Genomic DNA, 57,149 nt, shown 5'->3' with positions numbered 1-57,149 from the left:
CGACCGCCGCAAGTTTGGCAGCCTGCTGGCCGCCAACCCGCAGGTGGCCGAGGCGATGATGCACGCCATCGCGCAGACCGTCACGCTCGGCGGGCGGCGGCACGCGATCCGCGCCGCCGAGCACCCGCAGCGCCTCGCCTACCACCTGCTGGAGCTGGCGCACCGGTTCGGCGATCCCACGGCGCGGGGCGTCGAGATACCGCTGCGGCTCAGCCAGGCCGAGCTGGCCAACTGGTCGGGCATCTCCCGCGAGACGCTGGTGCGCTGGTTCCGGCTGTGGCGCGACAAGGGGATCATCGGCCGGCGCCCCCGCCCGCTGACGATCCTCGACCCCGACGCGCTGCGCCGCGCCGCGAGCCCGTGGGGCGACGAGTGGCCGGCCTCCGGGCGCGAGGGGGCCGCCGGTGCGCAGGCGGACCCGCAGGAGGCGCCGCTGGCCGGGATCGCCGCCCGCTCCGCCGTCCGGCTGGAGACCCCCGCCGGACGGCAGCCGGCCCCCCCGCTGCCCGCCGACAACCCGTACTTCACCGGCCGCGCCGTCAGCCTCGGCAAGCTCGACCTGCTGGTCTCCCAGAGCGAGCTGCCCCGCGCCGTGGTGATCCAGGGCATGGCCGGCGTCGGGAAGACCACCCTCGCGCTGCACTGGGCGCACCGGGTGGCCGAACGCTTCCCGGACGGCATCATCTTCACCGACCTGCGCGGGACGACCCGGGGCCACGTCACCCCGGCCGAGGCCATGGGGCAGGTGCTGCGCGGCGCCGGGCTGCCCGGCGACCAGCTCCCCCGCACCGAGGACGAGCTGAGCGCGCAGTGCCGATCGCTGCTGGGCGAGCGGCGGGTGCTGCTGATCCTCGACAACGCCGCGTCCGCCCGGCAGATCCGGCCGCTGCTCGCCGCGATGGGCTCGGGCCTGGTGGTGGTCACCACGCAGCGGCGGCTGCCCGCACTGGTCGAGGACGCCGACGTCCGGACCCTGGAACTGCGGGAGATGGCGACCCAGGAGGCCGTCGACCTCATCGCCGCGGTCCTCGGCCCCGGCGACGACCGGGTGCGCGGCGAGCACCGCGCGGTCGCCCGGCTGGCCCGCGAGTGCGGGTTCCTCCCGCTGGCCCTCGGCGTCATGGCCGGGAAGCTCGCCGAGAACCCCGGCGAGTCGATCGCGGGCACCGTCCGGGAACTGGCCGACCGCGACACCCCGGCCCCGGCGCCGTACCCCGCGGGGCTCCCCATGGCCGGCGCGCACGAGGGCGGGACGCACGGCACCGGCCTCCAGGAGACCGGGGCGCACGGCCTGCACACCGTGCTCAGCCCGACCTTCGAGGTCGCCTACCGGGGGCTGCGCAAGGACCAGCGGACCGCGTTCCGGCTCCTCGGACTCACCGCCGGCCCCGACTTCACACCCAGTGCGCTGGCCGCCCTGCTGGACCGTCCGGCCGACAAGGCGCGCGCGTGCCTGGAAGGGCTGCGCCAGGCCTACCTCGTCCACGACGTGGCGCCCGGCCGGTTCCGGATGCACGACCTGCTGCGCGACTTCGCCAGGGCACGGGGGCTCAGCGAGGACGCCGACAACGACCGGCAGGCGGCGCAGCGGCGGCTGCTCGCCGGATACCTCGGCGAAGCGCGCAGGGCCGGGGCGGCGGTCGCGCGGACCCGCCGCCCCATCCTGGCCGGCTCGTGCGCGCAGGAACCGCGCGCCACCCGCAGGCCCGCACCCGGGCCCGACCCCTCCGCCACCCGCGGAGACCCTGCCGGTTCGGCACGCGCGGCCGGCCTCGCGTGGTTCGAGGCGGAACGCCGGAACCTGGTCGCGGCCGTCCACCAGGCGTCCCGCCTGGGGCTGCACCGCACCTGCTGGGAGCTGGCCGACGCGCTCTTCGACTTCCAGGCGTTCCGCCGCTACAGCGACGACAACATCGCCGTGCACCAGGCGGGGCTGCGCGCCGCCCGCACCGAAGAGGACTGGGCGGCGGCGGCCGTCATGCTGCACAACCTGGCGGTGGCGCACTTCGAACTCGGCCGTTCCGTGCAGGCCGTCGGCTACGGCGAGGACGCGCGCCGCGGATTCCGCTCGACCGATCCGCCCGACCGGTACGGCGAGGCCGTCGCCCTCGCCACCCTCGCCGACGTGCACGCCGCGCTCGGCCGCTACCTGACCGCGATCGAGCACGCCCGCCGCTCCCTCGACATCCACCGGGAACTGGGCGACGACGGCGGCGTCGCCAAGGGCCACGAGACGCTCGCCCGCGCCCACCTCGGGCTGGGCGGCTACGAGGCCGCACTCGGGCACGCCGGACGGGCCCTGGACGTGCGCCGCCGCGTCGGCGACCTGCCGGGCGTCGCCGAGACGCTGCTCACCCTGGCGCAGGTGCACCGCCGCCGCGGCGACGTCCACGAGGCGGTGTCGCACGCCCTGGAGGCCCTCTACATCAGGCAGGACCAGGCCGACCGGCACGGCACCGCGCAGGCGCTCACCGAGCTCGCCCGGATGAACGCCGCGCTCGGCCTGCGCGACATGGCGCGCCGCGACGCCGAGCAGGCGCTGCGCACCTACCGGGCCCTCGGCGCGCGGCGCGGGGAGGCGCGCGCGCTGACCACGCTCGGCATGCTGATGTGCGACGCGGCGCGGTTCGCCGAGGCGTTCACCTACTGCGGCCAGGCGCTGCTCCTGCACCGCGAGATCGGCGACCGGCACGGCGAGGCCGAGACGATCGCCCAGATCGGCATCGCGCACTGGCGGCTCGGCCGCTACCGGGAGGCCCGCGAGCAGCTCGTCCGCGCCCTGGAGATCCGCAGGGAGATCGGCGATCAGCACGGCGAGGCCCACGACCTGGAGCACCTGTCGGTGGTGATGCGCCGCCTCGGCCGCCACCAGGAGGCGTTCGTGCACGGCCTGGAGGCACTGGACCTGTGGCTCCGGCTCGGCGCCCAGGCCGGCCTGGCCGGCACCCTCGGCAGCCTCGCCCGCACCTACCTCGGGCTCGGGCTGCCCGAGGAGGCCGAGGTCGCGGCCCGGCAGGCGCTGCGGATCCGGGAGGCCATCGGCGACTGGTACGGCATGGGCGTCGGCATGGACACCTTCGCGGCCGTCCTGCGCCGCAGCGGCCGTCCCGAGGAGGCGCTGGAGAAGGAGCGCGAGGCGCTGCGGCTGCTCGGCGAGGTCGGCGACCGGCACGGCGAGGGCACCGCGCTGGTGCACCTGGCCGCGATCCAGCTCGACCTCGGCCGCGCGGACGAGGCCCTGGAGACCGGCCGCCGGTCCCTGGACCTGGCCACCGAGCTCGGCGACACCCGCGAGCAGGCGTACTCGCTGCGCACCATGGGCCGCGCCTGCCTCCAGCTCGGCAAGCACGCCCGCGCCGTTGGGCACTTCCAGGCCGAGACCGTCATCCGCCGGGACATGGACGACCACCGGGGGCAGTGGCTCGCGCTGGAGCAGCTCCGCGACTCCCACCTGGTCCTCGGCGACCACACGGCCGCCGCCGACTGCGCCCGCCGCGCGCGGGCTGTCGGAAAGTGGCTCGAGGCCGAGGGGGCGGGGTGGCTCGACGGGCCGGGGGAGCCGGCCGGCCTGGCGGGGCCGGCCGGGCCGGTGAAAGTTTGATCACCGGTGTGCCGTTCTGTGACCGATGACGCTGTTCATTGCTGTACTGCCGCGTTCACTGGAGCCGGGGCCCTTCCCCGGCCCGGCGCGCGAGGAGGCGAGATGGAGATCACCCCGTTCTGGGACGCGCTGCCCGGCCGGGCCCGCGAGGCGCTGCGGCAGGCGGGCACGGTCGTGATGATCAAGCCCGGGGCGTTCCTGACCCGCGAGCACACCCGCTCGTCCCAGGTCTTCGTGCTGCACTCGGGCGCGGTGAAGGTCTGGGTGGACCGGCAGGGCGAGACCGTCATCCTGGACGTGCTCGGCCCGGGCGACCTGGTGGGGGAGCTGGAGGCGGTGGACGCCGGGGTCCGGCACGCCAGCGTCGAGGCGCTGACCCCCGTGCAGGCGCTGGTGCTGCCCGCCGACCGGTTCCGGACCGTGCTGGAGGCCCATCCCGGTTCGGTGTGGGCCGTCGCCGGGGTCCTCGCCGAACGGCTCCGCGACGCCGACGAACTGCGCGTCCTGCACTTCCCCGACGACCCCGAGCGCCGCCTGGCGGGCCGCCTGCTGCGTCTGGTCGCGCGGTTCGGCACGCCCCTGGCGGGCGGCGCCGAGAACGGGCACGGCGGATCCGGCTACCAGGTGCAGGTGCCGCTCTGCCAGCAGGACCTCGGCCGCTGGGCGGGGATGGGCCGCCGCAAGGTCGCCCAGATCCTCGCCGGCGAGCCCGTCCGCGGCGGCATCACGGTCACCCGCAACATGATCGTCGTACGGTCGGTGGACGCGCTGCGCCGCCTGTCCGGCGACCGCGACACGACCTCCGGCTGACGGCCCCGGCTGACGCCCGCCGGGTCAGAACCCGGAGGGCTCGTGCGGCCACGGTGGGGGCTCGGGCAGGGGCCCGTCCGGACGCACCCAGACGCCCTCGCCGCCCGTCCGGCCGCTCAGCCAGCCGATCAGCGCACGGCCCGAACCTGAGATCTCCGGGCCGCCCTCCGCCCGGCCGAGGTCGGCCGACTCGCCCGAGTCGGTGGCGGTGATCCGGTACCCGGCCAGCCCGGCCCACGCCTGCGGGGGCCGGGCGGCGAGGTCGGCGAGCGTGCTCGTCAGCGCCCAGCGCACGTACTCCTCGGGCCAGTCGGCCGCTCCGTACCCGGCCGCGAGGTCGACGTGGTGCGCCTCCACCTCGTGCCACCGGCGGTACATCGTGTACCAGGCGGGGTGCGGCCAGCCGGCCATCGCCCGCACCGGCACGGCCCAGGCCGCCTCCGGCAGCGTGCGGGCCTGCTCGGCGAACCGCGCCCCCGAATCCCGGACGTCCGCGGCGAGCTCGGCCACGCCGCGCCCGGCGCCCGCCTCCAGATCGGCGTTGCGCGCGTCCACGCTCGGGTACTGCGGGATCTCCGTCCCCGTGCGGGCCCCTTCGAGCAGGTTCCACAGGGAATCGGCGTTGCGCGCGATGTGGACGGCCACGTGCCCGCGCGTCCAGCCCTCCAGCGCGGACGCGCCGCGCAGGTCCTCGTCGGTCAGCTTCGACAGCGTTCCGAGGATCCGTTCGGTCCCCGTCTCGATCTCGTCGAGGATCTTCCGCCACTCGTCCAAGCCGCGCCCCTTAGTCAGCAGAGGCCCCCATCCTCTCGCACGGCCCCCGTCGCCGCCATCCACGGGACGCTCCGGAGTGCCGCGGACGGCGCGAGCGCGTTCCAGTGGCACGGGATCTTCGAACACGTGTACGGTTCAAGGGTGGCGCCCGCCCTCAGCGGGGGCGGGCGGGTACCACCATGAAATGCGGCGGCCCTCGCCGCTGTTGACAACTCGGGGGACGCATCGGCCTCCCCTCTCCTGGCAGGCGTGAGGGCCATGTCCCTCTCCGCATCGCTCCCAGGGCCCAGAACCCCAGAACAGGAACCGGAAGTACGCCGTGCATGACCGACTCATCGTGCGTGGAGCACGCGAGCACAACCTGAAGGACGTCTCGCTGGACCTGCCGCGGGACTCCATGATCGTGTTCACCGGTCTGTCGGGTTCCGGCAAGTCGAGCCTGGCGTTCGACACGATCTTCGCCGAGGGCCAGCGCCGGTACGTGGAGTCCCTGTCGGCCTACGCCCGGCAGTTCCTCGGCCAGATGGACAAGCCCGACGTCGACTTCATCGAGGGCCTGTCCCCGGCGGTGTCGATCGACCAGAAGTCGACCAGCAAGAACCCGCGCTCGACGGTCGGCACCATCACCGAGGTCTACGACTACCTGCGGCTGCTGTACGCCCGCATCGGCCACCCGCACTGCCCCGAGTGCGGCCGGCCGATCAGCCGGCAGGCGCCGCAGCAGATCGTCGACCGGGTGCTGGAGCTGGAGGAGGGCAGCCGCTTCCAGGTGCTCGCGCCGGTGATCCGCGGGCGCAAGGGCGAGTACCTGGAGCTCTTCCGCGAGCTCCAGTCCAAGGGCTACTCCCGGGCGGTGGTGGACGGGCGGATGATCCGCCTGGACGAGCCGCCCAAGCTCAAGAAGCAGGAGAAGCACGACGTCTCGGTGGTCGTCGACCGGCTCGCGGTCAAGGACTCGGCGCGGCAGCGCCTGGCCGACTCGGTCGAGACGGCCCTCGGGCTCGCGGGCGGAACCATCGTGCTCGACTTCGTCGACCTGCCCGAGGACGACGAGCACCGTACCCGGATGTACTCCGAGCACCTCTACTGCCCCTACGACGACCTGTCGTTCGAGGAGCTGGAGCCGCGCTCGTTCTCGTTCAACTCGCCCTACGGCGCCTGCCCCGACTGCACCGGCCTCGGTACCCGCATGGAGGTCGACCCCGAGCTGGTCGTCCCCGACACCGAGCTGAGCCTCGGCGAGGGCGCCATCCAGCCGTGGTCCAGCGGGCACGTCAGCGACTACTTCCTGCGGCTGCTGTCGGCGCTCGGCGACGCGATGGGCTTCGATCTCAACACCCCGTGGGAGAAGCTCCCCGCCAAGGCCCGCAAGGCGATCCTCGGCGGGCACGAGACGCAGGTGCACGTCCGCTACAAGAACCGCTACGGCCGCACCCGCTCGTACTACACCGCCTACGAAGGCGTGATCCCCTACATCCAGCGGCGGCACGCCGAGTCCGAGAGCGACTCCAGCAGGGAGAAGCTCGAGGGCTACATGCGCGAGATTCCCTGCCCGTCCTGCCAGGGCGCCCGGCTCAAGCCGGTCGTGCTGGCGGTCACCATGGGCGGGCGGTCGATCGCCGAGATCGCCGGGATGCCGATCGGCGAGTGCGCCAAGTTCCTGCTCGGCATGGAGCTGAACGAGCGTGACCGGCAGATCGCCGAGCGGGTGCTCAAGGAGATCAACGCCCGGCTCGGGTTCCTGCTCGACGTCGGCCTCGACTACCTCACCCTCGACCGGCCCTCGGCCACCCTGGCCGGCGGCGAGGCGCAGCGCATCCGGCTGGCCACCCAGATCGGCTCCGGCCTGGTCGGGGTGCTGTACGTGCTCGACGAGCCGTCCATCGGCCTGCACCAGCGCGACAACCACCGGCTGCTGGAGACCCTGATCCGGCTGCGCGACATGGGCAACACGCTGATCGTGGTCGAGCACGACGAGGACACCATCGCCGCCGCCGACTGGGTGGTCGACATCGGCCCGCGCGCGGGCGAGCACGGCGGCGAGATCGTGGTCTCGGGCACGGTCGAGGACCTGCTCGCGTCGGAGCGCTCGCTGACCGGCGCCTACCTGTCGGGCCGCCGCGAGATCAAGGTCCCCGAGATCCGCCGGCCCCGGCAGCGGGGCCGCGAGGTCACCGTCAAGGGCGCCCAGCAGAACAACCTGCGCAACGTCGACGTGGCGTTCCCGCTCGGGGTGCTCACCGCGGTCACCGGCGTGTCCGGGTCCGGCAAGTCCACCCTGGTCAACGACATCCTCTACAACTCGCTGGCCAAGCAGCTCAACGGCGCCCGCACGGTGCCGGGACGGCACAAGCGGGTCAACGGCGTCGACCAGCTCGACAAGGTCGTGCACGTCGACCAGTCGCCGATCGGCCGCACCCCGCGGTCCAACCCGGCCACCTACACCGGCGTGTTCGACCACATCCGCAAGCTGTTCGCGCAGACCACCGAGGCGAAGGTGCGCGGCTACCAGCCGGGCCGGTTCTCCTTCAACGTCAAGGGCGGCCGGTGCGAGAACTGCGCCGGCGACGGCACCATCAAGATCGAGATGAACTTCCTGCCGGACGTCTACGTCCCGTGCGAGGTCTGCCACGGCGCCCGCTACAACCGGGAGACCCTGGAGGTCCACTACAAGGGCAAGACGATCTCCGAGGTGCTGGACATGCCGATCGAGGAGGCCACCGCCTTCTTCGAGCCGATCAAGGCGATCCACCGGCACCTGCACACCCTCAACGAGGTGGGCCTCGGCTACGTCCGGCTGGGCCAGCCCGCGCCGACGCTGTCGGGCGGCGAGGCGCAGCGGGTCAAGCTCGCCGCCGAGCTCCAGAAGCGCTCCACCGGCCGCACCGCCTACGTGCTGGACGAGCCGACCACCGGGCTGCACTTCGAGGACATCCGCAAGCTGCTCGGCGTGCTGAACGGCCTGGTCGACAAGGGCAACACGGTGATCGTCATCGAGCACAACCTGGACGTGGTCAAGACCGCCGACTGGATCATCGACATGGGGCCCGAGGGCGGCTCGCGCGGCGGGACCGTGGTCGCCACCGGCACGCCCGAGGACGTCGCCCGGGTGGACGCCAGCCACACCGGCCAGTTCCTGTCCAAGATCATCGGATGACCGTGCCCGGCGCGGGGGCGGTGCCAGGTCCCGGGCACCGTCCAGGATCATTGAGGCCATGAGCGAAGATGTGACGACCGGGGTCCGGGAGGCCCCCGGCGGCGGGAGGATCGGGCGCCGCGCGGTGCTGTGCGGGGCCGGCGCGGCGGGCGCCGCCGTGCTCGCCGGATGCGCCTCCGGGCCGCGGCCGGCCGAGGCCGCCAAGGACCTCAAGGGCAAGGAGATCGCCAAGGTCGCCGACATCCCGGTCGGCGGCGGGAAGATCTACGCCGACACCAAGATCGTGGTGACCCAGCCGGTCCGGGGCGAGTTCAAGGCGTTCAGCGCGACCTGCACCCATTCGGGCTGCCTCACCGACCGGGTGGCCGCCGGCACGATCGACTGCCCCTGCCACGGCAGCAGGTTCGCGGTCACGGACGGGCGGGTCGAGCACGGTCCCGCGTCCCGGGCGCTCCTGGAGTACGCCGTCCAGGTCAAGGGCGACGGCATCGTGGTCGTCTGACCCGGACCGCCCGCGCGGCGGTCTTCTCTCCCCCCGGCTTGAACCGCCCCGGGCCCGCGTACGTGCTCTCGGGTGACGGCACTGGGATGCGAGCGACACACGGAGGACTGGATCCATGACTCAGGGACTCGACCCGAAGGTGGACGATCCGAACCCGGAGACCGCGCCGTGCGCGGCGCCGGAACCCGTCGCGCAGGCAGGGCCGGGCGCGGCGCCGTCCGGGGGGAGCTCCCGGCGGGGGCTCCTGCTCGGCGCGGGGATCGCGGGTGTCGCCGGCCTCGCCGCGGCGTGCGGCGGCTCGTCGGGGGACGGTTCCGGTGGCAAGGGCTCCGGCGGGGACGAGGGCGCGGCGGGCACGGCCCTCGGCTCGGCGAGCGAGATCCCGGTCGGCGGCGGCAAGGTCTTCAAGGACCAGAAGATCGTGGTGACCCAGCCCGCCCAGGGCGAGTTCAAGGCGTTCAGCGCCGTCTGCACGCACCGCGGCTGCTCCGTCGGCTCGGTGACCGGCGGCACCATCGACTGCCCCTGCCACGGCAGCAAGTTCAAGATCTCCGACGGCTCGGTGGTGAGCCCGCCGGCGACCGAGCCGCTCCCGGAGAAGAAGATCACCGTCCAGGGCGGCAAGATCACCCTGGCCTGACCGGCGGTCCCGGGCGCGAACGAGACGTCGATCACGCGGGGCCGCGTGGCCGCGGAGCGCGGGTTGTCGGCCCGCGCGACTAGGCTTTCGGACGTGGCAGATCCGGCGACCTACCGACCCGCACCGGGGTCCATCCCCGACTCGCCGGGGGTGTACCGCTTCCGCGACGAGCGCGGGCGCGTCATCTACGTGGGCAAGGCCAAGAGCCTGCGCTCCCGGCTCGGCTCCTACTTCGCCGACTTCGCCTCGCTGCACCCGCGCACCCAGACGATGCTCCAGACGGCCGGCCGGGTCGACTGGACGATGGTCGGCACCGAGGTCGAGGCGCTCCAGCTCGAGTACTCCTGGATCAAGGAGTACGACCCCCGGTTCAACGTCCGGTATCGCGACGACAAGTCCTACCCCTACCTGGCGGTCACCCTCAACGAGGAGTTCCCGAGGGTGATGGTCATGCGCGGCGCCAAGCGCAAGGGGGTGCGCTACTTCGGCCCGTACTCGCACGCCTGGGCGATCAGGGAGACCGTCGACCAGCTGCTGCGCGTGTTCCCGGTGCGCACGTGCAGTCCCGGGGTGTTCAAGCGGCAGCACCAGCTCGACCGGCCCTGCCTGCTCGGCTACATCGGCAAGTGCTCGGCGCCGTGCGTGGGCCGGGTCACGCCCGAGGAGCACCGGCTGCTGGCCGACGACTTCTGCGACTTCATGGCGGGCGACACCGGCCGGTTCATCAAGCGCCTCGAACGCGACATGCGCGAGGCCGCGGCCAGCCAGGAGTACGAGCGGGCGGCGCGGCTCCGCGACGACGTGCGCGCCCTGGAGCAGGCGCTGGAGAAGCAGGCGGTGGTGCTCGGCGACACCACTGACTGCGACATCGTCGCCTTCGCCGAGGACGAGCTGGAAGCGGCCGTCCAGGTGTTCTACGTGCGCGGCGGGCGGATCCGCGGCCGGCGCGGCTGGGTGGTCGACAAGGTCGAGCACGTCAGCACCGCCGACCTCGTCGAGACCTTCCTCATCCAGATCTACAGCGAGAGCGACTCGGTGCCCCGCGAGGTGCTCGTCCCGGCCCTGCCCCCCGAAGAGGCGGCCATGACCGAGCTGCTCGGCGAGCAGCGCCGCGGCCCCGTCCGGCTGCGGGTGCCGCAGCGGGGCGACAAGAAGTCCCTGCTGGAGATGGTCGCCCGCAACGCGCACGAGGCGCTCAAGCAGCACAAGACCCGCCGGGCCAGCGACCTGACCACGCGCAGCCGGGCGCTCCAGCAGCTCCAGGAGGCACTGGAGCTCGACGAGGCGCCGCTGCGGATCGAGTGCTACGACGTCTCCAACCTCCAGGGCACCAACGTGGTGGCCTCCATGGTGGTGTTCGAGGACGGCCTGGCCCGCAAGGCCGAGTACCGCCGCTTCACCATCCGCGGCGTCGAGGGCCAGGACGACGTCCGTTCCATCCACGAGGTGATCACCCGCCGGTTCCGCCGCTACCTGGCCGAGAGCGAGAGGACCGGCGAGCTCGACGTCCTAGGCGACGAGCTCGCCGATGCCGACGGCGACGCCGCGGCGCACCAGCCGATCGACCCCGAGACCGGCCGGCCGCGCAAGTTCGCCTACCCGCCCAACCTGGTGCTCGTCGACGGCGGCCCGCCGCAGGTCGCCGCCGCGCAGCGGGCGCTCGACGAGCTCGGCGTCACCGACATCGCGGTCTGCGGCATCGCCAAGCGGCTGGAGGAGCTCTGGCTGCCCGCCGAGGACGACCCGGTGATCCTGCCGCGCAACAGCGAGGGCATGTTCCTGGTCCAGCGCGTCCGCGACGAGGCGCACCGGTTCGCCATCACCTTCCACCGGCAGCGCCGTTCCAAGGCCATGACGGTCAGTGAACTCGATAGCGTTCCGGGGCTGGGCCCGGCGCGCCGCGCCGCGCTGCTGAAACACTTCGGGTCGCTCAAGCGGCTGAAAGAGGCGACGCCCGAGCAGATCGCGGAGGTCCCGGGCATCGGCCCGCGCAGCGCCGGCACCATCGCGGCGGCACTGCACGGCACTCCCGCGCCGGTTCACGGGGAACCGGCCGGGGACGCCCGGGACGGCGCGGCCGGCGGCGCGGGGGGCGCCGCCGGGGAGGGCACCGACACCGACGGGGAACACAGGGGGGAACCGACGTGACCGCCGAGACACAGATCCCGGACATCGTCATCGTCACCGGCATGTCCGGGGCGGGCCGGAGCACGGCCGCCAAGTCGCTGGAGGACCTCGACTGGTTCGTGGTCGACAACCTGCCGCCCGGCCTGCTGGCCACCATGGCCGACCTGGGCGGACGGGTGAAGGACGCGGTGCCGCGGATCGCGGTCGTGGTCGATGTGCGCAGCCGCGCGTTCACCGCCGACCTGCACTCCTCCATCGCCGAGCTGGAGGCCCGCGGCGTGCACCCGAGGGTGGTGTTCCTGGAGGCGTCCGACGCCGACCTGGTCCGCCGCTTTGAGAGCGTCCGCCGCCCGCACCCGCTCCAGGGCGACGGCCGGCTGGTCGACGGCATCGCCCGCGAGCGCGAGCTGGTCCGTGAGGTCCGAGCCGAGGCCGATCTGGTGCTGGACACCAGCGGGCTGAACGTGCACGAGCTGCGCGCCAAGATCGTCGGGTTCTTCGGCACCGACACCGGCGAGTCCAGCCTCCGCGCGACCGTGGTGTCGTTCGGCTACAAGTACGGCCTGCCGGTCGACGCCGACCTGGTCGTCGACTGCCGGTTCCTGCCGAACCCGCACTGGGTGCCCGAGCTGCGGCCCAAGACCGGCCGCGACGCCGCCGTCCGCGACTACGTCCTCGGGCAGCGCGGCGCCAAGGAGTTCCTGGACGCCTACACCGAGGTGCTGCGGCTCCTCGCGTCCGGCTACGAGCGCGAGGGCAAGCACTACGTGACGCTCGCCGTGGGCTGCACCGGCGGCAAGCACCGCAGCGTCGCGATGGCCGAGCAGCTCGCCGCCCGGCTCCGGGACGAGTCCATCGAGGTGCAGGTCGCCCACCGTGATCTCGGCCGTGAGTGAGGCCCGGTGGCGAAGGGCTCCCCGCAGGTCCCGGACGAGGAGAAGAACGGCACGGTGAACGTCCCCGGCCCCAAGGTCGTCGCGCTCGGCGGGGGCCACGGCCTCTATGCCTCGCTGTCGGCGCTGCGCCGCGTCACCGATCGCCTGACCGCGGTCGTCACCGTCGCCGACGACGGCGGCTCCAGCGGCCGGCTCCGCAAGGAGCTCGGCGTGCTGCCGCCCGGCGACCTGCGGATGGCGCTGGCCGCGCTGTGCGGTGACGACGAGTGGGGCCAGACCTGGCGCGACGTGGTGCAGCACCGCTTCCGCAGCCAGGGCGACCTGCGCGACCACGCGGTCGGCAACCTGCTGATCGTCGCGCTGTGGGAGCTGCTCGGCGGCGACGAGCCCGGCTCGACGGTGGCCGGGCTCGACTGGGTCGGCCGGCTGCTCGGCGCGCACGGCCGGGTGCTGCCGATGGCGGCCGTCCCGATGGACATCGTCGCCGAGGTGCGCGGCGCCGACCCGTCCGACCCGGACGCCGTGTCGCGGGTCAAGGGGCAGGCGGCGTGCGCCAAGACGCCCGGCACGGTGCTCGGCGTGTCGCTGGTGCCCTCCGACCCGCCCGCCTGCCCCGAGGCGCTGAGCGCCGTCGAGGACGCCGACTGGGTCGTGTTCGGGCCCGGATCGTGGTTCACCAGCGTCCTCCCGCATCTGAAGGTGCCCGCCCTCGCCCGCGCGCTGACCGGCGCCCGCGCCCGCCGGGCGGTGGCGCTCAACCTCGCCCCCCAGCCCGGCGAGACCGACGACTTCTCGCCGCAGGCCCATCTGGAGGTCCTCGAGGCGCACGCGCCGGACCTGCGCGTGGACGTGGTCCTCGCCGACCGCGGCGTGGTCGACGACCCGGCCGCGCTCGACAAGGCCGTCCAGGAGCTCGGCGGCCGGCTCGTGCTCGCCGACGTCGCGGCGGCCGACGGGTCGCCGCGTCATGATCCCGCCTTGCTGGCCCAAGCCTTCGTACAGATATTCGGTAGGTGATGGTGACTCTGGGCTGATCAGCGGCTTCTCTGATGATGAGCTTCTGACCAGCCCAGACACCCCCCACACCCCCTTACGCCCCCGGCGATTTCCCGGGGGGATGTGCCCGGAGGAGTGCCCCGATCATCGGCCTCGGATGGGACGGTTCAGCGCCCGTATCTACGGCCGTCATCTCGCGCGCCGAGCCGCGTGGCGCCAGGCCGTCGGCGACCCTGAGACCTTCCGCGAGATCATGCGCGCCCACCTCGCCGTGGCCGGCCGCGTCACCGTCGTGAGTCTCATCGCCGCCGCGTTCATCATCCTCAGCGATATTTGGCCGGTCATCCCGCTCTGAAGGCAACCGCGGTCCGCCGCGGCGCGTCTTCACACCGTCCCCCGCCCGACCCGAGGAGCCACGTGGGATTCATCAAGGACGCCAAACGAGACGCAGTCGTCCAGGAGGCGCGCCGTGCGATCGAGGAGGGCCGCACGGTGTTCGCGCCGCGGCTCAACACCCCGATGAGCCAGCACGGCATGTCCGGCTCGATCGCGGGCTGGGCCGAGATGATCGAGGGGATCGAGTCGGCGGGCTGGACGATGTCGGACTGGTCGGTGTCCACCGATCAGAAGGGGCGGCCGGAGGCGTACCCGCTGTTCCGTATCTACGCCGACGACTAGAACGAGACTGGCGCCCCACCCCCGCGATGGGGATGGGGCGCCGGTGCATCGCTCGTTCAGCGTAACCCGCAGGTGCGCCGGAGGTCAGCTGGATCGGACATCCCATCCCCGGGTACCGGCGATCTGCTCGGCGAGGCCCTCCAATGTCGAGGACGGCCGGTCCGGGCCGCTGGTCCGCACGATGGCGTTGACCGCCCAGCGGAGCATCACCTCTGTACGCGCCGACGTCACCTCGCGGGTGAAGTCCGCGACCGTCGCCGTGATTGCCTCGGTCTCGCGCCACGCGCTGGCCATGGTGAGCGCGAGCATCAGGTGCACAAGGTCGTTGTAGGCTGCGCGCCCCCACTCCTGCCCACGGGCGACGACGGCACCGGCCGGCCGCGACGGGTCGTAGGGGTCCCGCATCAACCGCCCCTGCGCCGCCCGGTCGAGGAATGGCATGGCGGTCTCCAGCTCGCCCAGCTCCATGTGCAGGATGCCGCGGTGCCAGGCCAGCTCGGAGGCGTCCAGCCACCACGTCCAGTACGGATCCCGCGGGTGCAGCGATTCTTGAAGCGCGCCCGACGCCCGGTCGAGTGCGGCCAGCGCGCGCTCCTTGTGCCCGGCCTGCGCGAGCGCCCGCGCAGCCCGGATCTTGAACAGGGCTTCGACGCGGGGCGCCAGGTTGCCCGGTTCGATCGTGTGCTCGGCGATCTGGAGGGCCTCACGGCTGTTCCGCTCCTGCACGTCGATGAGCGCCAGGTGCGAGAGCTGGAACAGCTCCATGCCGCGGTCGCCGGCGAGGCGCGAGATCAGCATGGATTCGTGCGTGACCGAGCGGGACTCGGTCAGCCGGTCGCCGTCGTAGAGGCACCACGCGGCGATCTCGCCGGTCTCGCCGGCGGCGGCCTGGAGGTCGTGCTCGTCGCCGTCATGCTGGCCGGTGCCCAGTGCGTGCCGTGCCGCGGTGAACGCCTGGACGGCGACGTCGGCGATGGCCGTCCCGCCGTAACGGGAGTCGAGCACGATCAGGTGCTCGTTGGTGTCTCGGACGGTCGCGGCGTAGTCGGACTGCTCGGTGACCACTGGGAGCAGCGCACGGCGCTGCTCACCGCCGAACAGCTCGGCTTCGCTCTTGCCGGTGACCTTCACGTACAGCGGTCGGTAGCGGCGGCCGGGGGTGTACCGCCCGGCCTCCCATTGCTTGATCATGCCTTCGAGACTGGCCACGTGCGGAATGTCGTCACGTTCGTTTGGATGAGCGGCGGCGCGTAGGCGCCGCGCGAGCTCGGAGCGCGACCAGTACGGCGGGTCCTCACGCGCTGCCCGTAGGCGCACGCCGATCGCCTGTTTATCGGCGGACATGTTGCGATGCACCTCTCGCCGGTGACGGGAGAACCACCCGGTCCCACCCCTTCCCACCCCCATCTTGCCCCTGGAGGTGTGACCCCCGCCACGACTTCACTGGACGTGACCAGATCACAACCCGCATCGCACAGGACGGTCACGATGATCACGACTCGCTCAGACGACACGGCGGAGCTACCCGAGCCGGACGGTCCCGCCCTCCTGGCGAGTCTCGCCGTGGCCTTCCGGGGGCAGGGGTTCACCGCCGAGGTCACGAGCGGGCTGCTTCGGGTGGTGGACGGGCCGGACAGTCGGGGCGTCACGCTCGATTGTCGCCGCCGCGCTGGTGACTGGGACCGGTGGTGGTTTACGTGGGCGGGTGGGATCTGGCTGTGTGAGGCTGACAGGCCGTTCGAGGCGATCACGACGGTGAAGGGTGCGTTGCGGCGGGGCGGGGACGCGCGGGCCGGCGCCGCTGCGAGCGTGGAGTTGGCGGTGGCCGAGGTTCGCGCGGAGTTCCCTGACTGGTACATCACCGACACCGAGGCTGAGGGTGGGTGCCGTTGGTGGGCGAGCCGTGGTGCACCGACGAGCACCATCCTGAACCGCGACTCCGACCTGTCGGCCAGCAGTCCCGAGGGGCTGCGGTCCAAGCTGCGGGCCCACCGATGAACGTGGGCGCGGCGGAACCATTCCGGGAGCAACCCGCCGTGCCCGCTCGACACCGCACGGCCCGCGTGGGGGTCGTGCGGCCCGATGCCCGGTCGGCGGACTGGGGAATCTGTTCGGTCGGGTGGGGGGATCGCGCGGCCGGTGCTCTACACCCCCGCCCCCGGGGGAGCACCGGCCGCGCTTGGGGAGGGCAGTGATGACGGAGTACCGGTTGAGCGGCGCTGACGGCGTCTACTTCCTCCGCGACCAGGACGACCAGATCGCCGGGACGCTGCTGCGCGAAGCGGGCGGGTGGTGGCGCGGCGTCGCCCTGGGCGGCCGGGTCCGCGAGTTCTTCGTTGCGCCCGACCCCGACGGCGACGCGCGGCTGATCGCGGCCCGGAAGCTGGTCGGCCCGTGAGACCCCGCGGCCCCGGGTTTGCTGGCGCGCCCGGGGCCGCGGCACCAACCGATGCAGCGCGCCGAAGGTGGTTCGCATGACCATCACGACCGACATCCCCGCACCGACGCGGATCGAGCCCGTCGCGTTCCTCGAACTGGAGATCACCCGGCGGTGCACGGCCGCGTGCTTGCACTGCTACAGCAACTCCGGGCCCGCGGGCGGCACCGGGACCATGACGCAGGCGGACTGGACGCGGGTGATCGAGCAGGCCGCCGCCCACCCCGCCATCGACACCGTGCAGTTCATCGGCGGCGAGCCGACCCTGCACCCCGCGTTCGCCGAGCTCGCCCGGTTCGTGCTCGGACAGTTCACCAGGGCGGTCCGCGCCGACTGTGGGATGTCCTCGACGACATCCGCGCCCGGTGGCTCCGAGACGGGTCGCTGCCCGCGCACGGGGCCGCGCCACCATCACTCCGGACGGCGTGATCCACCTGCGCCGGGGGTCCTGGACGGCCACCCTCACCTGATCCGTCACGGCCCCGGGGAGCATGATCATCCACCCCGGGAGCCGTGGCGTCAGGCAATACCACGAACTGCCAGCTAACCAGGCATTTCACGCCGCGGCTAGAGGCCCTGTGTGACTGGGCTCAGCAGGAATCGAGCATCTTGGTAAGCGCCTGCTTCAGCCGAGTCGACGGTCAGGTCGTACCGGTACTTCACGTCGACCCGCGACCTGGCGCCGCATTGACATCACCTCGGGCAGCGTCAGGCGTGTCAGATGCGGGCGACCGGCCTCGGCTGGCTACCCCTGGCAGACGAGTGGTCAGGGCGGACTAGCGTTGTTGCCTATGGCTGATCAGCAGGTAGAGCGCACTATCGAAGCCCACTTCGAGATCATTGACTTTGAGGAGACGGTGTACGAAGAGCCCGCCGAGGGGCCCAAGCTGACCCGGGTCACGATCCGGAAGCATTACCGAGGAGCCATCGACGGCACAAGTGTCGCCGGGGTGCTCACAGCACAAGGCGCTGCGGGGGGCGGCTACGTGGCCTCCGAACGAATTGAAGGCACCCTCGATGGTCGTCAGGGCACGTTCGTCATCCAGCACAACGGGCGGGCCGACGGAAACGACCAGAGCAGCGACGGGAGCATCATCCCCGGCTCCGGGACCGGAGGACTCGCCGGGATCTCAGGGCGCGCGATGGAGCGCCAGTTCCAGGTGCTCACCCTCGTCTACACGCTGGGCGACGACCAGGGCGGCCCGGGGTCCGGGGCCTGAGCGCTGCACGACGAAGACGCCCCGCCCTCCCGCTGAAGCGGAGAGGACGGGGCGTCCATGTCGGTGGGCTTCCCCAGCCGCCGACCAGGTCAGCGTTCGTCAGCCGTGTGGCTGCTCCGAGGTGCGCGCGTTGGGCACGGCGTAGACGACGCCGAGCGCGCCGAACACCGTGGAGCTGCCGTTCGTGGACCAGGCCGGCGGGCCGCTGCATCGGGTCCGCTTCAACGAACGGGTGTGGTTGCCCGCCGTGAGGCAGTGGGAGTCCCGGCAGGACGAGAGAATGGTATGCACATGCTCCGGCACCTGGCTGGGAGTTACTGGCTGACGTCGGAGGTGGACATCGTGAAGGTCTCGCTCTTCATGGGGCACACCGACCCGGCCTGCACGTTGCGGGTCTGCATGCACGTCCTCAGGGGCACCGTGGAAGAGGCCCGGAAGGTCATGGGAGCCTTCTTCGAGGAGGGCGGGATCGCTGAGGCTTGCGCCCAGAATGTGCCCTCGCTGGGGGCCGGGTGATACATGTCCGCAGGCCAGGCGATTTTCTGGTCAATCATTCGGTGAGTGACGTCCGGCCGGGCCGTAATCGGCCACACTGCTGGAAGTCCGATAGGGGGAGGGTTCATCTCATGGCGATGACCGGTCTGGTCAAGGACGAGCTGAGCAGGCTGACGGTCATGAAACCGTGCTGCCGCAAGGCGGAGGTGTCCACGCTGCTGCGCTTCGCCGGCGGCCTGCACCTGGTCAGCGGGCGCATCGTGATCGAGGCCGAGATCGACACGGGGGTGGCGGCGCGGCGGCTGATCAAGGACATCGCGGAGGTCTTCGGGCACACCTCCGAGGTCGTGGTGCTCGCGCCGAGCGGCCTGCGCAAGGGCAACCGCTACGTCGTTCGGGTCTTCCGCGACGGCGAGTCCCTGGCCCGGCAGACCGGTCTGGTCGACAACAACGGCCGCCCCGTCCGCGGGTTGCCCCGGCACGTGGTCGCGGGGGCGGCCTGCGACGCCGAGTCGGCCTGGCGCGGCGCGTTCCTGGCGCACGGCTCGCTCACCGAGCCGGGCCGGTCGATGTCGTTGGAGGTGACCTGCCCCGGCCCCGAGGCCGCCCTCGCCCTGGTCGGCGCCGCCCGCCGCCTCAAGATCCACGCCAAGGCCCGCGAGGTCCGCGGCGTCGACCGCGTCGTGGTCCGCGACGGCGACGCGATCAGCGCCCTGCTCACCCGGCTCGGCGCGCACGACAGCGTGCTGGCCTGGGAGGAGCGCCGGATGCGCCGCGAGGTCCGGGCCACCGCCAACCGCCTGGCCAACTTCGACGACGCCAACCTGCGCCGCTCGGCCCGCGCCGCGGTCGCGGCCGGCGCCCGGGTGGGCCGCGCCCTGGAGATCCTCGGCGACGACGCCCCCGAGCACCTCGTCAACGCCGGCCGGCTGCGTCTGGAGCACAAGCAGGCGTCCCTGGAGGAGCTCGGCCAGCTCGCCGACCCGCCGCTGACCAAGGACGCCATCGCGGGCCGTATAAGGCGTCTGCTGGCCATGGCCGACAAGCGCGCCGGCGACCAGGGCATCCCCGGCACCGAGGCCAACCTGACCGCGGACATGCTCGCCCCGTGAGGTAGGTCGCCCGGGGCGCCCCCAGAAGGACGGGGGATCAGCGCTTGTTGAGGTCGCCGCGGAGGACGCGGTGGATCAGATCGTCACGGAGCTGGCCGTAGCCGGTCTCGGCCCACACGCTGTGCTCCGGGTCGGCCTCGAAGTAGGGCACCTCGCGGCCGTCGCGGGTGTCCTTGAGGATCTCCGGGGTCTCCTTGGCCCGCACCGCCTTGGCGCAGGCCCGGCAGGTCCGCACGCGCAGGCGGCGGCGGGTGCCGACGGGGCGCCAGTCGACCTTCACCGGGCCGTCGCCGTGCAGCGGGTCGAAGAAGCACAGGGGGCTCGGCGGAACCTCGCCGCCGCCTTCGGCGAGGGAGCGCGCCGAGGCCAGGGCGTCGCGGCCCTGGTCGATCAGGACCAGGACGCCGGCCAGGTCGGGGACGCCCCGGGCGGCGTCGAGGGTCTTGCCCGCCGCCTGGTAGGCGTCCAGGGCGCGCGTCATCAGGGTGCGCGCCCGGTCGTCGGTGGTCTCGACGGTGCTCTGGTCCAGGAGCTCCCCGAACGCGATGACCTCCCGCGACGCCTGCTCGCGGAGCTGGTCCCGGGTGGCGCGGCCGGCGGTGGAGAACACCGTCCTCGGCAGGAGCAGGGCGGTGTCGGCGCGGTGGACGGCGGCCATCCGGCGGCGCCGCCACACCAGCAGCCCCGCGATCCCCGCCACCGCGGCCCCGGCGGCGCCCACGGCGGCCGGCGGGACGCCCGCGCCGCCGCCGGTCACCGCCGATCCGCCGTGCCGGGACCGGTAGCGCTCGTCGATCTCCTTGGAGATCCGCTTGTACTCCCTGGTCCCGGTGCCCGAGATCAGCAGGTCGGCGAACCGGGAGAGGCGGGCCACCAGCGACGCGTCGTCCATGCCGCGGTCCAGCTCGACCGCCCAGGCGGCGTCCCGCGCCTGGTGCTCGCCGCCGAACTCGTGGGCCGACAGGCTGTCGCCGGTGTCCTTGAGGCCGACGAAGACACCGTCGTGGCCGAGCCGGTCGTGCACCACCGTGGCGAGCTGCTCGTCGTCGGTCCAGGTGCCGCCCTTCACCAGCGGGACGAGCACCACGTACACCGGCGCCGGCGCCTTGCGGAACTTCGCGATCAGGCGGCGCCGGTCGGCCACGGGCACCGCGGAGGCCAGCGACGGGTCCACGTAGAAGGGGGACCTGCGCAGGGCCGCGGCCAGCCGCTCGCCGGGGGACGGTTCACTCGACACCGAGATACTCCAGTACGCGGGGGACCAGGTCATTGCCGTCGGCGCCGAACGCGGTGTCCTGCCACACCCCGGGCACCGCATGATGCGGGCGCGGTCCGTCCGGGCCGGACACCTCGAGGACCTGCCGGGCGAGCGCCGCCACCGGCCTGGCGTTGCAGGCGGCGCACAGCGGACGGCGCCGGCCCGGCCCCGTCTCGCCGTCCAGCCGGACCTGCCTGCGGTGGGCGGACGGGCCGTGCAGGGGGTTCACGAAGCAGGGCGGCGGCGGGCTCGCGGTCTTCTGGGCGATGGCCCCGAGCCCCTGCCGGGCCAGCACGATCGCGCCGACGAGGTCGAGCGCCCGGTCCGGGTCCGCCGCCGCGTCGTCGTAGAGGATCTTCGCGGCGTCGTAGGCGGTGACGGCGAATCCCCGGCCGGGTGGATCCCCGGCCTCGGAGAGCATGAGGCGCAGCCGCTCGAGCTCCTTGGCCCCTGTACGGACCAGCCACTTCACGCTCGGCCGGGCCGGGGCGCCCGGGTGCGACTCGACCGGCGTCGCGTTCTTGTCCAGGCTCACCGGGCCGCGCGTGCCGCGCCGGCGCCACAGGAAGAGGCCGCCCGCCCCCAGACCGTAGAGGGCCAGCGCCCCGAACGGCCCGGCCAGCAGCAGCCCGGTCAGCAGCGGACCCGTGATCTCGGCCTCTGCGGGCTCCCACCGGTTCTCCTCCCCGAACGCGTCCGGGCGCGACGGCGCGTAGGGCTCGCGCGGGGTCGTGGCGGGCCGGTTCCGGTAGAGGTCGAGCCGCGCGACCAGCCGCCCGGCGAGACCGTTGAACGGGTGCTTGGAATCGCGCTTGGCCTCGCCCTCCTCGTAGGAGGAGACCTCGCGGGGCACGCCGTACCCCACGGCGTTGAACCAGGCGTGCGAATTGGCCATCAGATAGAGGCCGTCGCGGTGCGTCCGGTCGTGCAGGAGGCTGAGGAACGCCCCGTCGTGGCCCTCCGACTCGGACTCGGCCGGGTTCGGGATCACCACGACGAACACCGGCGTGCCGATCTGCCGCGCCGCCGCGCCGATGGCCGCCCGGACGCGGGCGCGGTCGGCCCGGTCCAGCGCGGCGGCCATGTCCGGATCGACGAACAGAGGGTCCTTGGCGAGCGCGCCCGCGACCCGTTCCAGCCTCCGGGTGGCGTAGGCGGGGATGGGGTCCCGTGCCGGGCTCGCGACGGCCGGGGCCGCCGGGGCCAGGACGGCGGCCGCGAGGGCCGGGGCGCACAGCGCGCGGAGGGATGCCGGGACCAGGCTCATCGTCGCTTCTTCCGGTTCTTCCGCCGTGCCGCCGGGCCGGGCCTGGCGACGGCCTTCCGCTCCGCGAGCCGGGCGGCCCTCGCGCGGTCGGCGAGCCTGGCGCGTTCCGCGCGCAGATGCCGCCGCCTGCGCCCCCACAGCAGCGAGCCGAGCAGCGGGACGCCGGTGATCGCGGCCCCGGCCGCGAGCGCGCCGTGTTCCTTCCGCGCCGCCCGCCGCTCCGACCGGTCGTGCTCGTCCAGCCGGATCCGGACCTTGGACTTGGGGCGCGGGCCCATCCGCTCGCGCCGCTCGCGGGCATGGCCCGACAGGGTGATGTCGACGAGCCGCCCGACCACCGCGACGGCGCCCGCGTCGTAGGCCATCTCGTTCATCGTCGCCGACCAGGCGTCCTCGACGGGGAGCGACCGGCCGCCGCCGTACTGCCGCGCCGCGCCGTCGCCGCCCTTCGGGTCGACCACCACGTAGACCCCGTCGCGGTTCAGGTGGTCGCGCAGCAGCGGCAGGAGGTCGCCCGCGTCCTGCTCGGTGGTGAACAGCGTCGGCGTCACGACCACGAACACGGGCACCCCGAGCCGCCGGACCGACGCCTTGATCCGCGCCGCGGCGTCCTCGGCCAGGGCGCGCGGCGCGTGGTCGGTGACGTAGACCGGATCGCGGCGCAGCAGCGCGGCCAAATGCTCGGCGCGGGCCGCGGGGGCGGCGCCGGCACCGGGCTTGGAGCCGGCCGTGGAGCCGGACCCGGAAGCGCCGCCGGGGGTGGCTCCGGAGGAGGGCCCGGGGGCGGCACGGGCCGCGACGGGCGGGCAGCCGAGCAGCAATCCGCTCAAGATCAGGACAAACCACCCGCGGCGCATGGACGCGATCATACTGATCGGCCGGCCGCCGCCGCGACCGGCCGGGCCTGCCCGCCGCGGCCCGCCTCTCTCATCCGAGGGAGACGGGTTCACCCGGATATCCCACACCAGTGGTGTCGGGATGCAGGGCCCGCATTAGATAGGGTCGGACGTGGGGGGGAGACCTCCGGACCAGGCAGTCAGCGGCCCGGCAACGACCGGGCGGGACGACGACGTATGAGGAGAGCCGTTCCGTGACCATCCGAGTAGGCGTCAACGGGTTCGGCCGGATCGGCCGTAACTTCTTCCGTGCCGTGCAGGCGAGCGGAGCCGACATCGAGATCGTGGCGGTCAACGACCTGACCGACAACGCCACCCTCGCCCACCTGCTGAAGTACGACAGCATCCTCGGCCGGCTCGGCCAGGAGGTGAAGGCCGGCGCGGACGAGATCGTGGTCGGCGGCAAGGCGATCAAGGCGTTCGAGGAGCGCGACCCGGCCAACCTCAAGTGGGGCGACCTCGGCGTCGACGTGGTGGTGGAGTCCACCGGCTTCTTCACCGACGCCGACAAGGCCAGGGTGCACGCCGACAACGGCGCCAAGAAGGTCATCATCTCGGCGCCGGCCAAGAACGAGGACGTCACCATCGTGATGGGCGTCAACGACGGGGCCTACGACCCGGCGGCGCACACGGTGATCTCCAACGCCTCGTGCACCACCAACTGCCTCGGTCCGATGGCCAAGGTGCTGAACGACACGTTCGGCATCGAGAAGGGCCTGATGACCACCATCCACGCCTACACCCAGGACCAGAACCTCCAGGACGCGCCGCACAAGGACCTGCGCCGCTCCCGGGCCGCCGCGATCAACATCGTGCCGACCTCCACCGGCGCCGCCAAGGCCATCGGCCTGGTGCTGCCCGAGCTCAAGGGCAAGCTCGACGGCTACGCGCTGCGCGTCCCGGTGCCGACCGGCTCGGCCACCGACCTGACCGTCACGGTGGGCCGCGAGACCACCGTCGAGGAGGTCAACGGCGCGCTCAAGGCCGCCGCCGAGGGCCCGCTGGCCGGGATCCTCACCTACACCGAGGACCCGATCGTGTCCTCCGACATCGTCACCGACCCGGCCTCCTGCATCCTCGACAGCGGGCTGACCAAGGTCATCGGCGACCAGGTCAAGGTCGTCGGCTGGTACGACAACGAGTGGGGCTACTCCAACCGCCTCTCCGACCTCGTCACCCTCGTCGGTTCCCAGCTCTGACCCGCCCCTCCGCCGTGGCCGCGCGACCCGTGCGGCCACGGCGGCCGTGCATCCGGAAGGACTTCGCATTTCGATGCGCACCATCGACGATCTCGACGTCAGGGGCAGGCGGGTGCTCGTCCGCGCCGATCTGAACGTCCCCCTCCAGGACGGCCGGATCACCGACGACGGGCGGATCCGGGCCGCGGTGCCCACCATCGAGGCGCTGCGGGGCAGGGGCGCCAAGGTCATCGTCTGCGCCCACCTCGGCCGCCCCGAGGGGACGGTCAGGCCTGAGCTGTCTCTCGCCCCGATCGCCGCCCGGCTCGGCGAGCTGCTCGGCACCGGCGTGACGTTCGCCGCCGACGTGGTCGGCGAGTCCGCCCACGCCACCGCCGGGGGCCTGGCGGACGGCGGCGTCGCGCTGCTGGAGAACCTGCGCTTCGAACCCGGTGAGACCAGCAAGGACGACGCCGAGCGCGGCGCGTTCGCCGACCGGCTCGCCGGCCTCGCCGAGGTCTACGTCGGCGACGGGTTCGGCGCCGTGCACCGCGAGCACGCCAGCGTCTACGACGTCCCCGCCCGCCTCCCGCACGCGGCCGGCGGGCTCATCGCCGCCGAGGTCGCGGTGCTGCGCAGGCTCACCGAGGACGTCGAGCGGCCTTACGCGGTCGTGCTCGGCGGCTCCAAGGTCTCCGACAAGCTCGGTGTGATCGACAACCTGCTGGGCAAGGCCGACCGGATCCTGATCGGCGGCGGCATGGTCTTCACCTTCCTCAAGGCCCAGGGCCACGAGGTCGGCGGGTCGCTGCTCGAGGAGGACCAGCTCGGCACCGTCCGCGACTACCTGCGCCGCGCCGAGGAGGCGGGCGTGGAGTTCGTGCTGCCGGTCGACATCGTGGCCGCCACCGCCTTCGCCGCGGACGCCGAGCACGACGTGGTGGCCGCCGACGCGATCCCGGCCGGACGGCTCGGCCTCGACATCGGCCCGGAGTCGGGCGAGCTGTTCGCCTCCCGGCTTGCGGGCGCCCGCACGGTCTTCTGGAACGGCCCGATGGGCGTCTTCGAGATGGAACCGTACGCGCACGGCACCCGCGCCGTCGCGCAGGGCCTGGTCGACTCCGGCGCGTTCACCGTGGTCGGCGGCGGCGACTCCGCCGCGGCGGTCCGGCAGCTCGGCTTCGACGAGGCCGCCTTCTCCCACATCTCCACCGGCGGCGGTGCCAGCCTCGAGTACCTCGAGGGCAGGACGCTGCCCGGCCTCAAGGCTCTGGAGGACTGACGCATGGCCCAGACCACCCCTTCCCGCAAGCCGCTGATGGCCGGGAACTGGAAGATGAACAACAACCACCTCGAGGCGATCGCGCTGGTCCAGAAGATGGCCTTCGCCCTCAAGGAGGCCGACTACGACGCCGTCGACGCCGTGGTGCTGCCGCCGTTCACCGCGATCCGGTCGGTGCAGACGCTGATCGACGCCGACCGGCTCGCGATCGGCTACGGCGCCCAGGACGTCTCCCAGCACGCCTCCGGCGCCTACACCGGCGAGATCTCCGCGGCGATGCTGGCCAAGCTCGGCTGCTCCTACGTCACCGTCGGGCACTCCGAGCGCCGGCAGTACCACGCCGAGGACGACGCGACCGTCAACGCCAAGGCGCGGGCCGCGCTCGGCGCCGACATCACCCCGATCCTGTGCGTGGGCGAGGGCCTTGAGGTCCGCAAGGCGGGCGGCCAGGTCGCGCACTGCCTGGCCCAGATCGACGGCGGGCTGGAGAAGATCACCGCGGCCCAGGCCCGCCGGACCGTGATCGCCTACGAGCCGGTCTGGGCGATCGGCACCGGCGAGGTGGCGACCCCGCAGGACGCGCAGGAGGTCTGCGCGGCGATCCGGACCCGGCTCGCCGAGCTCTACGACGGCGGAGTGGCCGACGAGGTGCGTATCCTGTACGGCGGGTCGGTGAAGGGCGGCAACATCGCCGGGATCATGGCCCAGGCCGACGTGGACGGCACGTTGGTCGGAGGTGCCAGCCTGGACCCGGGCGAGTTCGTCAAGATCTGCCGGTACCGAGACCTGCCGGTCTGATCAAAACTGATCAATTCGGTGGCGACCGGGGGGTTCATGCCGAACCAGCGGGGAGTTCGTCGTACCCTTCGTACCTGACGGGTAAACGCCCGGCTCGATCCTCCGACCGTGACCATGTCCAACCCCGCCGACCGCGGGGGACGGCCCAGAGAAGGCGCTGAACTGTGATCATCGCAACGTCCATCGTGCTCATCGTCACGAGCCTGCTGATGGTGGTCCTCGTCCTGATGCACAAGGGCAAGGGTGGGGGCCTGTCGGACATGTTCGGCGGCGGCATCTCGTCGTCCCTGGGCGGCTCGTCGGTGGTGGAGCGCAACCTGGACCGCCTGACGGTCGGCACCGGTGTGATCTGGTTCGCCTCGATCATCGTGCTCGGCCTGCTGTTCAAGAGCTAGGCGCCGGCGGGCCCGGCCCGCAGATACGTACGATCGCCGCGCCGACCGCACAGGTGGAGACGGCGGCGGCACACTTAACGAGGAGTAGTCCGTGGGTAGTGGCAACGCGATTCGGGGCAGCCGTGTCGGGGCCGGTCCGATGGGGGAGGCCGAGCGCGGGGACGCGGCGCCCCGGGTCTGGGTCACCTTCTACTGCGCCAACCGGCACGAGACCCGTCCCAGCTTCGCGACCGACGTCGCGGTTCCTGAGACGTGGGATTGCCCGCGCTGCGGGTTCCCCGCCGGCCAGGACTCGGAGAACCCTCCGGCCCCGCCGAAGACCGAGCCCTACAAGACGCACCTGGCGTACGTGAAGGAGCGGCGCAGCGACGAGGACGGCGAGGCCATCCTGGAGGAGGCCCTCGCCAAGCTCCGCGACAAGCGCGCCGCGGTCAAGAGGGCTCTGGAGGCCGCCGGCCGGAGCTGATCTCCGTCCGCCCGCCGGGACGTGCGCCCGGTGCGCCTCCGGGACCGTGCGCCGGTCCTCAGGCCCGCGCGCCGGGCCGCCTGCCAGGCGGTTCGCCCCGCCGGCCGGTCCGTCCGGCCCGCCCCTCCCGTCCGGCCCGTCGCCTCCGTGTGGAGGCGGCGGGCCGCCTCGCTGCCGGGGGCCGGTTCCGTTCCCGCCTCCGATCGCCGATGATCAGGGAATGGCCAACACACTCTTCGCCCGTTTCTTCGATCTGGCCGCCGGCCGAGCCGAGAAGCGCGGGCAGGCGGCGCTGCGCCGCGAGCTGCTCGCGGGACTGACCGGCCGGGTGGTGGAGGTGGGGGCCGGGAACGGCCTGAACTTCCGGCACTACCCGCCCCAGGTCCGCGAGGTCGTCGCCGTCGAGCCCCAGCCGTTCCTGCGCGGGCGCGCCGGCACGGCGGCGGCGCGGGAGGCCGGCGACGTCATCCGGGTGACCGACGGCACCGCCGAGCACGTCCCCGCCGCCGACGCCTCGGCCGACGCGGTCGTCGTCTCCGGCGTGCTCTGCTCGGTGTCCGACCCGGACGCGGCGCTCGCCGAGTTCCGCCGCGTCCTGCGGCCCGGCGGCGAGCTGCGCTTCTACGAGCACGTCCGCGCCGACGGCGGGTACGGGCGCCGCCAGGACCTGGTCGACCGGGTGTGGCCCCGGCTGAACGGCGGCTGCCACTGCAACCGCGACACCCTTGCCACGCTGGAGCGCGCGGGCTACCGGGTGGAGTCCCGCAGGAGGCTGGTGTTCCCGGCGACGGCGCTGCTGTCGGTGGTGGCGCCCCGGGTCATCGGCCGCGCCGTGCCGTGCTGACCCGGGCGCCGAGCCGCCGGGCCGGTTATGCTGGCCGGACGCGACTGGCGCAGTCAAGGTGGACACGACCACCGGGGAGCGAAGCAGTCCGCACACCGCGCGCCTGGGTGTACGGGACCCTCAGCCGGGGGTGCCCGCGACCCGCGTCCGGGCTCCGCGTTCGCGCCCCTGGCGTGAAGCGCGGAGGCTGTCGTGCACCAACCGCCCCTACCCCACCTGCATGACCAGGACCCGGCGATCGCCGGGCTGATCGAGGCGGAGGCCCGCCGCCAGTTCGAGAAGATCAGGCTCATCGCCTCGGAGAACTACGTCTCGCCCGCGGTGCTGGAGGCCACCGGGTCCGTCCTGACCAACAAGTACTCCGAGGGCTACGCGGGCCGCCGCTACTACGAGGGCCAGCAGAACGTCGACCCGATCGAGCTGCTGGCCGTCGAGCGGGCCAAGGCCGTGTTCGGCGCCGAGCACGCCAACGTGCAGCCCTACTCCGGGTCGCCCGCCAACCTCGCCGTCTACATGGCGTTCCTGCGGCCGGGCGACACGGTGCTCGGCCTGTCGCTGCCGATGGGCGGCCACCTCACCCACGGCTGGCCGGTCTCGGCCACCGGCAGCTGGTTCACCCCGGTGCGCTACGAGGTCCGCGCCGCCGACGGGCGGGTCGACATGGACCAGGTCCGCGACCTGGCCCTCAAGGAGCGGCCGAAGCTGATCTGGTGCGGCGGCACCGCGATCCCGCGCACGATCGACTTCCCGGCGTTCGCCGAGATCGCCCGGGAGGCCGGCGCCGTCCTCGCCGCCGACGTCGCGCACATCGCGGGCCTGATCGCCGGTGGCGCGCACCCGTCGCCGGTGGGGCACGCGGACGTGATCACCACGACCACGCACAAGACGCTGCGCGGCCCGCGCGGCGCGATGATCATGTCGACGGCCGAGCACGCCGCGGCGATCGACAAGGCGGTCTTCCCCGGCCTCCAGGGCGGCCCGCACGACCACACCACCGCCGCGATCGCGGTCGCGCTGGACGAGGCGTCCCGCCCCGGGTTCGGCGGGTACGCCCGGCAGATCGTCGCGAACGCCCGGGCCCTGGCCGCCGCGCTGCTGGAGCGCGGGTTCGACCTGGTGTCCGGCGGCACCGACAACCATCTTATCCTCATCGACCTCACGAACAAGGGGGTGCCGGGCAAGCCCGCGGCGAAGGCCCTGGACCGGGCGGGCGTCGAGCTCAACCACAACGCCGTCCCGTTCGACCCGCGCAAGCCGTTCGACCCGTCCGGGCTGCGGATCGGCACCGCGGCGATCACCACCCGCGGCCTCACCGAGGAGCGGATGCCGCAGCTCGCGGAGTGGATCGACGCGGTCGTGACGGCGGCCGGGAAGCAGGACGAGGCGACGGTGACCCGCACCGCAGCCGAGATCCGCGAGATGCTCGCCGCGTACCCGATCCCGGGCTGGGCCCCCGCGCCCTGACCGGGCGGGCGGGGCGCGGCGGCGTCCGCGGGTGCCCCGGACGCCGGCACCCCCGCCCGGACGGCGCGGCTACCGGGCGCGGAACACGGTGATCATGCGCCAGGCGGCCGGGTCGTCCAGCGCGATGTCGGCGAAGTCCCCGTACCGCCCGACGGGCTCCAGCGCGCCGGAGAGGCGGACGGCGGCGGCGAGCTCGGTCGCCGTCCAGAACCGGTAGGGGACCACGTCGCGGATGACCCGGGGCGCGCCGCCGTCCTCGGTGACGGTCATCGTGACGTGGTCGTCGGCGATCTGCGTGACCGGGTCGAGCCGGTCGGAGGGCTCGCCCCACCGGACGGTCGCGTGCGTGCCGCCGCGCTCGACCGTCCAGTCGGTGCTGACGCTCGGGGCGTCGCCCAGCCGGTCGCGCGGGTGGGACATCTCCACGATGTACAGGCCGCCCGGGGCCAGGTGCGCGGCTGCGCGGTCCAGATGCGCGGTGAAGGCGTCCAGGGTCATCAGGTGCGAGGTGGAGTCGAGCATGGTCACCACCAGGTCGAACCGGCGGCCGAGCGCGAAGGTCGTCATGTCGTCCTGGACGACCTCCAGCTCGACGCCCGCGTCCTTCGCCGCGCGCGCCGCGTAGGCGCACATCGCCGGGTGCAGGTCGAGCGCGGTCGCGGCCGGCCCGCGGCGGGCGAACTCGCGGGCGTGCTCGGCGGGGCCGGCGGCCAGCTCCAGCACGGTGCGGACGGGCCCGTACCCGGTGCGGTGCCGCGCGCACCACCCGAGCAGCACACCGACCTCGGCGGGCACGTCGCGGAACGAGCAGGCCAGCTCGTAGGCCCAGGGATCGTCATAGATGTCGGTCACCCGGCCATCCTTCCACCGGACGCCCGGTCAGGGCGCCAGGGAGCGGTCCCGTCGGCGGGCCGGCCGGGAGGTCCGGCGCGTCCCCGGTCCCGGCGCGGATGCGCAGGTGCGGCATGGCACCGTCCCCTCGCGGTCGTGGCGTGCCCTGTCACGGGCGTCCATCGCGGTCGCGTGCGCCTGTTACGTAACCGCTACGTCAACCTGTGCCAGTGGTTTCACATTTCGGACGGGGGGTTGAGGCGCCCGCGCGGACGGCCTAGCGTGCGGTAAGTGATCGACCCCTTGAGCGGTGAGCACGTCAACGATCGACCTCCGCGCGATCCGCTGGGCACGCGGCTCCCGCTGCTCCGTCCGAGCGCGCTCGGTGAGGAGCAGCACGAGGTGTACGAGGCGGTGACCGGTGGCCCCCGCGCGAGCCGGGTCCCGCCGTTCCAGATGATGGACGGCGCGGGGCGGCTGCACGGGCCGTTCAACGCGATGCTCTACAGCCCCGCCGTCGGGCTGCCGCTCCAGGAGCTCGGGGCCGCGCTGCGCTTCCGCACCGCGTTCACCAAGCGGGAGCGGGAGATCGCGACGCTGGCGGTGGCCGCGCACCTGCGGTCGGACTTCGAGTGGTACGCGCACGAGCGGATCGGCCACCGCGCCGGCCTCACCCCGGACGAGACGGCCGCGCTCCGCGAGGGCCGGGCGCCGCTGCTCGCCGATGTGCGCGAGCGGGTGGTGCACGAGGCGGCGCGGCAGCTCGCCGCCGAACGCGACCTCGGCGACGCGGTGTACACCGAGGCGGTGGCGACGCTGGGGCGCGCCGCCGTCGTCGAGCTGGTCACGCTCGTCGGCTACTACGCCGCGCTGGCGATGCAGCTGCGGGTGTTCCGGGTGGGCGTGCCGGACGGCGAGCCCGCCCCTGACTGGGGGACGGACGCCGAGCCGGTCCAGGCGTGGCGGACCGATGCCGAGCCGGGGTAGTCGTGAGGAGACCGCGACCATGAGCGACGTCCTGCGCACCGGACGGCTGGCGCTGCATCCGCTGAGCATGAGCGACCACCGGGCACTGCTGGCGCACCTGAGCGGGCCGGAGGTCCGCCGGCACCTGCTCGGCGACCGGACGATCTCGCCGGGGCAGGTCACCGAGATCATCTCCTCCAGCCAGCGGGACTTCGCCGTCGAGGGGTACGGCCTGTGGGCGCTGCGCCCGGCCGCGCGCGCCGCCGGGATCGACGCGGCGGTGGGCGGCGACGCGCTGCTCGGCGTCGCCGGGCTGCGCCGCCACGACGGCCCGGTCGACCGCGGTGTCGACCGCGGTGTCGGCGTCGAGATCCTCTACAGCCTGGAGCCGAGCCGGTGGGGTCAGGGCCTGGCCGCCGAGGCCGCCCAGGCGGTGCTCGACTACGCCTTCGGCGTCGTCGGGCTGCACCGGGTCACCACCGAGATCGACCGGGGCAGCGCGGTCTCCGCCGAGGTCGCCGAACGGCTGGGGATGCGGCCCTGGCGCGGCGGCCTCGACGGCCCGGACGGCCCGGACGGCGCCGCGTACTACGCGGCCGACCGGGTGCGGTGGCTCGGCTCGGGGCACAGCATCGGAGCCTGAGCCGGGCTCAGGACGCTCCGGACGCCCGTGTTCAGGCGGAGGCCAGGAGGCGCTCGATCTCGGCGGCGGGGGTCGCTCCGGCGATCATGGTGCCGTCGGCGAAGACCAGGGTCGGGGTGGCGTCCACGCCGATCTCCTCGGCGGCCAGCCGCAGCCGCGCGATGGGCGTGTGCGGGTCGGGCGGGCCGGGCGGCCTGGCCCCGCCGGTCATCCAGTCGTACCAGGCGCCGGTGCGGTCCGGCGAACCCCAGATCAGCCGGGTCGTCCGGTCGGCGTCCGGGTAGATCTCCAGCGGCAGCAGGAGGGTGTACACCGTCACGTCGGTGATGCCCGCGAGGTGGTCGCGCACCAGCTCCCGCGTGAAGGGGTCCTCCGGGTCGCCGAAGAGGGCGAGCCGGCGGCGCCCGTCGCCGCGTGCGTCGGTGAACGCCAGGTCGAGCGGCAGCTCCTCGAAGCGCAGGTCTGCCATGTCGGTTCCCCCTCCACCGGATACTGACAGGCCATATACCCGGAGGGAGAACGTCCGAATCGGCGGGCCGGGGGTGCCGGAGGTGACGGAACCCGATCGATCCGGGGGAAGCCGGTCAGAAGGTCGGAGGTGGCTGCCATCATCCCCGCATGGCGAACGCGACACGCATGACGAGCCGGCGCATGGCGACCCGGCTGGTGGAGCTCGGGATGGTCACCGAGGAGGGGGCCGCCAAGGGGCTGGCCGCCATCGGGGAGTACGCGCCCGACCTCGATGAGGAGCTGGTGGGCGACGACGTCCTCGACGCGATCGACGAGTTCGGCCTCGCGGTGTGGGTCCACGGCGAGGACGTCGACGATCTGGAGGAGGGCTACCGCGGCATCCTGCGCGAGGCGGCGGCGCTGAGCGGCGGGTCGGTCGTGGTCGGCGACGTCGAGCTGGTCCGCGACGCCGACGGCGGCGAGGCCCTGCACTTCCTGCGCAACGGCGAGCCGGTGTGGTGGCCCGTCGAGCACCAGCCCGGCGACTGCCTCGACCAGCTCACGATCATGGAGTGCATCGGCGACCTCGAGCCCGGCGGCGCCGACCCGCGCATGTTCTACGAGCTCCCGGGCCTCGACGTCTGCGAGGACGACGTGTACGTGCTGGCCACGCCCGAGCAGGCGCGGGCGCTGCGCGGGGAGTTCGGCCTCGACCTCGAGGGCCTCGACGCGCAGAAGCCGCAGTACGGTCCGCCGGCGACCGCCCCGTTCGGCACGTTCGAGTGGTACATGCAGGACGACGCCCGCACGATGAGCGAGCCCGCCCGGGAGTTCCTCGCCCGCTGGACCGCCGGGATGGACGACGCGCTCGCCCGGTGGCGGACGGAGTTCCTGCCCCAGGGCTTCCCGTTCGACTTCTCCCTGGCCTCCCTCGACGCGCTGGAGCCGCTCGTCCTGGACCGCCACCCGGGCCGCGACTCGGTCATCGCGGCGGGCGGCGGGCCGTTTGTCGAGGGGGCCGTCCGCTACATCGGGGAGACGCTGCTCCGGGTGGTGCCGAGCCGCTGGGGCTACCAGGACATGGGCCTGTCGGACGCCTACGACCGGATCCCGATGATCCGCTCGAACACCCCGGCGGGCTTCCTCCAGACCGTGGTGCCGCTGCGCCGGCTCGGCGCGCTCGCCGAGCACCGGGAGCGCGGCCTGCTCGCCGCGTCCGAGGGCTTCCTGCGCGACGCCGTCGACCGTCACCGCAAGGCCCAGGCCGCCCGGCGGCGCCCCCCGGGGGCCCAGGGGGCCTAGACCTGTCTCAAGTGCCTCGGCCGTCGCGCGAGCGCGTTACCTGGCCGGTGGGGCGATGCCGGAGGCGAGCCTCACCGGTCAGATCGCGAAGCGATGTCGCGCTCGCCCAAGCACGGTCGGCGTTCGAGCCGTCAGGCGAGGGCGCCGGGCCGGGGGTGTTGGGACACAGCCTAGGCCCGCGGGAGGGAGGTGGCGGCGGCCCGCTGCCTGATGAACTCCTCGGGATCGCGCTCGGCGAGCTGGCGCACGGCTGGGCCGAACCTGGCGTACCCGGCGAACGCGACCGCCCAGAGGGCGGCGAAGCGGACCCGGGGGTCGGCGTCGGCGAGCGCCGCCGAGATCCGGGCGAAGACGTGCTCGTCGTGCCCGGGGGCCGAGGCGAGGCCGAGGCGCAGGACGCCCTGGCCCCGCGCCTTGGCGTCGGCGACGCCGTCGAGCGCCCGGCACAGGTCCGGGACGGTCCACGGCTCGAGCGTCTTGTCGGCGATCCCGCCCAGGTCGCCGGGGTCGGCGCTCCAGGTGTAGCAGCCGATGCCGAACATGGCGTCCTCGACGTAGGCGAGCGCGACCCCGGCACCGGCCTGCCAGGTCACCCGACCGTCGGTGCCGGCCGCCCGGTCGCGTTCGACGACGTCTCCCATGGGCCATTGGCGGCTCCTGGCGAACGCGTCGATGTCCTCCACTGTGGTGCCGGGGCGGAGGACGCGCCGCCACAGCCGGAAGTGATCTTCATTGCGGGGCATGCGGGGCATTGTGCAGGGGATATATCGCCCCGCGCCACTGGAACGCCGTATCCGTTACGCCGCCGATCTCAGCTCGTCACCTGTTCGGGGCGCAGCGGCGCGTGGCGGCCGGGGGCGCGGCGGCCCGGGGCGTGCGGGTCGAGGGGACGGCCGGGCCGGCGGTCTGGTGTCCGCCGGCCGGCGGGCGCACCGCCGCGGCCGTCAGTCGCGGCGCCTGAACTCGGCCCACACCGTGGTGCGCGGGCCGTCGGGCCGGTGCCCCCAGCGTTCGGCGAGGGCGCCGACGATGTGCAGCCCGCGCCCGTTCTCGCCCTCGGGCGCCGCCCGCAGGACGGGCCGCAGGCCGCCCGCGCCGTCGTCGGTCACCTCGGCCCGCAGCATGTCCCGTCCGGCCAGCAGCACGAGCGTGATGCTGCCGCCGTCGCCGGACGCGGTGTGCTTGATCCCGTTGCCGGTGAACTCGTCCACGACCAGCGCCATGTCGTCCAGGACCTCGTCCCGCGCGGACACGTGCCCGGGGACGAGCGTGTCGCGCAGGAACCGCCGCGCGTACGGGACCGAGCGCTCGACGCCGGGCAGCGTCAGGACGGCGAGGACGTCCACGCCCCGATCCGCCCCCCGCCGCCCCGCCGCCGGGCCTCGGGAAACAGGCGGCGCACTCCCCGCCTCAGTGGGTGCCATCACGAACCCTCCGTTCGGTGTCACTCGCCAGGGTCGTTGCGCGCCGTGACCTCTTCAACACCTGCGCGGAAGGTCAGAGGTATTCACACATCGCCCATCGGTAATGCTGATGTGTACGACAACGAATGTATTCGGGTTTAACGGAATTGAACTACCTCGGCACCACGTGTAACGGAGATTGGTGATATACGGCGGCCGGATCGCGGTTTTCCTCCCCGTCGAAACCGGCGGACCCGCCCGGACGGGTCAGTCGAGGGAGGTGTCGCCGAACGACTCCAGCAACGTGCGCAGGAGGCGGGCCATGGGCTCGCGGTCCTCCGGGGCGAGGTCCTGGAGCATCCGTTTCCCGTTCTCGATGTGCAGGGGGAACACCGTGTCGACGACGTCGTGCCCGCGCGCGGTGAGCCGGGCCCGGACCGAACGGCGGTCGGCGGTGTCCCGCACCCGCTCGACCAGGCCGCTCACTTCCATCCGGTCGAGCCGGTTGGTGATCGCCCCGGACGTGACCATCGTCGCCCGGATCAGCGCGCCCGCGGACAGCTCGTAGGGCGGGCCCGACCGGCGCAGCGTGGTGAGCACGTCGAACTCCCAGTACTCCAGGCCGTGCCCGGCGAGGAACTCCTTCTGTGCCTGCTCCAGGAAGCGCGCCAGCCGCTGGACCCGTCCCACCAGCCCGGTCGGCCAGGGGTCGAGATCGGGCCGCTCCCGGAGCCACAGGTCCAGCACCGCGTCCACGGCGTCGGTCATGGGGGGCCTCCGTCAACTATCTCAATATTCACAGACTTGACATTGAGACACCTCTCTGGTGAGGTATCTCAACGTTGAGATTATCAATGTGAGGAGATTCCGATGTCCCTGCTCGTGCCCGCCTACCCCGACCCCCGCTACGACGGCCCGGGCGAGGTCAGCGCCGCCTTCCGCCCCGCGGACGCCGAGTACGACCACGTCTCCCGCCCGAAGGGGAGTCAGGGGCCCACCGACAGCACCGGCACCGCGTACCGCTACCTGGCCACCAAAAAGTCCACGGACGGTGACTACGGTCTCTACCAGGTGGACATGGGGCCCGAGCCCGCCGGGCCGAGCACGCATTTCCACAAGGCCATGTCAGAGGCGTTCTTCATCCTGTCGGGCACGATGCGGCTGTACGACGGCGAAACGTGGATCTCGGCCCGCTCGGGCGACTTCCTGTACGTTCCGCCCGGTGGCCTGCACGCTTTCCGCAACGAGTCCGGCGAGCCGGCCTCGATGCTGCTGCTCTTCGCCCCCGGCGCCCCGCGCGAGGCGTACTTCGAGGGCATCACCGACCTCGCGGACCTGACCGATGAGGAGCGCGCCGAGTTCTTCGTCAAGCACGACAACTTCTTCCTCACCTGACCTTCGCCCGCCACCACGACGCCGCCGGCCCGCCCCGCCCCGCCGCCGCTCCGCCGGCCACCCGAGGCGCGGGCCGGTGGCGGCGCGCGGGCTCGTCAGTCCTCGTAGGCGTCGACGAAGCGGGTGAGGAGGCGGGCGAACTCGCGGCGCTCGTCCGCGGTCCAGTCGCCCATGGCCTTGGCGAAGTGGTCCTTGCGGGTGCCGCGGGTGGCAGCGACCGCCTCGCGGCCCGCGGCGGTGAGCTCCAGGTGGATGCGGCGGCCGTCCTCCTGTGAGGCGACGCGGCGGACGTAGTCGTGCTTGACGGCCTCGGCGACGATGCGGCTGCCGCGCGAGGCGTCGACCCCGAGGCGGGCGGCGACGAGGCCGACGCTCATCTCCTGGCCGGGCCGGTCGGGGCCCTCGTCCACGATGTCCACGACGTGCAGGACCTGGAGGTCGACGGGGAGGTGGTGCTCGCGGACGGCCGCCTTGCCCAGCCGCTGCCGGGACATGCCGCGCCGCAGCCTGACCATGCTCCGCTCGACGGCGTCCGCCGCGTCCTCGCTCATGGGGGGAGTCTAGCGGCGGCGGTTGCGCCGGTCACATTGATGCGTTTAGCATTTATATGCCTAAGTCAATCAGTGTGAGGTGCGCATGACCATGACCGCCCCGTCCGCGCCGATGAGCCGCCGGCACCGGCTGCTGGTCTTCGGCGGGCTGATGCTCGCCGGGCTGATGTCATCCCTGGACGCGACCGTGCTCAGTACGGCGCTGCCCGCGATCGTGGGGGACCTGGGAGGGCTCGACCGGCTCGCCTGGGTCTCGACCGCGTACGTGCTGGCCACCAGCGTCACCGTCCCCCTGTCCGGGCGGCTCGGCGACCTGTTCGGCCGCAAGCCGGTCTTCCTGGCCGGGCTGCTCGGCTTCCTGGCCGGGTCGGCCGCGTGCGGCGCGGCGCCGTCGATGGGCTGGCTGATCGCGTTCCGCGTCGTCCAGGGCGCGGGCGCCGGCTGCCTGATGAGCTCGATGTTCGCGCTGACCGGGGAGCTGTTCGAGCCCCGGGAACGGGCCCGCTACCAGGGCTACTCCGCGCTGATCTTCGCGGTTTCCAGCATCGGGGGACCGCTCGCCGGCGGGTTCCTCACCGACCACGCGTCGTGGCGGTGGGTGTTCTACGTGAACCTGCCGCTCGGGCTGGTCGCGGTGGCCACCACCCTGCTGTTCCTCCGGCTGCCGAAGCCGCAGGGCCGTCCCCGCGTCGACTATCCGGGCATCGTGCTGCTCGGCGCGGCGGTCACCTGCTTCACCCTGTTCACGAGCTGGGCCGGCACCCGGTACCCGTGGGGCTCGCCGGCGATCGTCGGGCTGGGCGCCGGGACGGCGGTGCTGCTGGCCGCGTGGGTGCTGGCCGAGCGCCGCGCCGCCGAGCCGGTGATCCCGCCACGGCTGTTCCGCGACCGCTCGTTCACCGTGGCGTGCGTGGTGGCCCTGGTCGGCGGCGCGACCGGCTTCGGCCTGGCCACCTACCTGCCGATGTTCTTCCAGGTGGTGGGGGACACCGGCGCCACCGAGTCGGGCCTGCTCCTGCTGCCCATGATGCTCGGGCTCCTCGCCGCGTCCCTGGGGGCCGGCCGCTACATCGCCCGGACGGGCCGCTACCACCGGCTGCCCGCGGCGAGCATGGCGATCAGCGCCGCCGGGGTGGCGCTGCTGGCCACCATGGACGCGGGGACGGGCCTGGTCACCGCCGGGCTCTACATGGCGGTGCTCGGGTTCGGCGCCGGACTGTCCCAGCAGGTCGTCATGCTCATCGCGCAGAACGCGGCGCCGCCCCGGGACCTCGGCGCCGCCAGTTCGGGGGTGTTCGCCACCCGCATGGTCGGGACCGCGGCCGGGATGGCCGTCTTCGGCGCGATCGTGTCGAACCGCTTCGCCGAGGAGGTCGTCCGCCGCGTCCCGGGCGGGGCGGTGCCCTCGTTCGACGACGCCGTCCGGCCGGAGGTGCTGGGCACCCTCCCCGGCCCGGTCCGGACCGGCGTCGCCGAAGCCTTCGCCGAGGCGTTCTCGGTGCTCTTCCTCGCCTCGCTGCCGCTGCTGGCGGTGGGGCTCGCGGCGGCCCTGCTGCTCAGGCACGTGCCGCTGGCCCCCCGCCGGCCCCCGGGCGGCTGAGCGGCCTACTTCACCTCGCGCCGGGCGAGCCGGACGGCCCCGGCGGCGAGGGGGAGGAGCAGCCACACCGCGAGCGAGGCCCCGATCCGCGCCCACTCCCCGCCGCTGACGCCCTCCTGCGTGAGGACGTCGAGGGTGCGGTTGGTGTCCAGCCAGCCGGCCGGCCCCTTCAGCCGCTGGATCATCTCGCCCAGGGTGGACCAGAGGCTCGGCAGCACGAAGTACAGCACGATCGCCACCGGCGAGTTCATGAACAGCATCCCGAACGCGGCGCCCATCATCACCATGAGCACGGTGAACAGCAGCATCGTGCCGACCAGGGACGCCGGCAGCGACCAGCTCCCGCCGGACCGCCCGAGCGCCCCGCCGAGCGCGCGGGTCAGCACCGCGACGGCGATCCCGAGCACCAGGAACACCGCCGCGAGGACGGTGCCGGCGGCCAGCTTGGCGGTCAGCACCCGGTTCCGCTCGGGCACCAGCGCGAACGTCGACAGCGCCGTCCGCTGCGACCATTCGGCGGTCACCGACAGGATGCCGAGGACCGGCAGCAGGATCGCCGCACCGGTCTGCGAGGCGACGAACAGCTCCACGACCGACTGGTCCGGCTCGTCCACGGTGAACAGCACCACGGGCATCAGCGCGACGCCGGCGACCGCGATCAGGACCAGCAGCCAGCGGCCCGACCGGGTGTCGACCATCTTGCGCAGTTCGACGGCGACGAGCCGGCCGAGCGGCGGCCGGGCCGGAGCGAGCAGGGCCGCCGGGGCGGTGGTGGCGGTCATCGCAGGGCCTCCTCGGCGGCCGGGGCGGGTGCCCCGGCGGGCGGCGGGACGGGGGCCGTCCCGGCGGTCAGGGAAAGGAAGAGCCGCTCCAGGCCGCCCCCGCCGGCCTGGCGCAGCTCCAGCAGCACGACCCCCGCGGACGCCGCCGCGCGGCCCACCGCCTCGGCCGTGGCCCGCACCGCGAACGCGCCCTCGCCCTCGGGCCGCGGGTCCAGCCCGGCCGCGGCCAGCGCCGCGTGCAGCGCGGTCGCGTCGAGCCCCCGGACCAGCACCCCGTCCGGGGCGGCGAGCAGCTCGGCCTTGGTGCCCTGCGCGGCGATCCGCCCGTTCGCGATGACGACGAACCGGTCCGCGACGGCCTCCACCTCCAGCAGCAGGTGGGACGACAGCAGCACCGTGCCGCCCCGGTCGGCGAACTCGCGCAGCATGCCGCGCATCCAGAAGATGCCCTCCGGGTCCAGGCCGTTGGCGGGCTCGTCCAGGATGAGGACGCTCGGGTCGCCCATCAGCGCCTGCGCGATCCCGAGCCGCTGCCGCATCCCGAGCGAGTAGCCGCCGACGCGGCGCCGGGCCGCCTTCGGCGTCAGCCCCACCAGGTCCAGCATCCGCGCGGCCCGGTCCCGGTCGGCGCCGATGGTGTGCGCGGTCAGCGCCAGGGTCTCGCGGCCGGTGCGCCCGGCGTGCTGGGCGGCGGCGTCGAGCAGCACCCCGACGTGCCGTCCCGGGTTGGCGATCCGCCGGTACGGGACGCCCTTCACGGTCGCCGACCCGGTCGTCGGCGGGGTCAGCCCGCAGATCATCCGCATCGTGGTGGACTTCCCCGCCCCGTTCGGACCGAGGAAACCGGTGACGGTGCCGGGCGCGCACTGGAACGAGACCTCGTGCACCGCCGGGACGTCACCGTAGCGTTTGGTCAGGCGTTCAACACTGATCATGCCTCTCAGCCTCGCGGCCGGAGGGGGCCCGCCGCGTCGGCCGATGGTCTGCGGTCGCCCGACCGAAGTCGCCGCCTCCGGCGTCCATGGTCGGCCCGCCCGGTGCCCATGGTCGGCCCGGCCTCGCGGCCGGAGTCCGGACCGGAGGTCAGCCCGCCGGGCCGGGGGCGCCCGCGTCATGCACCAGCAGGGCGATCTGCACCCGGTTGTTGAGCTCCAGCTTGGTCAGCAGCCGCGACACGTACGCCTTCACCGTCGCGACGCTCAGCGACAGCTCGCGGCCGATCTCGCCGTTGGTGCGGCCCCGCCCGACCAGCGCCGCCACCGCGCGCTCGCCCTCGCTCAGCCGGCCGAGCAGCGCGCGGGCGCGCTCCTGCCGCGGGTCGACGCCGGTCTCGGCGACGTAGGACATCATCTTGCGCAGCACCGCCGGCGACAGCATCGGCTCGCCCGCCGCGACCTGCCGGATCGCCCGGACGATCTCGGCCGGCGGCGTGTGCTTGAGCAGGAAGCCGCTCGCCCCGGCCCGCATCGCGCGCAGGATGTGGTCGTCGGTGTCGAAGGTGGTCAGGATGATGATCTCGGGGGGCTCGCGGCGGGCGCGCAGCCGCTCGGTGGCGGCCAGCCCGTCCAGCCGGGGCATCCGGATGTCCATCAGGACCACGTCCGGCCGGTGCTCGTTCACCGCGGCCACGACCTCGGCGCCGTCCGCGACGTCCGCGACGACCTCCAGGTCCGCGGCGCTGTCCAGTATCATCGACAGGCCCGCCCGGACGAGCGCGTCGTCGTCCACGATCAGCACGCGGGTGGGTGAGTCCATCCGCTTACTCTACGGGCCGGCGGCGCGCGCCACGCCCGCCCGCCGCCCGCCCGCCGCCGACCTGCGGCCCGACCTGCGGCCCGCGTCGGCGCCGCGCGCGGCGGGTACGGACGCCGGGTGCCCCTCCCTCATCGCGTGTTCCTGTACGGCCAGTCGGTGTCCGTCCTCGGCGACGGGCTCGCGGTCCTGGCGGTGCCCCTCCTGGTCCTGCGGCTCACGCACGACCCGCTCGCCGCCGGTCTCGCCGCAGCGCCGCGCGGCATCGGCCACCTGCTGGTCGGGCTGCCCGCCGGGCCGATCGTCGACCGGCTGGACCCGTGGGCCGTGCTGATTGCCTCGGACGTCGTCCGCGCCGGGGTGTTCACCGCGCTGCCCCTCCTGGCCTGGGCCGCCGCCGCCCGGCTGTGGATCGTGCTGGCGCTGGCGTTCCTGGCGGGGGCCGCGACGGTGTTCTTCGACGCGGCGCTCGCGGTCGCGGTAAAGGACCTGTTCCCCGGGGCGGGGCTGCTGCGCGCCAACTCCCTCCTGGAGACCGCCGCCCAGATCTCGCAGGTGGCCGGGCCCGCACTGGTCGGCGTCCTCGCCGCTGCCGTCGGCGTCGAGACCGCGCTGCTGGTCAACGCGGCGAGCTTCGCGATCTCGCTCGCGTCGCTGGCGGCGGTGGCGCGGCACCGGCCCGCCGCCCGCGCCGTCCCCGCCGCCCGCGCCGACCCGTCCGGCGTGCCGCGCGTACGCCGGGGGACGGGACGCGCGCTCGCGGCGGAGTTCGCCGAGGGGGTGCGGTTCGTGACCGGCTTCCGGCCGCTCCTGGTGCTCACCGTCGTGCAGACCCTGGTCAACCTGTGCCTCGCCGTGGACACGCTGATCGTCTACTTCGCCCAGGTCACCCTCCGGCTGCCCCCGCCGCTGGTGGGGGCGGTGCTCGCCGCGGGCGGGCTCGGCGGGGTCACCGGCGCGATGGCCGCGCCGCGGATCGCCGCGCGCGCCGGGCCGCTGCCCGTGATCGCGGCGGCGGTCGCGGTCGTCGCCGCGACGCTGCCGGTGATGGCGGCAGTCACGGCGTGGTGGGCGCTGGCGGCGGTGAACGCCGTCCAGCTCGGCGCGGTGACGCTGGCCGGCGTCGTCAACCGCAGCGCCCGCCAGGCGTGGGTGCCGCGCCACCTGATGGGACGGGTGACCACCGTCGTGCGGTCGCTGTTCCTCGCCGCGACGCCGCTCGGTGCGGCGGTCGCCGGGGCCGTCGCGGGCGCGTCCGGCGGCGACCCCCGGCCGGCGTTCCTCGGCGCCGGGCTGCTCACCGCCGCGGTCATCGCGGCCGGATGGTTCGGCTTCCTGCGCCGCTGCGCGGCGGGGCTCACCCCGGAAGGGGCAGGCTCGCCCTGAGCCGCCAGCGGTCGTCGCCGGTGCGGCCGTGCTCCAGAGTGCCGCCGACCATGCCGACCCGCTCGCCGAGGCCGACCAGCCCGGCGCCCGCGCCCGGCAGGCCGAGCGGGACGAAGCCGGGCGGCAGCGGGTTCACGATCTCGATCGTCAGCCCCGCCGCGGCGGGGGAGTCCACCGTCACCAGGACGCGGGCGCCCGGGGCGTGCTTGCGCGCGTTGGTGAGCCCCTCCTGGACGATGCGGTACGCGTGCCGCCCGATCCGGGCCGGGACCGCCGCCGGATCGGGCACCAGGCACTCCAGGACGACCCGCGCCCCCGCCCGCCGGGACTCCTCGACGAGCGCGGGCAGGTCGGTCAGCGTCGGCTGCGGGCGCTCGGGCTCGGCCTCGGCCGCGTCGTCGCGGAGCACGCCGATCACCTCGCGCAGGTCCTCCATCGCCTCGTAGGCGCTCTTGCGGATGATCCCGGCGGCGCGGCGCTGGTCGAGCGGCGCGTCCGGCCGGAACTCCAGGGCGCCCGCGTGCACGGCCAGCAGCGAGATCCGGTGCGCGAGGACGTCGTGCATCTCGCGGGCGAGCCGCTCGCGTTCCAGCAGCCGGGCCTCCTCGACCCGCAGCCGCTGCCCCTCCTCGGCCTGCCGGGCCCGCTCGGTGAGCGATTCGATGAGCTGCCGCCGGGACCGGATCAGCATCCCGACCGAGATGATCACCGTGTAGGAGAGCAGTACGACGGTGACGCCCTCCACGTACTCGCGGTCCGTCTGCATCGGCGCCAGCCGGAAGACCACCAGGACGCGGGCGGCGTCGAGCGCCGCGATGCCCGCGGTCGTCCGCCAGGACCGGTGCACCGCGAGGGTGAACAGGGCCATCGCGCTCGCGCCCATCGCCGAGGACGCGAGCGTCTCCATGACGCTCAGCAGTAGCGCGACCCGCACCGGCCACCGACGCCGGAACAGCAGTAGGACGGTACACGCCAGGGCGCCGACGGGCAGGTCCCGGGCGATCTCGGTCCGCTGGGTCGCGGGGTAGGTCTCCAGCGCGGCCTGGAGCATGATCAGGCCCAGCCCGGCCGCGACCGCGGTGACGGCCACGTCGGCGGCCCGGTTCCGCGCTTCGCGCCGCAGGTCCACCGGGCCCACGATATCGACGCCGCCGGGCCCGGACAGTGGGCCGTGGTCGATGGGCCCCAGACTTTGGTCGCGGCCCGCCGGCCCTCGCGGGTCCGTCAGGTGAGGGGCTTGCCGGTCACCGGGGCGCCGAGCGCGCTGCCCTTGAGCCACGCGTCCCACGACTTGGCCCACGGCGTCGGGCCGTTCCCGAACCGCAGCCTGCGGGTGGTGCCGGTCACCTCGATGATGTCGCCGCGGTTGGTGAAGTCGTAGAACCACTTGGCGTCGCCGGGGGCGGCGTTGACGCAGCCGTGGCTGACGTTGGCGTTGCCCTGCGCGCCCGTCGACCACGGCGCGGAGTGCACGAACGTGCCGCTGTAGGTCATCCGGACGTTCCACTTGGTGGGGGTGCGGTACGCGCCGGGGTCGCCGGTGGTGGCCGAGTCCATCACCATCGCCCGGTTCTTCTCCTGCGCGATCATCACGCCGCTGTAGCTGTCGTCGCCGGGCTTGCCCAGGCTGACCTTCATGGTGCGCACGGTGCCGCCGCCGTCCTTCACCGTCGCGCGGTGCGACTGCGCGTCGATCGTGGTGACGTGCTTCGGGCCGACGGTGAAGCCGAGCGTGCGGTCCTTCACGCCCCACACGCCGTCGCCGACGTTGAGCCCCGCGAGGCGCGCGGTCACCTGGACCTTCTGGCCGGACGGCCAGTAGTCGCGGGGCCGGAAGTCGACCTCCTTGTCGCTGATCCAGTACCAGGCGCCCTCGACGGGCTTGGACATCCGCACGTCGAGGGCGCGTTCGACCGCCTGCTTGCCCGCCTTGGTGGGCACCGGCTGCGTCAGCAGCAGCTGGACCGGCATGCCGACGCCGACCTTCTCGCCTTCCAGCGGCGACATGCCGCTCTCCAGCTTCTTACGCGGCGTCAGCGTGGTGAAGGAGGACTTCGCGGTGACCGGTCCGTCGCCGCCGCCCTGCGCGGTGAGGGTGTAAGCGGTCGCCGGGCGGAGCGGGCGGGTCGACCGCCACGACCGCCCGTCGGCGGCGAGCCGGCCCTCGACCTTGCGGCCCTTGGCGTCGGCGAGGGTCACCGCGCCGAGCCTGCCCTGGTCGGCCTTCACCGTGACCGGCTGGTCGGGGGCGACCCGCTGTGTCCCGGTCGCCGGTGAAAGGGTCAGCTTCGCCGGGGCGGCCTTCCCCCCGCCGCCGGAACCGCCGCCGTCGCCGCCTCCCGACGAGCATCCGGCGGCGGTCGCCACCACCGCGCATGTGACCACCGCGACCGCGGTTCCCGTCCGGCTTCTGCGCACCTCGCTACTCCTCAACGCTCGACGCGGGATTCCATCCCGTTCGCCAGAGTATGCGGGGTAACGCGGGGCCGCGCCCGAACGATCCGTACGAACGGTGCGAGCGGGGTGGCGCCGGGGCTAGGGTGACGCGATCCGGTCGATGCCGGGCGGAAGCTCCGCCGCGGCGGCGCGGTCGAGCAGGAACAGGGTGCGCTGGCGGCCCCGGGCGCCGGCGACCGGGATCTGCACCGGGCCCGCCTCTGACAGCCCGAGCCGCACCGCCTTGGCCTTGGCGCCGCCCGCCGCGATGGCCCAGACCTCCCGCGCCGCCCGGATCGCCGGCAGCGTCAGCGAGATCCGGGTCGGCGGCGGCTTCGGGGCGCCGCGCACCGCCACCACCGGGCGCTCGTCGTAGAGCGCCGGCATCTCGGGGAACAGCGAGGCCACGTGCGCGTCCGGGCCGACCCCGAGCATCAGCACGTCGAACGACGGCACCGGGCCGTGGTCCTCGGGCCGCGCCGCCGCGCGCAGCTCGGCGGCGTACCGGCCGGCCGCCTTCTCGGGGTCGTCGCCGTCGGGCCCGTCGCTGGCCGGCATCGGGTGCACCCGCGCCGGATCGGTGCCGACGTGGTCGAGCAGCGCGGCGCGCGCGCCGGTCTCGTTGCGCTCGGGGTCGCCGGACGGCAGGAAGCGCTCGTCCCCCCACCACACGTCCAGCTTGCGCCAGTCGATGGCGTCGCGCGCGCCGGTCGCGGCCAGCTCGGCGAGGACGGCGGTGCCGACCCCGCCGCCGGTCAGCACGATCGAGGCGGCGCCCCGGGCCGCCTGGGCGTCGACGATCCGGGTCACCAGCCGGGCCGCCACCGCCTTGGCGAGCAGCTCCTGGTCGCGGTGGACCAGCACGGTGGGGGTCATGCGTCCTCCGGCGGCTCGGCCCGCGGCCCCGCCTTGCGCGCGGACGGCGACTTCCCCGCCGTGCGGCCCTTGGCGGGCTTCGCCGGCCCGGCCTCGGACGGCCCGGACGTGTCGGACCGCCCGGACGCGGCGGCCTCGGGGGAGCCCGACACCGGGTCGGAGGCGACGCCCTCCCGGACCCCGGCCGCCAGGTCCTTGGCGAACCGCTTCGCCGCCTCCTGGTAGACCTCGTCGGGGTCGAGCCGGCGCAGCTCCTCGGCCAGCAGCTCGGACATGTGCCGCCGCATCAGCGAGACCTGCCGGTCGGGCTGCTCGGGCCGCGACAGCGTGGCGACCCGCCCGTCCGGACGGGACACCGCCAGGTCGCCGCCGGCCGTGACCAGCCGCACGCCGGTGATGCCCGGTCCGTCGGAGACCACGCGGCCGACCGGGACCCCGAGCCGGACCGACAGCCACGCGGCCAGCAGCTCCGCGCTCGGGCTGTCGGGCTCGGCGGACACCTCGCCGGACAGGATCGCCTCGTGCTCCTGGTCGAGCGCCGCCGCCAGCAGCGACCGCCACGAGGTCAGCCGCGTCCAGGTGAAGTCGGTGTCGCCTGGCCGGTAGCCGTCGGCGAGCTGCGCGAGCGTGCCGAGCCGGTCGCGGGCCGCGTACGCGTCGGTCACCCGGCGCGCCGCCAGCCTGCCCAGCGGGTCGCGCGCGGGCACCTTGGGCACCTTGCCGCCCGGCCACCAGGTCACCACCGGGGTGTCGGGCATCAGCAGCGGCACCACGACCGAGTCGGCGTGCTCGGCCAGCGGCCCGTACATCCGCAGCAGTACCGTTTCGCCGGGGCCGGTCTCGCCCATCCGGATCTCGGCGTCGAGCCGGGAGGAGTTGCCGCGCGCGTCGCGGGAGATGACCGTCAGCACCCGGCAGGGGTGCTCGCGGGCCGCCTCGGTCGCCGCGCGCACCGCGTCGTACTGGGCCGACTCGTCGGTGACGATGATCAGGGTCAGCACCATCCCGACGGCCGGGCCGCCCATCAGGTGCCGGGCCTGCGTCAGCGCGTCCTGGATCTTGCGGGTGGTGGTGCCGGTGAGATCGATGTTCATGATTAGAGTCGCCTCCAGGTGCGGCCGTCGCGCGCCATCAGCTCGTCGGCGCTGTCGGGTCCGTAGCCGCCGGACTTGTACTGGTCGAGCCCGCCCTGCCCGGCCCAGTACTCCTCGATCGGGTCGAGGATCTTCCAGGACAGCTCGACCTCCTCCTGCCGCGGGAACAGCGGCGGGTCGCCGATCAGCACGTCGAGCAGCAGCCGCTCGTACGCCTCGGGGGAGGACTCGGTGAAGGACTCGCCGTAGGCGAAGTCCATGTTGACGTCGCGGATCTCCATCGAGGTGCCGGGCACCTTGGAGCCGAACCGCACCGTGATGCCCTCGTCCGGCTGCACCCGCATCACCAGGGCGTTCTGCCCGAGCTCCTCGGTGTCGGTGTGCGAGAACGGCAGGTGCGGCGCCTTCTGGAACACCATCGCGACCTCGGTCACCCGGCGGCTGAGCCGCTTGCCGGTGCGCAGGTAGAACGGCACCCCGGCCCAGCGCCGGTTGTCGATCTCCAGCTTGATCGCGGCGTAGGTCTCGGTGCGGGAGTCGGCGGGGATGCCGTCCTCCTCCAGGTAGCCCTCGACCTTCACGCCGCCCTGCCAGCCGGACGCGTACTGCCCGCGGGCGGTGGACTGCGACAGGTCGCCGCGCACCCGCACCGAGGACAGGATCTTGGCCTTCTCGGCGCGGACGGCCTCGGCGGCGAAGGAGGTCGGCTCCTCCATCGCGGTCAGCGCGAGCAGCTGGAGCAGGTGGTTCTGGATCACGTCGCGGGCGGCGCCGATGCCGTCGTAGTAGCCGGCCCGGCCGCCGATGCCGATGTCCTCGGCCATGGTGATCTGCACGTGGTCGACGAACGAGCGGTTCCAGATCGGCTCGAACATCGAGTTGGCGAACCGCAGCGCCAGGATGTTCTGCACCGTCTCCTTGCCGAGGTAGTGGTCGATCCGGAAGATCGACTCCTCGGGGAACACCCGGTGCACGGTGTCGTTGAGGTCCTGGGCGCTGGCCAGGTCGTGGCCGAAGGGCTTCTCGATGACCACCCGCCGCCACTCCCCGTCGCTCCGGTCGGCCAGCCCGCTGCGGCGCAGCTGCTCGACCACCTTGGGGAAGAACTTGGGCGGTATCGACAGGTAGAACGCGTAGTTGCCGCCGGTGCCGCGGCTCTCGTCCAGCTCCTTGACCGCCATGGCGAGCGCGTCGAACGCGCCCGGGTCGCCGAACTCGCCGGGGACGAAGTGCATGCCCTCCGACAGGTGCGTCCAGACGTCCTCGCGGAAGGGGGTGCGCGCGTGCTCCTTGACCGACTCGTAGGCGATCTGCCGGAAGTCCTGGTGGTCCCAGTCGCGCCGCGCGAAGCCGACCAGCGAGAAGCCCGGCGGCAGCAGCCCCCGGTTGGCCAGGTCGTAGATCGCCGGGAGGAGCTTCTTGCGCGACAGGTCGCCGGTGACCCCGAACAGCACCAGCACGCACGGTCCCGCGACCCGTGGCAGGCGCTTGTCGCGCGGATCCCGCAGCGGGTTGGATGTGGTGGTCACGTGGAGGCCCCCTCGTCTCGGACTGCGCCGTGGACCGTTCCTGCCCACCGACCGATCCTGCTGTCTCTGTGTGCCCTGCGCGCGCGGCGCGTACTGCGCCGCCCCGCGCGCGTGGCCGGCGGTGCCGGGCTCATGCCCCTCCTCGGGCGGCGTCGAGCAGCCGGGCGAGGCCCGACCAGCGGTTCTGCAAGTGCAGCCGGAGCACCGGACGCCCGCCCCCACGGGCCGCGCGGGCGTCCGAGCGGGCCTGCGCGGACTGGAGCGCGCCCAGTCCGTGGCGCCGGTCCGGCACCGGCACGTCGCGGACGACGTTCCCGGTCAGCATCAGGTATACGCCCTTCTCTTGATGATCATTCCCGAACGCGGGGTAACGGCAACCCCAGCTGATCGTCACAGGCCGGGCGCACCGCGCCGCCAGCAGGCCCGCGAGCCTCCTGACCTGCGCGCCCTGCCCCCGGCTCTCGTCGGGGTCCAGATGCGCCACGATCGCCAGGTGCCCGTCGGCGCCGGCCCGCCCGACGAGCGCCTCGAGCAGCGCGGGCAGGGTCGCCGCCCCGGCGAACGCCGGGTCCCGCGCGTACGCCTCGATCGCCTGCCCGGGCTCCCCGTCGACGAGCAGCGCCCCGTCGTCGCCGGCGCCGATGGCCGGCAGGGGTTCCGGGCCGGTGTCGTGGCCGGTGTCGCGGCCGGGGTCCGGGCCGGGTCCGAGGGCCGGGGCGCCGCCGCCGAACGGGTCGGTGTTGAGCAGGTACGCGGCCACGGCGGCGGCGTACTCCCACACGACGAGCTGCGCGGCCGGCGGGCCGGACACCGTGGCGTCGTCCTGGCGCGGACGGCCGTCCAGCGTGACCAGGAACATGTCGTCGGTCGGCAGGATCGGCAGCCCGCCCCGCTGGACGAGCGGCAGGACCCGGCCGCCGACGGCCCCGGCGAGCAGCCGCGCGATCCAGTCGGCCAGGCCGGGAAGCGCCGCGGCGTACCCGCCGAGGACGGCCGTGTCGCGACCCGCCCGCGCGGCCCCGCCAAGGATGGCGCCGAGCACCAGCCCGGGGTTGTTCTCCGGGCGGGTGAGCGCGGGCAGGACGGCGGCGGCCCGGTCCAGCAGCGTCCCGACGTCGGCGCCGGCGAGGCCGGCGGGCACCAGCGCGTACGGGGACAGCGCGCCGAACACCCCCGGGGCCGGGGCCTCGACCACCGCCTGCCCGGCCTCGGCCGCGAGCTTGGCGGCCGGGGCGCCCGGCTCGGCGACGGTCACGAACCGCCGCGCGACCTCCGCGGCGGGCAGGTCCAGGTCGAGGAACATCCGCTCGAACACCCGGCGCAGCGCGCCGGTGGCGGGATTGTCGCCGGTGACCACGACCAGGGTGCGGCGCAGCCGCTCGGGATCGTCGCCGGCGCGGAGCACCGGCCCCGGCTCGGGACCGTCCAGCACGGTCAGCGGCGAGCGCCGCGGGCCCTGGCCGCCCGCCGGGACCGCCGGCCGGGCCCGGCCGGGGGGCGGGTCCGCCGCGCCGGGCCCGGCCTCGTCCCCGGCCTCCTGCGCGTCGAGCGCCTGCCGGACGATCAGGCCGGCCGCGTGCGCCGGCGCACCGCCCCCGAGCAGCGCCACCTCGGTCAGCCCGTCGCCCAGGGCCCGGTCGCGCAGCGCGCCGATCCGGTCCAGCAGCGCCCGCGCCGGCCCCGGCTGGCCGGGCCAGCACAGGGCGCGGCCCTCGGCGGCGGCCTGCGCCGCCGACGGCCACAGCGCCGGGTCCTCGGAGGCCAGGCGGACCGGGACGCGATCGATCCAGAGCCGGCCGATCGCGCGCTCGGCCGCCTCCCGGATCGCCCCCCGGGCGGTGATGGCGGTCTCCCCGTAGGTGACCGAGGTGAAGCTCGTCACGATGCCGTCCGCTTCACCCCGTCACCGGACCGTCCGCCGGGACCCGGAGGTCCCGCGCACGGCCTCGGTGAGACGGCCCACGCCGTCCACGGGGTCGCGCAGATGCAGCCGGACGACCGGCAGCCCGCGCTGGCGCAGCGCGCGCACCTCGGCCAGCGCCCGGGCGAGCTGGAGCTTGGCCAGGCCGTACGGGCGCCCCGGGATGGGGTGGGCCGCCAGCGCGTCGCCGGGGGCCGGCTCGCCGGTGATGACCAGGAACGCGCCGCCGGCCGGGCCGTCCTTGTGGACGGTGCCGTTGGCGTGCGGGTAGCCGGGCCCGGGACCGTAGGCCACCGGGCGGGCGGCGCGACGGGCCAGCGCCGGGGCCAGGTAGCGCCCGGAGAAGTCGCCCGACAGGTACGTCACGATCGACAGGTAGCCGTCGGCGGGCACGGACCCGAGCAGCCCGTCGAGCGCGCCGGCGAGACCGCCGGCGCCGCCCGCGAAGCCGCCGGGACCGAGCGGCTCGGTGTGCACCTCGATGTCGCCGTCCACCGCCACGGGCTCCCCGGTGGGCAGCGGCCCGGCGCCCGCCGCGCGCAGCATCGTCGCCGCGTCGTCCTCGGCCTCCTGGACCACCGTGCTGCCCGCCTCGAACGGGTTGACGCCGAGCAGCCAGCCCGACACCGCCGTCGCGTACTCCCACAGCAGGAACTGCGCGCCGAGCGGCGCCCACAGCGAGGTGTCGGCGTCGTCGTGCGCGGCCCGGGGGTTCAGCGCCACCCCGTGCACGTCGGGCGCCTCGCCCTGGACGCCGGGCGGCTCGAACACCATCACGCCGCGGCCCCGCTTGCCGGTGCCGACGGCCAGCAGCTGGGAGATCCAGGAGGTCAGCGCGCCCGGACCGCCGGGCTCGCGCAGCACCACCTTGTCGCGGGCGACGCCGCCGGGGCCCTGCTGGGCGCAGCCGCCGAGGATCGCGCCGAGCAGCAGCCCGGGGTTGTCCTCCTCCTGGGCGAGCGAGGGTGCCAGCGCGGCGGCCTCGTCCAGCAGCCGCTCGGCGTCGGCGCCCGCGAGCAGCGCGGGGACCAGCCCGTAGGCCGACAGCGCGCCGAAGTGGCCGGGCAGATAGGGGTCGGTGAGCCCGATCCGGTACCCGCACTGGCGGGCGAAGTCGTGCAGGGGGCTGCCGTGGTCGGTGATGACCAGGAAGCGGCCCGCGATCTCGCGCTCGGACATGCCGTACCGCCGGAACGCGTCGGCGAAGATCCGCCGGTAGGCGTCCCCCTCCAGGGACACGCCCGCCTTGCTCGCCAGCACGACGAGGGTGCGGTCGAGCCGCTCGAGGGCGAACGCGAGGGCGGCGGTGTCGCTGCCGTCGAGCACGGTCAGCCCGCCGGGCGGCGCGCCGGCCGGGCCCGCCCCGCCGGGCGCCCGCCCTCCGGCGGTCGCCCCGCCCGGGGCGTGCGCCTCGACGATCGCCTGGGCGGCCAGGCTCTCCGCGCCGATCCCGATCAGCACGATGTGGTCGAGACCGGAGTAGCGGGCCTCGCGGGCCAGGCCGTCGATCTGGCCGAGCAGCCCGCGGGAGGCGTGCGGCAGGTCCAGCCAGCCCAGCCGGCTGTGATCCACCGCCCGCCGTCCCCACAGCCGCGGATCCTTGGCCGCGAGTGCGCCGGGAACCCCGCAGTCCACGAGGTAGTCCCGCGCCTGCAACGCCGAATCCAGCACGTCGCCGCGCGTCAGTACGTCGAACCCAGACACCGTTCCTCCTGGCTCCTATCGTTTCAGGAGAGAACGGTCATTCGCGACCAACTCCACGATCTTCTGGTCGGCGGGGGACGGGAGACCGCCGATCGCGCCGTCCCCGCCGGGCGGGCGCCTGCTCCGGCCCGGTGCCCCGGTCAGCTCAGCGCCTCGATCAGCTGGGCGATGCCCTCGGTCCGGCTGCGCAGGTGCAGCCGCACGGCCGGGCGGCCGAGCGAGCGCAGCACCCGCAGGTCGCCGTACGCCTGCGCGAGCTGGAGCTGCCGGAGGGTGTACGGCCTGCCGGGCACCGTCACGTCGGTGGTGGCCTCGGCGGTGACCTGCAAGAACACCCCGTTCTGGGGGCCGCCCTTGTGGTACTGGCCGGCCGTGTGCAGGTACCTCGGCCCCCACCCGAACGTGACCGGTGCCGGCCGCTTGCGCACCCGCCCGCCGAGCGCCGCCAGCAGCGGGCGCAGGCGCGCGGCGTCGGCGTCGCCGCAGCGGTCCAGGAACGCCAGCACCGCCAGGTACCCGCGCTCGGGGACGGCCTCCAGCAGCCGCTCGAGCACGCCGCCGAGCGTCGTGACGCCCTTCAGCAGGGCGCCGGGGGCGTGCACCTCCACCGCCCCCGACACCAGCGTGGCCGCCCGGCCGATCACCGTGGGCGCCGCGCCCTCCTCGGCGCGCAGCAGCGCGGCGGTGTTGTCCTGCGACGCGCGCACGTCGGGCTCGTCGAACGGATTGACGCCGATCACCCGGCCGGTGACCGCCGCCGCGTACTCCCACAGCAGGAACTGCGCGCCGAGCGGGCCCGCGACGCTGAGCCCGGCCTCCCGGGCCGGGCCCGGCTCGTCCGGCCGCCCGCCCAGGATGACCCGGCGCAGGTCGCCCGCGAGCTCGAAGCCGGGCGCGCCGACCCCCTCCACCACGACCGGCAGCAGGCCCTTGCCGTCCTTGCCGGTGGACTCGGCGACGAGCTGCTCGGCCCAGCCGCCGAACCCGGTCAGGCCCGAGCCGTGGTCGGCCAGGACCAGCTTGTCGCGCCCGCTCAGCGCCGACGCGCCGAGCGCGGCGCCGAGCGCCAGCGCCGGGTTGTCGTAGGGCTGCCGCAACGCCGGCGACAGCCGCGCCGCCTCGTCCAGCAGGGCGCCCGCGTCGGCGCCCGCCAGCGCGGCCGGCACCAGCCCGAACGCGCTCAGCGCGCCGAACCGCCCCCCGGCGCCCGGATCGGCCAGGACCACCTGGTAACCGGTGTCGGCGGCGACCGCCTCCAGCGGCGACCCGGGGCCGGTGACGACCACCACCCGCCGTGCGAGGTCGTCGCCGCTGCACCCGGCCTCCCAGAGCGCGTGCTCCAGGACCCGGCGCAGCGCGTCGGTCTCGATCGTGGTGCCGTTCTGGCTGGACACCACCACCAGGGTGCGGTCCATCCCCTCGCCGAGCACCCGCGCCACCTGGTGCGGGTCGGTGGAGTCGAGGACGGTCAGCGCGGCTCCGGCCGCGCCGGCGATGGCCTCGGCGGCGAGCGACGAGCCCCCCATCCCGGCCAGCACCACCCGGTCGAGGCCGGCGGCGCGGGCGTCCGCCGCCAGCTCGGCCACCCGGTCCAGCAGCGGGCGCGAGCTCTCGGCCAGGTCGAGCCAGCCGAGCCGGCGGGCCGCCCCCGGGGCCGCGTCCGGGCCCCAGAGGTTGGCGTTCCGCGACGTCAGGGAGTGCGGGACGCCGTCGGAGACGAGCCGGTCCAGGACCGTCTCGCTCTCATCGAGGACGACGCCCCGGATGGTGACCGACGCGCCGCCGGCGGTCACCACCGAGGTCACGCGCGGGCCCCCTTGGCGTCCAGCTCGCCGGAGATGCTGCCGAGCAGCTCGGTCCAGGACTTCTCGAACTTGTCGACGCCCTCGTCCTCGAGCACCTTGACGACGTCGTCGTAGTCGACGCCGGCGTCCTTGAGCGCCGCCATGTGCGCGCGGGCGTCCTCGTAGGTGCCGCGGACGGTGTCGCCGCGGACCGCGCCGTGGTCGGCCTCGGCCTCCAGCGTCGCCTCCGGCATGGTGTTGACCGTGCCGGGCGCGACCAGCTCGTCGACGTACAGCGTGTCGGGCAGGGCCGGGTCCTTCACGCCGGTCGAGGCCCACAGCGGACGCTGCGGCCGGGCCCCGGCGTCCTTGAGCGCCTGCCAGCGGCCGGTGCCGAACTTCTCCTCGTACAGCGCGTACGCCAGGCGCGCGTTGGCGAGGCCGGACTTGGACTTGAGCCCCTTGGCGGCGGCCGAGCCGATCGCGTCGAGCCGCTTGTCGATCTCGGTGTCGACGCGGCTGACGAAGAACGAGGCCACCGACGCGATCGTGCTCAGGTCGTGGCCGTTCTCGCGGGCCTGCTCCAGGCCCTCGAAGAAGGCGTCGACGACCTTGCCGTAGCGCTCCAGCGAGAAGATCAGCGTCACGTTCACGCTGATCCCCTGGGCCAGCGTCCGGGTGATCGAGGGCAGCCCCTGCTCGGTCGCCGGGATCTTGATGAACAGGTTGGGCCGGTCCACCAGCCACCACAGCGCCCGCGCCTCGGCCACCGTCTCCTCGGTCTTGCGCGCCAGCCGCGGGTCGACCTCGATCGACACCCGGCCGTCGAGCCCGCCGGTCCGGTCGTACACCGGGCGCAGCACGTCGCAGCCCCACCGGATGTCGTAGGTGGTGATCGCGCGGGACGCCTCGTCGACGTCCACGCCGCGCACCGCCAGGTCGCGGACCTGGTCGTCGTAGGCCGAGCCCTTGCTCAGCGCCTTGGCGAAGATGGTGGGGTTGGAGGTGACGCCCACCACGTGGCTCTCCTTGACCAGCCGTTCGAGGCCGCCCGACCGCAGCCGCTCCCGGCTGATGTCGTCGAGCCAGATCGACACGCCCTCGTCGGAGAGCCTCTTCAGGTTTTCGCTCATCGTCTTGTCTCCTCGTCGAGTCGTCGGGACCGGGGGCGGGGGCCCGCGGGCGGGCGCGGGGCGGGCGCGGCCGGGCCGCGCCCGCCACCGCCTCTAGGTCCCGGTGGTCGAGCCCCGCCCGGCACCCTGGACGCCGGCCTTGATCAGGCTGGCCTTGGCCGCGGCGACCACCCTCTCGGAGGTGATGCCGAACTGCTGGAACAGCGTCTTGTGGTCGGCCGAGGCGCCGAAGTGCTCCAGGCTGACCGACTCGCCGACGTCGCCGATGTAGCCGCGCCAGCCGAGCGCGACCCCGGCCTCCACCGACACCCGGGCGCGCACCCCGGGGGGCAGCACCTCCTGCTTGTAGGCGTCGTCCTGTGCGTCGAACCACTCGACGCACGGCATCGACACGACCCGGGTCGGGGTGCCCTCGGCCTGGAGCGCCTCGCGCGCCTCCAGGGCGAGCTGCACCTCGCTGCCGGTGGCGATGATGATCAACAGCGGGTGCCCGTCCGGCGCGTCGGCCAGCACGTACCCGCCCCGGGCGACGCCCTCGGCGGACGCGATCCCGTTGCCGCGCTCGAGCGTCGGCAGCTTCTGCCGGGTCAGCGCCAGCCCGGCCGGGCGGTCGCCGTGCTCCAGCACGGTGCGCCAGGCCACGGCGGTCTCGTTGGCGTCGCCGGGCCGGACGACGTCCAGGCCCGGGATGGCGCGCAGCGCCCACAGGTGCTCGACCGGCTGGTGCGTCGGGCCGTCCTCGCCCAGGCCGATCGAGTCGTGCGTCCACACGTAGGTCACCGGCAGCCGCATCAGCGCCGCGAGCCGCACGGCCGGGCGCATGTAGTCGCTGAAGATGAGGAACGTGCCGCCGTAGGGGCGGGTGCCGCCGTGCAGCGCGATCCCGTTGCAGATCGCGCCCATCGCGTGCTCGCGGACGCCGAAGTGCAGCGTGCGGCCGTAGCGCCCGCCCGGGAACTCCTTGGTCTGGTACTCATCGGGAATGAAGGACGGCTCGCCCTTCATCGTGGTGTTGTTGCTCTCGGCCAGGTCGGCCGAGCCGCCCCACAGCTCGGGCAGCACCGGCGCCAGCGCGGCCAGGATCTCGCCGGACGCGGCGCGGGTGGCCAGGTCCTTGCCGGCCTCGAAGACCGGCAGCCGCCCCGCCCAGCCGTCCGGCAGCGTGCGCGAGGAGATCCGGTCGTACTCGGCGGCGCGCGCGGCGTGGGCCTTGCGCCACGCCGCGAACGAGACGTCCCAGTCGGCGTGCAGCGCGCGGCCCCGGTCGGAGACCTCGCGGGCGTGCGCCAGGACCTCGTCCGGCACGTCGAAGGACGCGGCCGGGTCGAGGCCGAGGATCCGCTTGGTGGCCGCGACCTCCTCGGCGCCCAGCGCCGACCCGTGGATCTTGCCGGTGTTCTTCTTGTTCGGCGCGGGCCAGCCGATGATCGTGCGCAGCGCGATGAACGACGGGCGGCCGGTCTCGGCCTTGGCCGCGTCGAACGCGGCGGCCAGCGCGCCGACGTTCTCCTCGTAGTCGCCGCCGGCCGTCCAGTCGACGTGGTGGACGTCCCAGCCGTAGGCGGCGTAGCGGGCCCGCACGTCCTCCGACAGCGCGATCGCGGTGTCGTCCTCGATCGAGATGTGGTTGTCGTCGTAGAGCAGCACCAGGTTGCCGAGGCGCTGGTGCGCGGCCAGCGAGCTCGCCTCGTGGCTGATGCCCTCCTCGATGTCGCCGTCGGAGGCGAACGCCCAGATGGTGTGGTCGAAGGGGGACTGGCCGGGGGCGGCGTCGGGGTCGAACAGGCCGCGCTCGCGGCGGGCCGCCATCGCCATGCCCACCGCGTTGGCGATGCCCTGGCCGAGCGGCCCGGTGGTGGTCTCCACGCCCGCGGTGTGCCCGTGCTCGGGGTGCCCCGGGGTGAGGCTGCCCCACTTGCGCAGCGACTTCAGGTCGTCCAGCGTCATCGGGTAGCCCGACAGGTAGAGCTGGATGTAAAGGGTCAGGCTGGAATGCCCGCACGACAGGACGAACCGGTCCCGGCCCGCCCAGGTCGGGTCCGTCGGGTCGTGCCGCAGGTAACGCTGGAAGAGAAGGTAGGCGGCCGGCGCCAGGCTCATCGCCGTCCCGGGGTGACCGGAGCCGCACTCCTCGACCGCGTCCATGGCGAGGGCGCGGATCACGTCGACCGCCCGCCGGTCCGTCTCGGACCATTCAAACGTGCTGATGTCCCCACTCACGGAACGCCCGGCTCCTCTCAAAGATCACAAATTTTCCACAACGCATGCACACGGGGAACGCCCGGCATCGGCCGCGGCCCTGCCGCGGCGCCGGGCCC

The 57,149-nt window shown here is 74.0% G+C and carries 54 protein-coding genes and 1 riboswitch (1 of these 55 running past the window's edge); of the genes, 29 read left to right on the top strand and 25 right to left on the bottom strand.

The annotated features are described in order from the left end of the window. On the top strand, positions 1-3,601 hold the 3' portion of the coding sequence (locus QP090_RS34035; protein ID WP_285943787.1) for a tetratricopeptide repeat protein. Its footprint begins 335 nt before the window's first position; only the last 3,601 of its 3,936 coding nucleotides appear in the window; its start codon lies beyond the left edge, outside the window; its stop codon occupies positions 3,599-3,601. A 102-nt stretch (positions 3,602-3,703) separates the two neighbouring features. Further along, the gene (locus QP090_RS34030) at positions 3,704-4,411 is read left to right on the top strand and encodes a Crp/Fnr family transcriptional regulator (RefSeq protein WP_285943786.1); all 708 of its coding nucleotides are present in this window, start codon (positions 3,704-3,706) and stop codon (positions 4,409-4,411) included. A 24-nt stretch (positions 4,412-4,435) separates the two neighbouring features. On the opposite strand, the gene QP090_RS34025 is transcribed toward QP090_RS34030, so the two are convergent. Continuing rightward, positions 4,436-5,185, bottom strand: a complete 750-nt coding sequence (locus tag QP090_RS34025; RefSeq protein ID WP_285943785.1) for a maleylpyruvate isomerase family mycothiol-dependent enzyme — start codon at positions 5,183-5,185, stop codon at positions 4,436-4,438. A 319-nt stretch (positions 5,186-5,504) separates the two neighbouring features. Between QP090_RS34025 and uvrA the strand changes: the two genes are divergently transcribed. The 8 genes from uvrA to QP090_RS33985 all read left to right on the top strand — a co-directional run bounded on the left by uvrA (position 5,505) and on the right by QP090_RS33985 (position 14,181). Next, entirely contained in the window at positions 5,505-8,342 is a 2,838-nt protein-coding gene (uvrA, locus tag QP090_RS34020) for an excinuclease ABC subunit UvrA (RefSeq protein WP_285943784.1), read from the top strand. A 58-nt stretch (positions 8,343-8,400) separates the two neighbouring features. Next, complete coding sequence (locus QP090_RS34015; RefSeq protein ID WP_285943783.1) at positions 8,401-8,844, top strand: Rieske (2Fe-2S) protein; 444 nt, start codon at positions 8,401-8,403, stop codon at positions 8,842-8,844. A 115-nt stretch (positions 8,845-8,959) separates the two neighbouring features. Next, entirely contained in the window at positions 8,960-9,484 is a 525-nt protein-coding gene (locus QP090_RS34010) for a Rieske (2Fe-2S) protein (RefSeq protein WP_285943782.1), read from the top strand. A 93-nt stretch (positions 9,485-9,577) separates the two neighbouring features. Next, entirely contained in the window at positions 9,578-11,632 is a 2,055-nt protein-coding gene (uvrC, locus tag QP090_RS34005) for an excinuclease ABC subunit UvrC (protein ID WP_285943781.1), read from the top strand. Further along, entirely contained in the window at positions 11,629-12,507 is an 879-nt protein-coding gene (gene rapZ, locus QP090_RS34000; protein WP_285943780.1) for an RNase adapter RapZ, read from the top strand. Before uvrC ends, rapZ begins: the two co-directional genes overlap by 4 nt. 54 nt (positions 12,508-12,561) lie before the next feature. Then, positions 12,562-13,524, top strand: a complete 963-nt coding sequence (locus QP090_RS33995; RefSeq protein WP_285943852.1) for a gluconeogenesis factor YvcK family protein — start codon at positions 12,562-12,564, stop codon at positions 13,522-13,524. Positions 13,525-13,660: 136 nt separating this feature from the next. After that, on the top strand, positions 13,661-13,858 hold the full coding sequence (locus QP090_RS33990) for a hypothetical protein (protein ID WP_285943779.1): 198 nt from the start codon (positions 13,661-13,663) through the stop codon (positions 13,856-13,858). 62 nt (positions 13,859-13,920) lie between these two features. After that, complete coding sequence (locus QP090_RS33985) at positions 13,921-14,181, top strand: hypothetical protein (protein WP_285943778.1); 261 nt, start codon at positions 13,921-13,923, stop codon at positions 14,179-14,181. Positions 14,182-14,265: 84 nt separating this feature from the next. On the opposite strand, the gene QP090_RS33980 is transcribed toward QP090_RS33985, so the two are convergent. Beyond that, a complete protein-coding gene (locus QP090_RS33980) occupies positions 14,266-15,390 on the bottom strand; it encodes an NsdA family TPR-like regulatory protein (RefSeq protein ID WP_285943777.1) in 1,125 nt (374 codons plus the stop codon). A 279-nt stretch (positions 15,391-15,669) separates the two neighbouring features. Here QP090_RS33980 and QP090_RS33975 point away from each other — a divergent pair, with 279 nt between their 5' ends. From QP090_RS33975 to QP090_RS33960, 4 genes are all read left to right on the top strand, one after another. Next, on the top strand, positions 15,670-16,179 hold the full coding sequence (locus tag QP090_RS33975) for a hypothetical protein (RefSeq protein WP_285943776.1): 510 nt from the start codon (positions 15,670-15,672) through the stop codon (positions 16,177-16,179). A 211-nt stretch (positions 16,180-16,390) separates the two neighbouring features. Continuing rightward, positions 16,391-16,579 carry a hypothetical protein gene (locus tag QP090_RS33970; RefSeq protein ID WP_285943775.1) on the top strand — a complete coding sequence of 63 codons (189 nt, stop codon included), beginning with the start codon at positions 16,391-16,393 and terminating at the stop codon, positions 16,577-16,579. A gap of 76 nt (positions 16,580-16,655) precedes the next feature. Continuing rightward, positions 16,656-17,165 (top strand): radical SAM protein, encoded by a 510-nt coding sequence (locus QP090_RS33965; protein ID WP_285943774.1) that lies wholly within the window; start codon positions 16,656-16,658, stop codon positions 17,163-17,165. Between the two features lie 244 nt (positions 17,166-17,409). Next, positions 17,410-17,838, top strand: a complete 429-nt coding sequence (locus QP090_RS33960) for a DUF3224 domain-containing protein (RefSeq protein WP_285943773.1) — start codon at positions 17,410-17,412, stop codon at positions 17,836-17,838. Positions 17,839-17,937: 99 nt separating this feature from the next. On the opposite strand, the gene QP090_RS33955 is transcribed toward QP090_RS33960, so the two are convergent. Then, on the bottom strand, positions 17,938-18,063 hold the full coding sequence (locus QP090_RS33955; RefSeq protein WP_285943772.1) for a hypothetical protein: 126 nt from the start codon (positions 18,061-18,063) through the stop codon (positions 17,938-17,940). Between the two features lie 117 nt (positions 18,064-18,180). Here QP090_RS33955 and QP090_RS33950 point away from each other — a divergent pair, with 117 nt between their 5' ends. Further along, positions 18,181-18,354 carry a hypothetical protein gene (locus tag QP090_RS33950; RefSeq protein WP_285943771.1) on the top strand — a complete coding sequence of 58 codons (174 nt, stop codon included), beginning with the start codon at positions 18,181-18,183 and terminating at the stop codon, positions 18,352-18,354. A gap of 110 nt (positions 18,355-18,464) precedes the next feature. Then, positions 18,465-19,445 (top strand): DNA-binding protein WhiA, encoded by a 981-nt coding sequence (gene whiA / locus QP090_RS33945; protein ID WP_285943770.1) that lies wholly within the window; start codon positions 18,465-18,467, stop codon positions 19,443-19,445. Positions 19,446-19,482: 37 nt separating this feature from the next. Here whiA and QP090_RS33940 read toward each other — a convergent pair whose 3' ends face one another. From QP090_RS33940 to QP090_RS33930, 3 genes are read right to left on the bottom strand one after another with little or no spacing between them, the layout of a single operon-like run. Beyond that, positions 19,483-20,682, bottom strand: a complete 1,200-nt coding sequence (locus QP090_RS33940; RefSeq protein WP_285943769.1) for a hypothetical protein — start codon at positions 20,680-20,682, stop codon at positions 19,483-19,485. Next, the gene (locus tag QP090_RS33935; RefSeq protein WP_285943768.1) at positions 20,672-21,970 is read right to left on the bottom strand and encodes a hypothetical protein; all 1,299 of its coding nucleotides are present in this window, start codon (positions 21,968-21,970) and stop codon (positions 20,672-20,674) included. Before QP090_RS33935 ends, QP090_RS33940 begins: the two co-directional genes overlap by 11 nt. Beyond that, positions 21,967-22,827 (bottom strand): hypothetical protein, encoded by an 861-nt coding sequence (locus tag QP090_RS33930; protein WP_285943766.1) that lies wholly within the window; start codon positions 22,825-22,827, stop codon positions 21,967-21,969. The genes QP090_RS33935 and QP090_RS33930 overlap by 4 nt, the downstream gene beginning before the upstream one ends. Before the next feature lie 233 nt (positions 22,828-23,060). On the opposite strand from QP090_RS33930, the gene gap reads away from it, so the two are divergent. The 7 genes from gap (at position 23,061) to glyA (ending at position 29,293) form a co-directional block, all read left to right on the top strand. Next, the gene (gene gap, locus QP090_RS33925; protein ID WP_285943765.1) at positions 23,061-24,065 is read left to right on the top strand and encodes a type I glyceraldehyde-3-phosphate dehydrogenase; all 1,005 of its coding nucleotides are present in this window, start codon (positions 23,061-23,063) and stop codon (positions 24,063-24,065) included. A gap of 73 nt (positions 24,066-24,138) precedes the next feature. Then, positions 24,139-25,326: a phosphoglycerate kinase gene (locus QP090_RS33920; RefSeq protein ID WP_285943764.1), complete on the top strand. Its 1,188-nt coding sequence runs from the start codon at positions 24,139-24,141 to the stop codon at positions 25,324-25,326. Positions 25,327-25,329: 3 nt separating this feature from the next. Continuing rightward, complete coding sequence (tpiA, locus tag QP090_RS33915) at positions 25,330-26,124, top strand: triose-phosphate isomerase (RefSeq protein ID WP_285943762.1); 795 nt, start codon at positions 25,330-25,332, stop codon at positions 26,122-26,124. Positions 26,125-26,288: 164 nt separating this feature from the next. Continuing rightward, on the top strand, positions 26,289-26,519 hold the full coding sequence (secG, locus tag QP090_RS33910) for a preprotein translocase subunit SecG (protein WP_285943761.1): 231 nt from the start codon (positions 26,289-26,291) through the stop codon (positions 26,517-26,519). 91 nt (positions 26,520-26,610) lie between these two features. Further along, on the top strand, positions 26,611-26,985 hold the full coding sequence (locus tag QP090_RS33905) for an RNA polymerase-binding protein RbpA (RefSeq protein ID WP_285943760.1): 375 nt from the start codon (positions 26,611-26,613) through the stop codon (positions 26,983-26,985). Positions 26,986-27,205: 220 nt separating this feature from the next. After that, a complete protein-coding gene (locus QP090_RS33900; protein WP_285943759.1) occupies positions 27,206-27,829 on the top strand; it encodes a class I SAM-dependent methyltransferase in 624 nt (207 codons plus the stop codon). A gap of 31 nt (positions 27,830-27,860) precedes the next feature. Then, positions 27,861-27,945, top strand: a riboswitch (ZMP/ZTP riboswitch). A gap of 76 nt (positions 27,946-28,021) precedes the next feature. Then, positions 28,022-29,293: a serine hydroxymethyltransferase gene (glyA, locus tag QP090_RS33895; protein ID WP_285943758.1), complete on the top strand. Its 1,272-nt coding sequence runs from the start codon at positions 28,022-28,024 to the stop codon at positions 29,291-29,293. A gap of 69 nt (positions 29,294-29,362) precedes the next feature. On the opposite strand, the gene QP090_RS33890 is transcribed toward glyA, so the two are convergent. Continuing rightward, positions 29,363-30,145 (bottom strand): class I SAM-dependent methyltransferase, encoded by a 783-nt coding sequence (locus QP090_RS33890; RefSeq protein ID WP_285943756.1) that lies wholly within the window; start codon positions 30,143-30,145, stop codon positions 29,363-29,365. 270 nt (positions 30,146-30,415) lie between these two features. Between QP090_RS33890 and QP090_RS33885 the strand changes: the two genes are divergently transcribed. Beyond that, positions 30,416-31,111, top strand: a complete 696-nt coding sequence (locus QP090_RS33885) for a carboxymuconolactone decarboxylase family protein (RefSeq protein WP_285943755.1) — start codon at positions 30,416-30,418, stop codon at positions 31,109-31,111. Between the two features lie 19 nt (positions 31,112-31,130). Beyond that, the gene (locus tag QP090_RS33880) at positions 31,131-31,733 is read left to right on the top strand and encodes a GNAT family N-acetyltransferase (protein ID WP_285943754.1); all 603 of its coding nucleotides are present in this window, start codon (positions 31,131-31,133) and stop codon (positions 31,731-31,733) included. A gap of 31 nt (positions 31,734-31,764) precedes the next feature. On the opposite strand, the gene QP090_RS33875 is transcribed toward QP090_RS33880, so the two are convergent. Further along, a complete protein-coding gene (locus tag QP090_RS33875) occupies positions 31,765-32,202 on the bottom strand; it encodes a DsbC family protein (protein WP_285943753.1) in 438 nt (145 codons plus the stop codon). A gap of 149 nt (positions 32,203-32,351) precedes the next feature. Between QP090_RS33875 and QP090_RS33870 the strand changes: the two genes are divergently transcribed. Then, complete coding sequence (locus QP090_RS33870) at positions 32,352-33,485, top strand: hypothetical protein (RefSeq protein WP_285943752.1); 1,134 nt, start codon at positions 32,352-32,354, stop codon at positions 33,483-33,485. Positions 33,486-33,655: 170 nt separating this feature from the next. Here the strand turns inward: QP090_RS33870 and QP090_RS33865 are convergent, their stop codons facing one another. The 3 genes from QP090_RS33865 to QP090_RS33855 all read right to left on the bottom strand — a co-directional run bounded on the left by QP090_RS33865 (position 33,656) and on the right by QP090_RS33855 (position 35,656). Further along, positions 33,656-34,228 (bottom strand): HEAT repeat domain-containing protein, encoded by a 573-nt coding sequence (locus QP090_RS33865; RefSeq protein WP_285943751.1) that lies wholly within the window; start codon positions 34,226-34,228, stop codon positions 33,656-33,658. Positions 34,229-34,429: 201 nt separating this feature from the next. Beyond that, on the bottom strand, positions 34,430-34,831 hold the full coding sequence (locus tag QP090_RS33860; RefSeq protein ID WP_285943750.1) for an ATP-binding protein: 402 nt from the start codon (positions 34,829-34,831) through the stop codon (positions 34,430-34,432). Between the two features lie 324 nt (positions 34,832-35,155). Then, a complete protein-coding gene (locus tag QP090_RS33855; RefSeq protein WP_285943749.1) occupies positions 35,156-35,656 on the bottom strand; it encodes a MarR family winged helix-turn-helix transcriptional regulator in 501 nt (166 codons plus the stop codon). A 102-nt stretch (positions 35,657-35,758) separates the two neighbouring features. On the opposite strand from QP090_RS33855, the gene QP090_RS33850 reads away from it, so the two are divergent. Then, positions 35,759-36,283, top strand: a complete 525-nt coding sequence (locus QP090_RS33850) for a cupin domain-containing protein (RefSeq protein ID WP_285943748.1) — start codon at positions 35,759-35,761, stop codon at positions 36,281-36,283. Positions 36,284-36,378: 95 nt separating this feature from the next. On the opposite strand, the gene QP090_RS33845 is transcribed toward QP090_RS33850, so the two are convergent. Next, positions 36,379-36,834 (bottom strand): MarR family winged helix-turn-helix transcriptional regulator, encoded by a 456-nt coding sequence (locus tag QP090_RS33845; protein ID WP_285943747.1) that lies wholly within the window; start codon positions 36,832-36,834, stop codon positions 36,379-36,381. 85 nt (positions 36,835-36,919) lie between these two features. Here QP090_RS33845 and QP090_RS33840 point away from each other — a divergent pair, with 85 nt between their 5' ends. After that, positions 36,920-38,434, top strand: a complete 1,515-nt coding sequence (locus QP090_RS33840) for an MDR family MFS transporter (protein ID WP_285943746.1) — start codon at positions 36,920-36,922, stop codon at positions 38,432-38,434. Between the two features lie 5 nt (positions 38,435-38,439). Here QP090_RS33840 and QP090_RS33835 read toward each other — a convergent pair whose 3' ends face one another. The 3 genes from QP090_RS33835 to QP090_RS33825 form a co-directional block, all read right to left on the bottom strand. Then, entirely contained in the window at positions 38,440-39,216 is a 777-nt protein-coding gene (locus QP090_RS33835) for an ABC transporter permease (protein ID WP_285943745.1), read from the bottom strand. After that, entirely contained in the window at positions 39,213-40,151 is a 939-nt protein-coding gene (locus tag QP090_RS33830) for an ABC transporter ATP-binding protein (RefSeq protein ID WP_285943744.1), read from the bottom strand. Before QP090_RS33830 ends, QP090_RS33835 begins: the two co-directional genes overlap by 4 nt. A gap of 148 nt (positions 40,152-40,299) precedes the next feature. Next, on the bottom strand, positions 40,300-40,971 hold the full coding sequence (locus tag QP090_RS33825; RefSeq protein ID WP_285943743.1) for a response regulator transcription factor: 672 nt from the start codon (positions 40,969-40,971) through the stop codon (positions 40,300-40,302). A 117-nt stretch (positions 40,972-41,088) separates the two neighbouring features. Here QP090_RS33825 and QP090_RS33820 point away from each other — a divergent pair, with 117 nt between their 5' ends. Next, positions 41,089-42,354, top strand: coding sequence for an MFS transporter (locus tag QP090_RS33820; protein WP_285943742.1), 1,266 nt, complete (start codon positions 41,089-41,091; stop codon positions 42,352-42,354). On the opposite strand, the gene QP090_RS33815 is transcribed toward QP090_RS33820, so the two are convergent. From QP090_RS33815 to tkt, 10 genes are all read right to left on the bottom strand, one after another. After that, entirely contained in the window at positions 42,326-43,483 is a 1,158-nt protein-coding gene (locus QP090_RS33815) for a sensor histidine kinase (RefSeq protein WP_285943741.1), read from the bottom strand. The genes QP090_RS33820 and QP090_RS33815 overlap by 29 nt on opposite strands. A gap of 95 nt (positions 43,484-43,578) precedes the next feature. After that, positions 43,579-44,772: a L,D-transpeptidase gene (locus QP090_RS33810; protein ID WP_285943740.1), complete on the bottom strand. Its 1,194-nt coding sequence runs from the start codon at positions 44,770-44,772 to the stop codon at positions 43,579-43,581. 117 nt (positions 44,773-44,889) lie between these two features. Beyond that, positions 44,890-45,666 (bottom strand): 6-phosphogluconolactonase, encoded by a 777-nt coding sequence (pgl, locus tag QP090_RS33805; RefSeq protein WP_285943739.1) that lies wholly within the window; start codon positions 45,664-45,666, stop codon positions 44,890-44,892. Further along, positions 45,663-46,760, bottom strand: coding sequence for a glucose-6-phosphate dehydrogenase assembly protein OpcA (locus QP090_RS33800; protein WP_285943738.1), 1,098 nt, complete (start codon positions 46,758-46,760; stop codon positions 45,663-45,665). The genes pgl and QP090_RS33800 overlap by 4 nt, the downstream gene beginning before the upstream one ends. A 2-nt stretch (positions 46,761-46,762) precedes the next feature. Beyond that, positions 46,763-48,289, bottom strand: coding sequence for a glucose-6-phosphate dehydrogenase (gene zwf / locus QP090_RS33795; RefSeq protein ID WP_285943737.1), 1,527 nt, complete (start codon positions 48,287-48,289; stop codon positions 46,763-46,765). A gap of 130 nt (positions 48,290-48,419) precedes the next feature. Continuing rightward, on the bottom strand, positions 48,420-50,171 hold the full coding sequence (locus QP090_RS33790) for a hypothetical protein (protein ID WP_285943736.1): 1,752 nt from the start codon (positions 50,169-50,171) through the stop codon (positions 48,420-48,422). A gap of 21 nt (positions 50,172-50,192) precedes the next feature. Beyond that, entirely contained in the window at positions 50,193-51,914 is a 1,722-nt protein-coding gene (locus QP090_RS33785) for a phosphoheptose isomerase (protein WP_285943735.1), read from the bottom strand. A 140-nt stretch (positions 51,915-52,054) separates the two neighbouring features. After that, positions 52,055-53,719, bottom strand: coding sequence for a phosphoglucose isomerase-related protein (locus QP090_RS33780; RefSeq protein WP_285943734.1), 1,665 nt, complete (start codon positions 53,717-53,719; stop codon positions 52,055-52,057). Beyond that, the gene (gene tal / locus QP090_RS33775) at positions 53,716-54,831 is read right to left on the bottom strand and encodes a transaldolase (protein WP_285943733.1); all 1,116 of its coding nucleotides are present in this window, start codon (positions 54,829-54,831) and stop codon (positions 53,716-53,718) included. Before tal ends, QP090_RS33780 begins: the two co-directional genes overlap by 4 nt. 93 nt (positions 54,832-54,924) lie before the next feature. Further along, positions 54,925-57,051, bottom strand: a complete 2,127-nt coding sequence (gene tkt / locus QP090_RS33770) for a transketolase (RefSeq protein WP_285943732.1) — start codon at positions 57,049-57,051, stop codon at positions 54,925-54,927. Positions 57,052-57,149 lie beyond the last annotated feature (98 nt).

The organism is Actinomadura xylanilytica (assembly GCF_030283145.1).
GTDB classification, from domain to species: Bacteria; Actinomycetota; Actinomycetes; order Streptosporangiales; family Streptosporangiaceae; genus Spirillospora; species Spirillospora xylanilytica.
This window is presented reverse-complemented; position numbering and strand designations above follow the sequence as displayed.

Coding starts and splice junctions, on each gene's coding strand:
- QP090_RS34030 (WP_285943786.1), top strand. CDS start 3,704: ATGGAGATCACCCCGTTCTGGGACGCGCTGCCCGGCCGGGCCCGCGAG.
- QP090_RS34015 (WP_285943783.1), top strand. CDS start 8,401: ATGAGCGAAGATGTGACGACCGGGGTCCGGGAGGCCCCCGGCGGCGGG.
- QP090_RS34010 (WP_285943782.1), top strand. CDS start 8,960: ATGACTCAGGGACTCGACCCGAAGGTGGACGATCCGAACCCGGAGACC.
- QP090_RS33990 (WP_285943779.1), top strand. CDS start 13,661: ATGGGACGGTTCAGCGCCCGTATCTACGGCCGTCATCTCGCGCGCCGA.
- QP090_RS33975 (WP_285943776.1), top strand. CDS start 15,670: ATGATCACGACTCGCTCAGACGACACGGCGGAGCTACCCGAGCCGGAC.
- QP090_RS33965 (WP_285943774.1), top strand. CDS start 16,656: ATGACCATCACGACCGACATCCCCGCACCGACGCGGATCGAGCCCGTC.
- QP090_RS33960 (WP_285943773.1), top strand. CDS start 17,410: ATGGCTGATCAGCAGGTAGAGCGCACTATCGAAGCCCACTTCGAGATC.
- whiA (WP_285943770.1), top strand. CDS start 18,465: ATGGCGATGACCGGTCTGGTCAAGGACGAGCTGAGCAGGCTGACGGTC.
- QP090_RS33935 (WP_285943768.1), bottom strand. CDS start 21,970: ATGAGCCTGGTCCCGGCATCCCTCCGCGCGCTGTGCGCCCCGGCCCTC.
- QP090_RS33930 (WP_285943766.1), bottom strand. CDS start 22,827: ATGCGCCGCGGGTGGTTTGTCCTGATCTTGAGCGGATTGCTGCTCGGC.
- QP090_RS33920 (WP_285943764.1), top strand. CDS start 24,139: ATGCGCACCATCGACGATCTCGACGTCAGGGGCAGGCGGGTGCTCGTC.
- tpiA (WP_285943762.1), top strand. CDS start 25,330: ATGGCCCAGACCACCCCTTCCCGCAAGCCGCTGATGGCCGGGAACTGG.
- QP090_RS33900 (WP_285943759.1), top strand. CDS start 27,206: ATGGCCAACACACTCTTCGCCCGTTTCTTCGATCTGGCCGCCGGCCGA.
- QP090_RS33880 (WP_285943754.1), top strand. CDS start 31,131: ATGAGCGACGTCCTGCGCACCGGACGGCTGGCGCTGCATCCGCTGAGC.
- QP090_RS33875 (WP_285943753.1), bottom strand. CDS start 32,202: ATGGCAGACCTGCGCTTCGAGGAGCTGCCGCTCGACCTGGCGTTCACC.
- QP090_RS33870 (WP_285943752.1), top strand. CDS start 32,352: ATGGCGAACGCGACACGCATGACGAGCCGGCGCATGGCGACCCGGCTG.
- QP090_RS33865 (WP_285943751.1), bottom strand. CDS start 34,228: ATGCCCCGCAATGAAGATCACTTCCGGCTGTGGCGGCGCGTCCTCCGC.
- QP090_RS33855 (WP_285943749.1), bottom strand. CDS start 35,656: ATGACCGACGCCGTGGACGCGGTGCTGGACCTGTGGCTCCGGGAGCGG.
- QP090_RS33850 (WP_285943748.1), top strand. CDS start 35,759: ATGTCCCTGCTCGTGCCCGCCTACCCCGACCCCCGCTACGACGGCCCG.
- QP090_RS33845 (WP_285943747.1), bottom strand. CDS start 36,834: ATGAGCGAGGACGCGGCGGACGCCGTCGAGCGGAGCATGGTCAGGCTG.
- QP090_RS33840 (WP_285943746.1), top strand. CDS start 36,920: ATGACCATGACCGCCCCGTCCGCGCCGATGAGCCGCCGGCACCGGCTG.
- QP090_RS33835 (WP_285943745.1), bottom strand. CDS start 39,216: ATGACCGCCACCACCGCCCCGGCGGCCCTGCTCGCTCCGGCCCGGCCG.
- QP090_RS33830 (WP_285943744.1), bottom strand. CDS start 40,151: ATGATCAGTGTTGAACGCCTGACCAAACGCTACGGTGACGTCCCGGCG.
- QP090_RS33825 (WP_285943743.1), bottom strand. CDS start 40,971: ATGGACTCACCCACCCGCGTGCTGATCGTGGACGACGACGCGCTCGTC.
- pgl (WP_285943739.1), bottom strand. CDS start 45,666: ATGACCCCCACCGTGCTGGTCCACCGCGACCAGGAGCTGCTCGCCAAG.
- QP090_RS33800 (WP_285943738.1), bottom strand. CDS start 46,760: ATGAACATCGATCTCACCGGCACCACCACCCGCAAGATCCAGGACGCG.
- tal (WP_285943733.1), bottom strand. CDS start 54,831: ATGAGCGAAAACCTGAAGAGGCTCTCCGACGAGGGCGTGTCGATCTGG.